Raw genomic sequence first — 57,671 nt, forward strand, 5'->3', positions numbered from 1 at the left:
GTGCCCTGCATCCCGCCCCCCTACGGACGCACCTTCGAGGGTGGGATCAACGGCCTTGCGATCTCCCACAGCCCTTCCGGAACAATCCAACTCCGTGTACCCCGCCCCATGCACAGCCCAACACGCCATCACCACATAGGACACGGCCTAAGCAGCAAGTCGAGATACCCCTTGCTCCCGATATCTCCCGCTGATATCCCAGCTCTGACCAGCAGGTCCGGGCCTTCCCGTGCCAAGACCCCACGGGGCGGTTGCGAAAGTGGATCTTGTTCGCTGATGATCAGGCCTCGTGGGACGTGGGGATCTGACGAACGGCCAGTGCGCCCGGCTTGAGCCGCTGCTGCCGCAGGGCATCAAGTCGGGCCGTCCGCAGGTGTGGACGCCGCGGCAGCTGATAGACGGCATACGGTGGCCCCTGCTCCACCGCGAGGTGCACCTTACGGCAGCATCGGCGAGCCGGCGGACCAAGAGCCACCGTGCAGGATGGTCTACCTCAGCTCCACGTCGGGGACCGGCCCGTACCAGTTCAAGGCCTCCGTCACGTGGAAGGTCTCCCGGCACGGCTCGGGTGACGCCAAGGGCGATCTCCCGGACGAAGCCTTCGAGACCACCCAGGACTGAACGTCCAGGAGATCCAGTCCATCAACTGCTGACCGCCACTGCCAGCCAGACGGCACACCACGCGCAGAGCCATCTCGACCCACGGGGGGGGCAGGCAACATGTCGGATCTGAAGAAGGATGCGGAGGCCCTACACAAGGCGGCATCCGCGCTGGCAAAGGTGGATCACCACACCCACAAGCCGCTGCACGACTTCAAGGCAGCCTCGCACGACCTCTCCGCATTCGGCGTGCTGGGTTCGCTGATGAGCGCCAAGGACGACATCCAGGACGGCATGGACACCATCACCAGGCTCACCAAGAACCTGCACAAGGAATGGGAGGCCGAGGCGAAGCTCATAGACGACATCTCCGACGCCTTCGACCTGCTGGACGTCCTGCTGACCGCCGCGGCCCGCACAAAGAAGGGCTGAGCCGTACGTGAGCGACCTCAACCCCCTGCACTGGATCAACAAGGCCAATCACGCCTTCGGCGATACCCTCGCCAGCGGCCTGGAATTCCTCGGTATCACCGACCCTGCCGTCGACCCCGACGGCATCCGCGAGATCGCCAAACAGTGGCGGGCCCTGGCCAAGGGCCTCGACGCCGCCGCGCACGCCGCCGAGGTGGCGCTCAAGGACCCGGAGTGGGAGGGCGAGGCTGCCAAGGCCCTCCACAAGCGGGCCAAGGCCACCCGAAAGCAAGCCACCAACATGGCCGACTCGCTGCGCAAGGGCGCCAAGGCACTGGACGACTTCGCCGACGAGGCCCACGAACTGCTGACCGAGATCGGCGTGATCCTCGCGGAAATAGCAGAGTTCGAGATCGCAGGTCTGGCCCTGTCAGTCTTGACCGGCGGCCTGTCCGCCATCGCCTCCAGCCTTGCGGCCGGCGCACGGGCGGCGAAGGTAGTAGCGCTGATCGCCCGGATCGAGAAAGCCGGGACCCGCATGGCCTCGGTCATCCGCACCGTCATGGAGGCAATCCGTGGCCTGGAGCGCACGCTTAAGGCGCTCGGGGAAATCAAGACGATCGCGAAGGCCGGCAAACTCGCGGGCGAGGGCATGAAGCTCTCGGCCTTCGACGCGTTGCTGCAGGATCCGGGGACGTTCAAGGATCCGGGCAAACTGGCGGAGATCCTGACCATGGGGGCGGCCTTCGGGGTGGGTATCGGCGGTCTGGGCAAGGTTCTCGGCAAGGGCCTGGGCAAGCTCAAGCCTGGCGACCTCGCCAAGCTTGGCAAGGCGTTGAGGCTCGACGGCTCGGGCCTGTCCCGGCTCAAACTCCGCCCCTCGGAGCGGGAGAAACTGCCCGCCTCCATCCGGTCCAGGTTCAAGAAGTGCGACCTGGATCCGATCGACGTGGCAACCGGCGACATGCTGCTGCCTCAGACCGACGTCGAACTGCCCGGCACTCTTCCCCTGGTACTGGAACGGACCCACCTGTCGTCGTACCGCTGGGGTACCTGGTTCGGCCCCAGCTGGGCCTCCACCCTCGACCAACGCCTCCAGATCGACGAGCACGGCGTCATCTACGCCGCACCCGACGGCGCCCGGCTGACGTACTCACTCCCCATCGCCGACAGAAACGATCCTGTCTACCCGGAGCTTGGCCCCCGAATACCCCTGACCTGGGACGCCAACGTCGACGGTGCCCTGCGTCTCACCGACCCCGGCACCGGGCACGCATACGTCTTCCACTCCCCGCATCCAGCCGCTGACGGGCAAGCGGTCGATCTGCCCCTTCAGGCGATCGTTGACCGCAACGGTCAGCGCATCACCATTCACTACACCGCCGATGGCATTCCGGAAGAAATCGCCCACTGCGGCGGCTACCGCATCGCCGTCGACCACCACCCCGACCTGCCGCGTGTCTCCGGCCTGCGTTTGCTCGACCCGGCGCAACTCGAAAGTCGAGGAACGGTCCTCGTCTCCTACGGCTACAACGCTCGGGGAGACCTGACCGAGGTCACCAACTCCTCAGGGCTACCCACTCGGTTCACCTACGACGCCGAGGGTCGCATCACCACGTGGACCGACCGCAACAACACCACGTACGCGTACACCTACGACCAGCGGGGCCGAGTTGTCCGCACCGAGGGAAGCGACGGCTTCCTCTCCGGAACTCTTGCCTACTACGACGCCACACGTACCACCACGGTCACCAACTCTTTCGGACACATCACTCGTTACGAGCACAACGAAGCGCTTCGCCTGAGCCGAAAGACCGACCCGCTCGGGCACACCACGCTTCAGGAATGGGACACCGAGCACCGGCTTACCGCAATCACCGACGCCCTCGGCCACACGACCCTCTACACCTACGACGTGCAGGGCCGGATCACCTCCGTACGACACCCGGACGGAAGCGAAAAATGCACGGAGTACAACGAGTTCGGGCTGCCGACCACGGTCAGCGAGCCTGATGGCGCCCAGTGGCATCACACATACGACGCCCACGGCAACCGCACGCAGCTGACCGACCCGACTGCGGCTACCACCCGATACTCCTTCACAGCGGCGGGCCATCTCGGTAGCGTCACCGACGCCTTGGGCAACACGCTACAGATACGCGCCAATGCGGCTGGGCTCCCAGTCGAGATCACCGACCCGCTCGGCGCCCGCATCACCTACGAACGCGACCAGTTCGGCCGCCCCTTCGCCCTGACCGACCCGCTGGGCGCGGTAACCCGCCTGACCTGGACGGTGGAGGGCAAACTCACCTCCCGCACCGCCCCAGACGGCGCCCGTGAGTCATGGCAGTACGACGGCGAGGGCAACTGCACCAAGCACACCGATGTGCTGGGCGGCACCTCACACTTCGAATACACCCACTTCGACCTGCTCGCAGCCCGCACCGGCCCCGACGGCGTGCGCTACACGTTCACGTACGACACGGAACTCCGCCTCACTCAGGTCACCAACCCACACGGCGCCACCTGGAGCTACGCCTTCGACCCCGCAGGCCGCCTGGTCGGTGAGACAGACTTCGACGACCGCACCCTCGCCTACACCCACGACGTGGCAGGCCGAGTCACCACCAGGACCACCCCGGCCGGACAGACCATCCGCTACGAACGCGACCCAATGGGTCGGCTCCTCACCAAGGATGCGGACGGCATCACTGTCTACATCTACGACTCCGCAGGCCGACTGGTGGAGGCCAATGGCTCCGACGCAGCGCTGAACCTTCGCTACGACGCCGTCGGCCGCCTGCTGGCCGAATCCGTCAACGGCCGTACCACCACCTACGCGTACGACCTTCTGGGGCGCCCTACCTCCCGCACCACCCCCACCGGCGCGACCAGCACCTACACCTACGACGCCGCCGGAAACCGCACCCATCTGACCACCGGCGGCCGCACCCTCGCTTCCGAACACGACGCGGCCGGACACGAACTGTCCCGCCGCATCGGCGACCACCTCACCCTGGCCAGCACCTTCGACCCCCTTGGCCGCCTGACCAACCACACCCTCACCCATGGCTCCGGCGCCACGATCCAGCAGCGCACCTACACCTACCGGGCCGACGGGTCTCCGACCGCGGTCAATGACCAGCTCAACGGTTCCCGCCGCTTCGAGATCGACGCAGCGGGTCGTGTCACCGCGGTCCACGCGACCGACTGGTCCGAAACCTATGCCTACGACGAGGCCGGCAACCAGACCCACGCCACCTGGCCCTCCACTCACTTCGATCAGGAAGCCACGGGACCGCGCACCTATACCGGCACACGCATCACCCGCGCCGGTCAAATCCGCTACGAACACGATGCCGCCGGACGTATCACCCTGCGCCGCAAGCGCCGCCTATCGCGCAAGGCGGACACATGGCGCTACACCTGGAACGCAGAAGACCACTTGGTGTCGGTGGTCACCCCGGACGGCACCATTTGGCGCTACACATACGACCCCTTCGGCCGACGCACAGCCAAACTCCAGATGGCGGCTGATGGGGAAACGGTCGTCGAGCGCACCGACTTCACTTGGGACGGCACCACCCTCTGCGAGCAGACCACCACTTCAACGGAGCTACCGAACCAGGTCACCCTCACCTGGGACCACCAGGGCATGCGCCCGGTTGCCCAGACGGAACGCCTGACCGCGGCAGACGCACCCCAGGACGAGATCGACTCGCGCTTCTTCGCGATCGTCACCGACCTCGCCGGCACCGCCGCCGAACTCGTTGATGAAACAGGGGACATTGCCTGGCGCACTCGCACAACCCTCTGGGGGGCGACCAGTTGGGAGTCGAACTGCGCCGCATACACTCCGCTCCGATTTCCCGGCCAATACTTCGACCCGGAGACGCATCTCCACTACAACTACTTCCGCCATTACGACCCCGAAACCGCCCGCTATACCACCCCAGACCCCCTGGGGCTGACACCGGCACCGAACGCGTGCACCTACGTCATAAATCCATTCACATGGATCGATCCCCTGGGTCTCACGCCCTGCAGTCCGGGAACGCAGCAGGATGCACTGCAGGCCCTGGACCGCGCCGAAGAGTTGCAATCCCTTCGGAATGACTACTGGATGGCCGATGTGAAGGGAACCACCTCTGTGATCGGTGTATTCAATTCCGATACCAAGCAATACTCCAAACGAATCGGCATTAATGGCGACGGCCCCATGCCCAGCGCCTGGAAAATGCTGGAGGGTGAGTCATTCGTGCGCGCCCCTGGGCATGCCGAGGAGGGTATACTCAAGTCTCTAGGGCCCAACGAGCACGCCGTTTACGGTGCAGCTTCACGCAACTTCTGCAACGATATATGCCTACCACAGATTAGCGCACGAGGCGTAGAAGTAGGGGGCCAGGGGATTCGCGGCTACATGCCGCAGAACTCACCTTACACGCTGTTCTGGAGCAAGGGAGAATGAGTTGACTCGCAACGTGGAGACCTACTCCGCACTTCACGAGATCCCAGGTATGTTCCTCGCGGGATTCTGCCTTTCCTGCGCGGAGCGTGGGAGCGGAGTTTTCAGCGCCCTCTCCGATGAAACGGATGCCGAATGGTTCTCCTACGCACTGGAAAGCGCCTGGAAGGCGCCGCTCGGTGAAGTGGAAGAGGGCGAGCTTCTGGGAATCCTGGAAGAGCTCGAGGAGAGGGAGGAATCGTTCGATGCTGACGATCCGGGAACCAAGGGATTCTCCATCGTCCAGTCTGCGATGCTCGCAGCCAATGCGATCGCCGTTTTCATGAATCCGATTCCTTCACGGGCTGAGATGTCTGGCCAAACTCTTGAAACGATCCTCGGCAGCTTCGACTTCAAGCTCGGCGGAAGTGAAATCTCCATGATCGAGGCAGGAGAGGAAGAAGAAGTCGGACGACTCCAACAACTGGAGCAGGACGCCCAGAAATCCTTCATGTCTTCCGTCCGAAGCTTGAGCAGCGATCAAATGGAAGCGGGACTCACGAGAACATTCCTGGAAGACCTTCGTGACTCTTGCGCCCCCGTTCGGGACGAGATCAAAATGGCCACCGCGTCTGTCGCTGAACTCGCTGGCTGGAACGAGGAGTGACACTTCGTGCCGACCGGCTTCATGATCAGTGACCTGGCCCGGCTCGGCGCCGAGAGTGACCTCGCCGACGGGCTGGGCGTGACGCCGGAGGCCCTGGGCCTGACCGACCGCGACGACGCGGCGTCCTGGCTGGACCGCCAGCCCCTGATCGTCGCCCTGACCCGGCGCGCCAGGGACGAGCCGGCCCGGCCCGAATTCTGCTACTGCGGTTACCCGGTGGCCCCGGACTGGCACCACGAGCACTGCTATCCGGGCATCATCGTGGACTGACCGGAAGGGCTCCCCGGTCAGTCCGAGGGGATCGACGGTTCCCGGACATTCCGCCCGCTGACATACCAGGCGGCGATTTGCGCACGTGAGGTGAACCCGAGCTTGGTGAGGATGCGTTGCACGTGCCCCTCGGCCGTGCGGGAGGCGATGACCAGGTGGGTCGCGATCTCCCTGTTGGTCAGGCCCTCGGACACCAGCTTGGCGATCTGCCGTTCTCTCGGCGTCAGGTTCGCCTCTTCACCGTCGGCTTGCCGTTGCTCGCCGGCCGAGGGCGCCGTCTCCAGCGCGTAGTCGACCGCTGCCTGTTCGGACAGGTCGCAGCCGCGCTGGAACGCGGCGTCGTAGCGGTCGTCGCCCAGGGCCGCGCGGACCATGCCGATGTGCTGATGGTGGACCACTCCCACCGGGTGAAAGTAGTCCGGTGACGTGCCGACCGTCCGCCACATGGTGGCGGCGGCACCGCTCAGGGTCGCTGCGCGGACATGGCGCGCCTGACGTCCGCTCACCCAGGCGAGGATTTCGAAGGCGAAGGCCATCAAGACCTTGGCGCTCACCCGACGGCGCAGCTGCAGGGCCTCGCGCGCTGCCGATTCCGCGTGCGCCAGGTCGTGGTCGAGTTCGACGAAGGAGAGGGCCAGGAGTGCCCAGGCGCGCCAGACCACCTCGCCGCGCTGCACACTGATGGCGACTGCTTCTTCGAGGAGGGCCAGCCCCCGCTCGCGCTGCCCCGTGTCCCCGAGGATGAATCCATGGAGGGACATCGCGAGGAGCCTGCCGCTGAGTTCGTCCCCCGAGCTGAACCCGGACAGGGCGTCGGCGGTGAGCAGCGCAGCCTTCTCGATGTCTCCCGAGGATGCGGCTCGCACCCCCTCCACGAGCGTCACATACGCGCTTTCCTTCGTGAGGCCGAGCCTCCTGGCCGACTCGGCAGCCTCATTGAGCTGTGCCTGTGCGGCGTCGACGTCCCCCTGCAGCAGCGCAACCCAACCGTTTCGGCGCAGCGCCGAGGTGCGCTCCGGCGAAGGCTCGGAGCTTGCCGCCAGCGCTTGATCGAGCCAGTGGCGCGTCACGCTGTTGAAGCCCTGGGCGCCCAAGTAGGTCCCCAGTTTGTCGGCCAGGCGGAGCGCGACGGCGGCGTCACCGGGCTGGGTGAGGCAGAAGTTGAGGGCCTCCCGCAGGTTGGCGTGCTCGCGTCGCAGCCGCAGAATCCAGGAGTCCTGATCCGGTCCCATCCAATCGGCCTGGAATTGCTCCACCATGCGGGCATACCAGTCACGATGGCGACGGTGGACGGCACCGTATTCGCCGGCCGCCACCAGCCGAGCCTCGCCGTACTCCCGTAGGGTCTCCAGCATCCGATAGCGCACGCGGCCATCCCGCTCGTCCCGGGTCAGGATGGATTTGTCGACGAGGGAAAGGACGATATTCCGTATCTCCTCCGGAGCCATCCCGTCGATGGCTCCGACGTATTCGATGCCGTCCAGGTCGAAGCTGCCGGAGAATGCCGATGCCCGGGCCCACAGCTGTTGCTCGGGATGCGAGCACAGGTCGTAGCTCCAGTCGATCAGCGCTTGCAGCGTGCGTTGTCGTGTGGGCGCGTTCCGGGGGCTGACGGTGAGCAGGCGATAGCGCTCGGACAGGCGCTCCTCGATCTGGCCGAGAGACAGTGCGCGCAGCCACACCGTGGCCAGCTCGATCGCCAGCGGGATCCCGTCGAGTGCGCGACACAGGCGGGCGATTGCCGCGCAGTCCTGGCTCTGGAGACCGAACCCGGGCAGAACGGCGCCGGCCCGATCGACGAACAGCTTCACCGAGTCGTACTGCGTCAGCGCATCCGGCGACGGCACCGCTTCCGGGCTGGGTACCGGCAGCGGAGGAACCACCATGGTCGTCTCGCCGTACACGCCGAGCGACTGCCGACTCGTCGCCAGGATCCGCACCTGGGGACATGCGCGAATGACGGCGTCGATGAAGAGCGCACAGTCGTCGATCAGATGCTCACAGTTGTCCAGCGTGAGCAGCACCTCGCGGGAGCCGAGGTACTCGACCATCATGTCGATCGTTGTGCGCGAGGGTTGGTCGTGCAGGCCGAGTTGTGCCGCCACCGTGTGCGCGAACAGCGAGGAATCGCGCAATTCGGCCAGCTCGATGAAGCGCACGCCGTCCCGGAAACTCCGCCGCACGGCGGCGGCCACATGCAGGGCAAGGCGAGTCTTGCCCACCCCTCCGGGGCCGGTGAGCGTCAAAAGCCGTGAGGATTCCAGCAGTCGTTTCGCATCCGTCACCTGCTGCCGTCGGCCGACGAAACTGGTGACGTCAACCGGAAGGGCCTCGATACCCTCCAGGACGCTGGGCCGAGCCACGGAAGTCATACTTCCGGAGATTAATCGACCCCTGAACGGGATAAAAATCTACTGGAAAGTAGTTTGGGATGGTGAGTTCGAGCCCGGCTGCGGGGATGCGGGCGCCGGAGAGTGCGGCAGAGACGCTTGCGAAGGCACCCTGAGGGTGCATCCCCCGGAGCCGCGGTCAGCCCCCGCGCCGGATGGCTCCGTCCGTCCCGGCCGCCAGGTCCCGTGCCGGATGGCTCCGTCCGTCCCGGCCGCCGGGTCCCGGGCCGGTCGGCCCACTGCGTCACGGACCTGGCCGTTCTTCCGGACGGGCCTGTCACCGCCGGTGGGGGCACATCGTCATCGGCGTGGCCCCCACCGGCGGTGAGCCTCAGGCGCGGTGCCGGCCGAGGAATTCGGTGATGAGCTTCTGCCATTCCTCGGGGCGTTCCACCATGGGCAGGTGGCCGGTGTGGATCTCCACGAGCCGGGCGCCGGGGATGGTCTCGGCGAGCTGGTGGTGCTGGCGGGTGGAGGTGAACCAGTCCTGGGTGGTGGAGATGACCAGAGTGGGCACCTCGATGTGCGGCAGGTCGTCGCGGACGTCGGCCTGGGGGGCCAGCGCCGCGTGCTCGGGGGTGCCCTCCGCGATGCTGGCGGCGGTGAAGCCGATCGCCTGCTGGAGCTGCTCGTCCGGCATCACCTGCAGCGCGTCGGCCCCCAGGGCCATCATCGTCAGGTACTCGGCCAGCAGTTCCCGGTCGCCCGACTCGGCCAGCTTGCGCCAGACGGTCGCGGCGAGAGCGAGGCGGTTGTCCACCTGGGGGAAGGTGGCGGTCAGCACGAGGGCGGTGACGCGCTCGGGGTGGCGGGCGGCGGCGCGGATGGCGACGGGGCCGCCGAGGGAGTAGCCGGACAGGGCGAAGGTCTCCAGGCCCTCGGCGACGGCGGCGGCGACGAGCTGGTCGGCCAGGTCGTCCAGCTGCAGCGGTGCGGTGGAGCGGGGGGTGTCGCCGCTGCCGGGGTAGTCGATACCGACGACGGTGTGGTGGGCGGCCAGGCCGTCGAGTATGGGGCCGTAGGTGCCGACCACGCTGCTGCCGGCTCCGTGGGCGAGGGCGAGGCCGGGGCCGGAACCCAGGACGGTGCGGGAGAAGGCCGCTGCGGGCAGAGTCCGTGCTGACATGGTGCGTTCCGTTCTTCGGAGTGGGTCACATGGTTCTTCTGCGCTGCGACCAGGAGCGGATCCGCTCCAGGGCAGGCAGCAGTGCCCGGCCGTCTGGGGTGAGCGTGTAGGTGGCGGGCCCGGGCGGGAGCCGGTCGTGGGTGATGAGGCCGGCGTCGAGGAGTTCGCGCAGCCGGTCGGCGAGCATCTTCACGCTGATGCGGTCGATGGCGGTGGACAGTTCGCCGAAGCGGGCGGGGCGGGCGGCCAGGGTGTGGAGGATGATGCCGTTCCACTTCTGGCCCAGGACCTCGAACGCGGCGGTGAGGTCCGCGTCGGCTGTCAGCGGCGCAAGGGTGGTGCGGGCTGCCATCGGTTCTCGGTCCTTGTCCTCACGGATGGTGCGGTATGCGGTGGGTGGGCCGCAGCCGCCGGGGGGGGCGCCGGCTGCGGCCCCGGGGCCGCCTCGCCACGCGAGGCGGCCGCATCGGGAATCAGGGCAGCAGGACGGCCTTGCCCCGGTTGCGGCGGGCTTCCAGGTCGGTGTGGGCCCGCGCCGCGTCCGCCAGCGGGTAGGTGCGCCAGACCGGCACCGTGAGCGTGCCGTCGGCAGCCATCCGCACCAGCTCCGGCAGGGGGTCCCCGGCCTGGTCGGCAGCGCCCGCGCTGAAGCGGACGCCGTGCTGCGCGGCGGACAGGTCGGCGATGGTGAGGACGCGCGCGCTGTCCCCGGTCAGGGCGACGGAGTCGGCGAGCACCCCGGCGCCGGAGGCGTCGAGGACGGCGTCGACTCCCTGGGGAGCGGCGGCCCGCACGCGCTCCGTCCAGCCGTCGCCGTAGCGGACCGCGGTGGCTCCGAGCGCGGTGAGGCGTTCGACGTCGTGCTCGCCGACCGTGCCGATGACGGTGATGCCGCGGGCCACGGCCAGCTGCACGGCGATGGCGCCCACGCTGCCGGCGGCGCCGTGGATCAGGAGGGTCCCACCCGCCTGCACACCCATCTCCCCGAGGACACGGAACGCGGTCCGGCCCACGGTGACCAGTGCGGCGGCGACCTCCCAGGACAGGGCCGCGGGCTTGGCCACCGCCCGGTCGAGCAGGGCGTATTCGCTGTAACTGCCGCCGGCCGTGGCACCGAGGACCTCGTCCCCGACGGCCGCCTCGGCGCCCTCGCCGACCGCGTCGACGACACCGGCCGCGTCCAGGCCGGGGGTCACGGGGAAGTGCGCGGGGACCTTGCCGGCCATCAGGCCGGAGCGGATCTTCATGTCGAGAGGGTTCACGGAGGCTGCCCTCACCCGGATCCGGACCTGGCCCGGGCCCGGTTCCGGTGTGGCGACCGCTGACAGCTGCAGCACGTCGGGGGCACCGTATGCGGAAAAGGTGATCGCTGTGGACATCAGAACTCCCGAAGGGGTGGGACCCCCGGTCAGGCGGTGAGGGTGGGGTAGTCGGTGTAACCGCGGTGGTCGCCGCCGTAGAAGGTGGCCTTGTCCGGGGTGTTGAACGGGCCACCGGCGGCCAGGCGGGCCGGGAGGTCGGGGTTGGCCAGGAACAGCGCCCCGTAGGCGACCATGTCCGCGCTGCCGTCCTCGACCAGCTTCAGCGCGTCCGGACCGGTGGCGTCCGGGTAGGTGAACGGGTTGAGGACGAACGTGCCGGGCCAGGCCTTGCGCAGCCGCGCGGTCAGGGAGCGGTCCGGGCCCTCCATCAGGTGCAGATAGGCCAGGTCCAGGGTGGCGAGCCGGTCCAGCAGCGCCGCGTAGACCTCGGTCGGGTCGTCCTCGGTGATGTCGTTGTAGGCGTTGCCGGGCGAGATCCGCAGGCCCACCCGGTGGGCGCCGATCGCCTCGACCACGGCCGTGACGACCTCCACCGCGAACCGGATCCGGCCCTCGGTGCCGGCGCCCCAGGCGTCGGTGCGCAGGTTGGTGTTGGGCGCCAGGAACTGGTGGATCAGGTAGCCGTTGGCGCCGTGGAGTTCCACGCCGTCGAAGCCGGCCTCGATCGCGTTGCGGGCCGCGTCGGCGAAGTCGGCGATGGTCTGCCGGATCTCCGCCTCGGTCAGCTCCTCCGGCGTCACGAACTCCTTCGGGCCCTGATGGGTGTACACCTGGCCTTTGGCGGCCACCGGCGACGGCGCGACCGGCGCCAGGCCCTCGGGCAGCAGGCCGGGGTGGCCGATCCGGCCGGTGTGCATCAGCTGGGCGAAGATCGCACCGCCTTCGCGGTGCACGGCGTCGGTCACCGTCCGCCACGCCCGGACCTGTCCGGGCGTGTGCAGGCCGGGGGTGTCGGGGTAGCCCTGACCGACCGGCGAGGGCTGGATGCCCTCCGTGACGAGCAGCCCTGCGCTGGCGCGCTGCGCGTAGTACGTCGCCATCAGCTCCGTCGGCTCGGCGCCGGGACCGAACGCACGGCTGCGGGTCATCGGAGCCATGACGACGCGGCTGGTCAGGCGCTTGCCGCCCAGGACGATGGGATCGAAAGCAGTGGTCATGATCTCTTCCTCTGGATAAGTGACGCTCTGCGGCTCAGGCGCTCCGCCGCCCGCAGCGGCAGATGCCTGTTCGAACAAGTAAATCACCTGTCCGAACAGGTAAATCCCCTGCAGCCATTCCCGAGGTCGACTGTGAAGCACGCCACATCCGCCACGCAGTCATGTTCCAGCGGAGGCCCGATGGACCCCCTGAGGAGGCATGCCGGGCGCGTAGACTCGGGTTGTTCAGGCAGGAAAGCGAGGAAGAGATGACGCAGTCCACACCGGAGGCCGGGTGGGGTTCCACGGGACCGGGGCAGGAGGCCACCGTCCCCGTACCGGGCGCGGCCGGCAGCGGTCCGATCAGCCACGCGATCTTCCGCCTGGCCCGACTGCACCGCATGTTCGCGGGACAGCTCCTGCGCCGCATCGGCCTCCATCCGGGCCAGGAGCTGGTCATGATGCACCTGTGGGAACTCGGCGCACAGCGGCAGACGGACCTGGTGCGCCTGATGGACTCCGACGCCGCCACCATGACGCGTACCGTCCGGCGCCTGGAGCAGGCCGGCTTCGTCCGCCGCCGCCCCTCACCCGCCGACAAGCGCGCGTCACTCATCGAACCCACCGCCGCCAGCCATGCCCTGCGCCGTGAGGTCGAGCAGAGCTGGGGCCGGCTCGAGGACCTGGTGGCCGCGGATCTCTCCGCCGACGAGCGCACCGCGGCTCTGCACACCCTGGAACGCCTGGAGCACAACCTCGTACAGGCCGCCGCCGATCCCCCGTGCGCTGACATGGAGCGTGACCGTCTCGACAGCGGCCCGGGGCCGGCCGATGGACGGACCTGACGTCACGCTCAACGCACGCCCCGGCACCGCGGGGCACGGACGCCTGCACCGCTCCGGCGTGACTCCACCAATTCCCCGCACCTCCCTGGGCACTGACGCGGTCTGCCACCTCACCTGAGCCGTCCACGCGACGGCCCTGTGTCCGGGTGTCCGGGTGTCCGGCTCCCGGCGGTCGCCTGCTCAGGGACCGGAGGCGGCAGTTCCCTCACTCTCGCGGCACCGTGCGGGTCCCGGGCAGGGGAGAACTACGTGGATCACTACCTGTTCCGTACCTGCTCCCCGTCCCGAGTCGCACGCCGCAGGTGGATGGGACGCTGCCGAAGAAGCCCGGCTTCTTCCAGGAACCGGAAAGAAGGCGCTTGACCTGCGCTTCCGCGCGTCAAGCGCCTTCCCTTCGGGCGGGGCGGGCCTCAGGCGGCCGGCGGCTGTGCCGGCAGGACGTGGTCCCCGCCGTGTCGGTGCTCAGGCACAGGGAGCAGACGACGGAGTCGTGGGTGACGCACGCGGTCACGTCGGGCCGCTCGTAGGGCAGGTGGCAGACGTGGCAGTCGAGGGTGACCGCCTGGGGTTGCCGTCCGCGTCGAGCAGTGGCTCGGCGATGCCGTCGTCGGTGCGGCGCAGGTAGTACCGGCCCTTGGTGACGATCGCCATCAGCGGCGTGAGGACGAAGGCGATGACGACCGCACCCACCGGGGAGCGGTGTCCGCGCACGTATGCGGCTGCGATTCCATGACCGCACAGGCTGGAAACCGCTTGTTTCCTCGAAAGATCACGCGGCGTGAACGCCACGTTTCCGAGCCCTCACCCCGTGGGCGCCGACCCGAACGAGCTGAAGCCGCCGGCCATGCGAGGCCCTGCCGGCGCCCTGCACAATGCCGTACGTCGAGGATATGGACGCCCTTCTGTGGTTGCCCACTGAACAATCAGAGTCGACTATTGGCCCAAGGCATCGTGCGCATAGGGCCTCGGATGCATACGGAACCGTCAACAAAATTTCTGTGTCAGGCACTTCGAGACGATAGGGTCGACGGAAATCGCCAGGGATGACACGGCGCAGTACGCGATGGCGTCAATTCCCGCGTTGTCGGGCCCGGTCCGGCTCGCATTCCGCATCGCGCCCACGTGCCGGTTCCCTGCTCATCCGCTCTTCCCTGATGAGGTGGAAATGCCTGCGCAAGAGACCTTCGGCCAGGACGGATACGACCCGCACTCGGTGATCGACAGATGGATCCGGGTGTGGGAGGAACGGCGGGTGTTCGAGGCGCGGAGCCTCACCGTCGGCGAGGAGGACGGGCGGCGGCGCTCCTTATTGGTCAGCATGTACCCGTATCCCTCCGGTGACCTGCACATGGGGCACGCCGAGGTGTACTCGATCAGCGATGCCGCCGCCCGGTTCGCCCGACTGCGCGGCGACAACGTTCTGAACCCGATCGGCTGGGATTCCTTCGGGCTGCCGGCGGAGAACGCCGCACTGAAGCGCAATCTGGACCCACGGGACTGGACCTACGGCAATATCGATGTCCAGGCGGAATCGTTCCGTCGGCTGGGGGTCTCCTTCGACTGGCGTACTCGGCTGCACACATCGGACCCCGAGTACTACCGCTGGAACCAGTGGCTGTTCCTGCGCCTGTGGGAGAAGGGACTCGCCTACCGCAAGTCCGCGGGCGTCAACTGGTGCCCGGTCGACAAGACCGTGCTCGCCAACGAGCAGGTGCTCCAGGGGACGTGCGAGCGGTGCGGAACCGATGTCGTCCCGCGTGAGCTGACCCAGTGGTTCTTCCGCACCACGCAGTACGCGCAGCGGCTGCTGGATGACATGGCCGAACTCGACGGCACGTGGCCGGAGGAGATCCTGGCCATGCAGCGCAACTGGATCGGCCGCTCCGAAGGGGCGTACGTGGACTTCGCGGTCGAGGGCCGCGAGGAACCGGTGCGGGTGTTCACCACCCGCCCGGACACCCTGTACGGCGCCACGTTCTTCGTGGTCGCGGCGGACTCCCCGCTCGCGGCGGAGGTGTGCGCGCCCGAGCAGCGGGCCGAGTTCGACGCGTACCTGCGGGAGGTCCGCACGCGGAGCGAGGTCGAGCGGCTGGCCGCGGACCGCCCCAAGACCGGCGTCGCGCTGAACCGCTGGGCGGTGAATCCCGTCAACGGCGCGAGGATCCCGGTCTACGCCGCCGACTACGTGCTGGCCGGCTACGGCACCGGCGCGGTCATGGCGGTGCCGGCGCACGACCAGCGGGACCTGGATTTCGCCACGGTGATGGGCCTCCCGGTGACCGTGGTCGTGGAAACCGGCGAGCCGCACCCCGTCGAGACCGGCATTGCCACCACTGGGGACGGCACGCTGGTCAATTCCGGTGCCTTCGACGGCCTCGGCAAGCAGGACGCCATCGCCGCAGTCACTGCAGAGCTGGCCGAGCGCGGTGCGGGCGAAAGGGCGGTGAACTACCGGCTGCGCGACTGGCTGCTGTCCCGGCAGCGCTACTGGGGCACGCCGATCCCGGTCATCCACTGCTCCGCCTGCGGTGAAGTACCGGTGCCGGACGACCAGTTGCCGGTGCGGCTGCCGGAGACCGGGTACGAGCTCCGCCCGGAGAGCGGAGCGTCGCCACTGGGCAGCGCCACCGAGTGGAAGCGCGTGCCGTGTCCGGCCTGCGGCGGGGACGCGGAGCGGGACACCGACACCATGGACACGTTCGTCGACTCCTCCTGGTATTTCCTCCGCTACCCGAACCCGGAGTACGCCGACGGGCCGTTCGACCCGGAGGGGGTGCGGCGGTGGCTGCCGGTCGACGAGTACGTCGGCGGCAAGGAGCACGCCACCGGGCACCTGATGTACGCCCGGTTCATCACCAAGGTCCTCCACGACCTGGGGCTGGTGCCCTTCGTCGAACCGTTCACCCGGCTGACCAACCAGGGTCAAGTGATCATGGATGGCAAGGCGATGAGCAAGAGCCTGGGCAACCTGGTCGACCTCCAGGACCAGATCGCCCGCCACGGGCCGGACGCCGTGCGGGTCACCATGCTGTTCGCCGGCCCGCCCGAGGACGACATCGACTGGGCCGACGTCTCCCCGACCGGTTCGGTGAAGTGGCTGGCCCGGGTGTGGCGGCTCTGCGGCGACCTCGCGCCCGCGGCCCGGCAGACGGCCGGGCCGGGCGATGCGGAGGTCCGCACCCGGGTGCACCGGCTGGTGGACGAGACCACGCGGCTCATGGAGCGCAACCGCTTCAACGTGGCCGTTGCCCGCCTGATGGAGCTGACGAGCGCGTTGCGCAAGGCCATCGACGTCGGGCCCGGGGCGGCCGACCCCGCCGTGCGCGAGGGCGCCGAGGCCCTCGCCCGCATGCTGTCCTGCTTCGCTCCGTTCACCGCGGAGGAGGCCTGGGAGCGCCTGGGCCGCGAGGCCTCGGTGATCGAGTACGGCTGGCCGGAGGCCGACCCCGGCCTCGTCGCGCAGCAGACGGTGACCTGCGTGGTGCAGGTCGCGGGCAAGGTCCGCGACCGCCTGGAGGTCACTCCCACCATCGGCGAGGACGCGCTGCGCTCGCTGGCCCTGGCCTCGCAGAAGGTGGCGGAGGCCCTGGGCGGCACGGAGGTGGGCCGGGTGGTCGTCCGCCCGCCCGGCCTGGTCAACGTCGTACCGCGCACGGGCTGACGGGCGTCGCACACCGCAGGGGCCGACCGGGGCGGGCCCTGCGGGGGCGCCGGCCCGTCCCAGGGGAGGCCGGCTCGGATCCGGCTCGGTCACGACGTCGCCCACGCCCCGCGGCAGCTCGCGCCACAGCGCCCGGAGTTGGGCGACTGCGCTCCTGGCCGGTTTCCTTCCTGCCGTGTGTGACGGGAAAGGCGTGTCCCCTGCGGGTGCTGTTGTTCTAGTTTGAGCCCGCAGCACCGACTGTCATGGGAAGCCGAGCGGCCCCACCACATGTACGACAGGAGGAATGCGACCAACAGCACCCCGGGGGACCCATGAACACCCGCACGACCACCGCGACCGCAGGTCTCGGCGCCGCCGCCCTCCTGCTCACCGCCTGCACCGGCCCGTCCCGGACCGCCGCACCCGACGCCAAGGCCACTCCCGGGGACGCCCGCGCTTCCGGAGGAGCGGGCGCGCACTCCGCTCCCGGTTCGTCCGACCGGTACGAGGTCGGCGAGAACGCGCGCAACGGCAGCCTGACCGTCAAGGTCCGCAATGTGCATGAGGTCGACGCGATCGCTGTCGCCGGAGGCACGAAGAGACCGGGTGCCGGAGCCCGGTACGTGGCCCTGGAGATCGTCGCCCACAACGGCACGAAGGCCGGTCTGAGGCTGACGTGCCCGCCGCGCATCGCCGACAGCCTGGTCGACGACCAGGGCCGACGTTACGACGTCATCGGCGACTTGGACGAGATTCCGGGGAACCCGCAGTGCGACGAGCGTCTGCGGCCCGGCGCCGAGAAGGCGATGGTGCTCGCCTACCGCGTTCCGAAGAGCGCCACCATCGCTGCCTGGGAGTTCTCCGACTCCGGCCGGGAGCCGTCCACCGTCGCCCTCAGGGGCAGCGCCGTGCGGTAGCCCCGACTCCGTCGGACAGCCGCGCCCGGGCCCGGTGCACGCTGCGTCAGCCGGAGTCGACGCCGGGGACGTGTCTCCGGTACCGGCGCTCCCATGCGACTTCCCCCCCCCAGGGCCGATCGGCGCCCGCGGCATGGCCCGGGGCGGTGTCCGAGTCCGCTGATAGCGTGCCGCTTCCGCGCTGAAAGATCACGAGGGGACAGCAGTTATGCAGGAAGTGACGTGCCATGAGGTCAGTGGGGAGCGCATGGCCCAGGCGCTCGACGACATCAGCGGACGGGCGTGGGGGCGGTGGCACAGGATGCGCTACGACTCCCTGTCGCTCCGGAAGCTCGAGGAGATGCGCGACGAGCTCCTCGACCACGTCGCCGCCGGCTCCGCCGCGCACTCCGCACTCGACGCGACGTCACACTCCGCGTTGCGGACGGCGGCGGAGTGTTCCTTGGGGGTGCTGAGCGTCGGCTGCTTCCCCGACGGCGATCAGGAGATCGCCCTCCCGCTCGTCGGCGAGTCGCTCAGCAGCGAGGACATCGCCTTCGGTCACGTCGTCGAGCAGGCTCCCACGGCCAGGACCTGGCTCGACGCGTTCGAGCTGTGCCTGGTCAGCGGCCTGGTGTGGGACTGGCAGCGGGTGATCGGTCTGCTGCTGCGGGACGACTACGCGCCGGCGATCCGCGACGGGGTGCCGTACTCGAAGCTGACCTCGGCGTCCGCGCCGGCGGACCTCGCGGCAATGGACGCCCTGTGCGGGTACGTGACCGAGGCGGCCGGGCACCTGCCCCGCGACTGGCCCACCGTGACCCTGCGCATGCCGGACGCCGACGAGCGCGCCGCGGCGGTCCGTGGGTTGGACGCAGCGGGCCCGCTGACAGCGGACCAGCGACTGCTGCGTGAACTCCTCGACGACGATCAGCACGCCTTCGAGCAAGCGCTCGTGACCCGGCTCGTCCAGCACGGGGAGGGCGTGGGAGCCGATCCCGGCCCCAGGACCCTGCTGCCGGTCGGCGCCCTGGCCCTGGCCGCCCTCGCGGTCCAGGTCCACGGGTGGGACCTGGGGGTCCGCTCCGGCTACCTGCCGCACGACCTGCTCGGTTCGCCGGATGCGCTGCAGCGGGCGGCGGACGGCGGCACGAATCGGCTGGGCCTCTGGGCAGCCAAGTAGTCGGCCTCCAGGGCCGGAGCGGAACCGGCCGGCCGCATTGCTGTTCCGCCACCCGGGCCCGTGCCGCCGGATCACCTGCCGACGGCACGGCACCGGCGTCCTCACGAGGTCATGCCGGGCGGGGGATGTAGGCGAGGCCGTGGGCGCCGGGCTCACCGCGCCGGGCGATGTCCAGGCGCGCCAGCCCCTGCAGGGACTCCAGGTCGATGATGTCGACGGTGGACGAGACGACGCAGGACACGTAGGCGAGCCGGCCGTCGGGCGATGACGTGATGGTCAGCGGGAGGTGCCCCACCTCGATCGAACCCAGCCGTTCGCGGGTGTCGGCGGAGAACACCGTGAGGTGTCCCGGCGCGTGGCGTCCGAGCGGGGACGCCGGGTCGGACACCATGCGCGTCTCGCCCGCGAGCACCTTCCCCGTGGAGGTCAGGTGCACCGGCATGACGAGGCCCTCCGTGGGCAGGGTGCCGGCGACGGAGGCCGTCCGGGCGTCGATGACCCGGATTCCCGTGGCGGGCCCCTCGCCGGTGGTGGCGGAGAAGGATCCGGCATAGGGCGCGGCGACGAAGGCGTGGGTGCCGTCGGCGGAGACGGCGAGTCCTTCGCTGCCCGGCACCGCGACCTTCGCGGTGAGGGTTCCCCGCTCGAGGTCGACGACTGATACGAACGGCGCCTCCTTGTTGGTGGCGTAACCCGTCCTGCCCGCCGGATCGATGGCGAACCAGTGCGGGCCGGGCGCGTCGGTGTCGATCCTGCCCAGGGGCCGGCGCGTCTCCGTGTCGAGCACCACGACGCCGCCGGACCGGTCCGTCGAGCCCTCCACGCTGACGTAGAGACGACGGCGTGCCGTGTCCAGCGCCAGCCCGTGCGGCCCGTGTTCCGGGGCGAGGTCGACGACCTCGACGATGCGGCGCGTGTCGGGATCGATGGCCGTCAGTTCGGTCCGCCGGCCGCTGTTCGCGTGGTAGTAGCCCGAGTGGTACGCCGTCGTGCACCACAGGAGCCGCTGTGTCGGGTCGAAGCACAACTCGTGGGGCTCGGCGGGCACGTCCACCGAGCCGAGGTGCCGGTCGGAGGCGGCGTCGAAGAACGAGACCGTCGGCCCGCTCTGGCTGACCACGGCCAGGACGTCGCCCTCTCGGCCGGCACGGGGGGATTGCTGCACGGTGAACTCCTCGAACACTCAGTGGTTTTGTCGCGCGGTCGCGGACGTGCCCACTCTCGGTCCGAGCGGATTGCACAGCAATGCAAGGATGGGCAATCCATCATTGACTCAGGCGGAAAACTGCAGTTCAGGAGTGTCCATGGATCTCAACCTGCTGCGAACCCTGGACGCCCTGCTCCAGGAGAACAGCGTGACCCGCGCCGCGGAGCGGCTCGGCACGTCACCCGCCGCGGTCAGCCGTACACTGGCCCGGCTCCGTCGCGCCGTCGGTGACCCGCTGCTGGTGCGAGCAGGGCAGGGCATGGTCCCGACCCCCCGGGCTGTGGAACTCCGGGCGGAGGTGGGCGCGTTGCTGCGCGGCTGCGACAACGTACTGCGGCCCGGGGCCGGTTTCGAGGCCGTGCATCTCCGGCGCACGTTCACGGTGCAGGCGGGCGACCTGCTCCTGGCGGGGCTGGCCGGGACCTTGACCGAGCGGATCCACGAGGAGGCGCCGCACGTGGACGTGGTCTTCCTGCCGGAGGCCCTGGAGGGCGGTCCCGCGCTGCGGCAGGGGGAAATCGACGTCGAGCTGGGCGTTCTCGGCCATCTGGACCCGGAGATCCGGACCCGGGCGCTGGTCGAGATGTCACTGGTCGGCGTGGCCCGCAGCGGTCACCCTCTCTTCCGCGGGCGGATCGACGCCCGCCGTTTCGCCGCGGCCGACCACATCGGCATCTCCCGGCTCGGCAAACGCCTCGGGCCCATCGACAGCGCACTCGCGGATCTCGGGCTGCGGCGCCGACTACCGGTGGTCGTACCCGGCCATACGAGCGCGATGATGCTCGCCCGGGACACCGACCTCGTGGCGCTCACCCTGGCCGACTGGCTCCCGGACACCATCTCCGCCCTGGGACTGCGCACCTTCCCCATCCCCCTCGACCTGGCGCCCCTCGAACTCGGCATGGCCTGGCACCCCCGCAACGCGGCCGATCCGGGGCACCGCTGGTTCCGTGACCACGTGGCGGCCGCGGTCCTGGCGCCCTGAGGGGCGGCACGTCGCGGACGGCGCTCCGGGAGGAGAACGGCCTGTCCGGCACCCCGCGGAATCCGAGCGCCGGAGTGAAGCCGGAATACACCTCTCCGAGGCGGGAGAACCCGGCCTGCGCACCATATGGGCTCAGGCGGAGGGGTGAGGCCGCACCGACCCGTCCGCCCAGCGCTCCTCCCCTTCCCGGACCGATGACGCGCTCTCCCACAGCCGCACGAAGCGCTCGGCCTCCTCGCGCGTTCCGGCACGAGGCAGCGGCGCGAAGGTGTCCGGCAGGACATCCAGCAGGCTCATCGCCCTTTCCCCTGAGCGCAGTTGGATCAGCAGCTCACAGCGCAGGTGCTGCGGGAGCTCGGGCCGGTGCCGCAGGCTGTGCCGGATCGCCGGGCACAGATAGTGCACGCCCGCAGGCGCGGCATGGGCAGCCACCCACTCCGGCTTCAGGCCCTGACTCAGCCCGAGGGCCTGCGCCTCCTTCTCCAAGGCCAGCAGGGAGGCGGTGTCGACGACTTTCAGTTCACGGGCTGGGGCGGGATCTCTCATGACGCCATGATCGACCCAACGAGCTTTCTTCGTACGGCTATTACAGCCCTTCCGCATGACGCAGCAGGACGAGGGCCGCGCATCGATCCGTGGATGGCGAGAGCCTTGACGCACGGGTGGGCCCGGGGCAGGCGTCCGGGGCCCACGGCCAGGGCACAGCCATGCCGGAGGAGGTACCAGGGCCCGAGCCGGGGGCATGGTCAGGTCGAAGGGGCCGAGGGCAGGATGAGTCCCGAGCCGCCCGCACCCAACGCCCACCGCTCGATGACCACCGAGCTCTGCCGACTCCCGCCGCCCGCCGCCCGCCGCCCGCCGTACGAGAGGCCCTCCATGTTCGATGATGTCGACATCCGAGCCCTGTCCCAGCGTCCCGGAGTCAAGTGGCGCCGGGCCGCGGCGGATGTGCTGCCGGCCTGGATCGCGGAGATGGACTTTCCGCCGGCGCCGCCGATACGGGAGGCGCTGCTGCGGTGCGTGGACGAGGACCTCGGCTACCCGGCCTGGGACAGCGGGCCGGACGGCATGCCGCTGCGCACCGCCTTCGCCGAGCGCATGCTCGGCCGCCACGGCTTCGCGGTCGATCCCGCCCACGTCAAGGAGTTCGCCGACATCAACCAGGCGGTACAGGCGGTGCTGTCGGTGGCCACCGAGCCCGGTGACAGCGTGGCGGTGCACACCCCGACCTATCCGCCGTTCCTGCAGACCCTCGCCGAGATGGGCCGTCGCGTCCTGCCCGTTCCGTACACCGCGGACGCCGACAGCTGGACCTTCGACCCGGAACGGCTCGACACCGAGCTGGCGCGGAGCACGTGCCCGGTCCTCATCCTGGTCAACCCGCACAACCCGACCGGGCGGGCGCTGCGCCGAGAGGAGTTGACGGTGCTGGCGGAGCTGGCCGAACGGCACGATCTGCTGGTCGTCGCCGACGAGATCCACGCGGATCTGGTGCACGCGCCGCACCGGCACATCCCCTTCGGCTCGATCGGTCCGGAAGCCGCCGCCCGCACCGTGACGCTGACCTCGGCCACCAAGGCGTTCAACGTGCCGGGCGTGCGGTGCGCGGTGGCGCACCTCGGCCCGCGCCGGGTACGGGAGGCGCTGTCCCGCCCGTCGCGTCTGTACGGCGAACCGAACACCTTCGGTGTGGCGGCCACGCTGGCCGCCTGGCAGCAGGGCGACGCCTGGCTCGACGGACTCCGGCGCGCCCTGGCCGAGAACATCGCGGTGCTCCGCAAGGAGCTGCCGCCCGGTGTGGAGTTCCGTGCCCCGGACGCCACGTTCCTCGCCTGGCTGGACTGCCGCCCCCTCGGCCTGGACCGCGACCCGGGCCCCTTCTTCCTCGAGGAAGCCCGGGTGCTGCTCAACGACGGTTCCGCCTTCGGGCCGGCCGGCGAGGGCTTCGTCCGTCTCAACTTCGGGACGTCGGCGGCCAATCTGCGGGAGATCCTGCGCCGGATGACCGGCGCGGTGGCTGACGTGGGGCGCTGACGGGGGGCGCTGACGCGGCGGCTGCCGCACCGGGCCGTGGCCCCACCGTCGGCGGGGCCACGCTCGCTTCGCCGGTGGTCAGCTGGTGGCGGGGTGACCGTCCCACCACGTGCGTTCGCTCCGGCGGGGGTCTTCGACCACCTGATGGGTGGTGGCGTTGTTGTTGCGGGCGTAGGTCATGACGGGGCGGTCGGTGGTGTCGTAGGCGGCCCAGGAAGCCTGTCCGGTCTTGGCGAAGTCGGCCCAGGTCCGGTGAAGGGCGGTGGCCAAGGCCTGCGGCGGATTGGGGCCGGTGAGCTTCTTGCTGTCGGCCAGGGCGACGGTGTCCCAGGCGAAGGGCAGGTCGACACTGTGGCAGGCGCCGATCTTGACCTGCAGGTTGTTGGGGGTGACCGGGGATCGCCAGCCGAATTCGTACAGGTGGGTGCGGGCGGCGTCGGGGATGGCGGCGCGGGCCTCGGCGACGCGGTAGGTGGGGATACGGAACATGCGGTCGCTCAGGAGCGCGCACGCCACGCCAGTGGCGGCGTCCCGCGGGTAGGCGTTGGTGTCGCCCTTCTTGTATTCGGCCCATGAGCCGTCGGGAACGCTGTAGGCCTTCAGGTGTTTGTCGTACAGGGCGGGAAGGTTCCAGCCCACCAGGATGGTGGTGACGACGAAGAGGCGGAATTCCTCGGTGGTGGTCCCCATCAGCAGCGGGATGCCGCTCCCCGCGCCGTCGGCGATCGCGTCGATGGGACGCCGGGGCAGCACGTCGCCGTCGACGACGGGCATGAAGGACAGTCCGCAGGACGCCATGGTGCTCGCGCCGTACTTGTCGGCGTCCGGGGTCTGGCTGATGTCGGCGCTGACCGTGCCCTGTGCCTTGAGCAACTCCTCGGTGTCGACTCCGGCCAGGGCCTCGGCGGTGCTTTCTACACCGAGTTCGTCGGCGACTGCCTTGAGGACCTTGCCCGCGTCGGCGGGGGTCTGGCCGAGGTGGGCGGTGCCGCTCTGCACGATGGCCTTGTGGAACAGGCCGTCGTCGCGGGAGAGCAGCGCGAGGATGCTCATCGCACCGGCGGACTCCCCGGCCACGGTGACGTTGTCCGGGTCGCCGCCGAAGTGGGCGATGTTCTCGCGCACCCAGTTCAGAGCGGCGATCTGATCGAGCAGGCCCCGGTTGGCCGGTGCGGGCGCGTCGGGAAGACAGCCGAAGCCGTAGACCCCGAGCCGGTAATTGAAGCTCACGCACACCAGGCCGTCACGGGCGAAGGTGGCACCGTCATAGCTGGGCACGGCCGAGGAGCCGGTGGTGAACCCGCCGCCGTGGATCCACACCAGAACCGGCAGGCCGGACGCTGCGGGGTCGGGCGTCCAGACATTCAGGTTCAGCCACTCCTCGCCCTCCACGTCCGGGTCGGAGACGATCTCTCCCAGCCGGCCGCCCAACGGCGGTTTGGGCGCCGTGGCGCCGAACGTGTGGGCGGCGCGTACGCCCGCCCACGGCTCCGGCGGCACGGGCGCGGCGAAGAGCAAGTCGCCTGCGGGTGCGGCGGCGTAGGGGATGCCGAGGAAGCGGGCGGTGCCATCCGCCACCAGTCCCGAGACCCTGCCGTGGGCGGTCTCGACCTCGACCGTGTTCTGTTCGGACACTCGACTCCTCCGGGCCGGGTTCTGTCGCGCCCAAGGGACCGGCCCTCCCTTGCGGCGGCCCCGTACCGGCAGTCGGACCGAGGCAGCGGGCGCCTACCCGGCACACACGCACAGTCACACTCAATGACAGAAAGTAGTGCCCACTGTCGTTCTTTGACTGCTTCAGCGTGGCGTCGCGCGGACTCGATCGACGGCCGGAGACGTGGCGGCGCTGCTGCCGGAACGTCGGGCGGGCACGCCCGCTGAGCCCCGGACCGCTCCGGCCGCAGACCGAACGGGCCGAACGGGCCGAACGCAACGTGTCCGCAACGCGCCCTGTGGTTCTCTGGGTTGTCCGAGTCCGTGGGCTAGGCTCCCGGCGGACGGCGCCCGGGCCGCACGGAGACCGCGCGGCGGGTCCGCCCGCAGCGGTCGCGGGCCCGAGTCGACAGGCATCCCAGCAGGTCGGAGGAGTGACGATGCGTGAATCGGCGGGGAGCCCTGAACCATCCTCCCCAGCACCTCACCAGCCCCTCGCCTCCCCTGCGGCAGCACCCGCCGTACGGGAGTCCGCCCCACCGGTAGCCGCGCCTCCCGGAATCTCACCATCGGCCCACCACAGAGCCCCGGCCGTGGAGCTCACTCCGGCTGCCGCCGTCCTGTTGCGACAGTTGCGGGCGACGCACGGGCCGCTGATGTTCCACCAGTCCGGCGGCTGCTGTGACGGCAGCGCCCCCATGTGCTACCCGGCCGGCGAGTTCCGCACCGGCGCCTCCGATGTGCTGCTCGCCGACCTGGCGGTCGACGGGGTGGCCGAGCCGGTGTCGTTCTGGATGTCGTCCAGCCAGTACGAGCGCTGGAGCCACACCCGGCTCATCGTCGATGTGGTGCCGGGGCGCGGCAGCGGCTTCTCCCTCGAAGCGCCGGAAGGTGTGCGGTTCCTGATCCGGTCCCGGCTGGTCCAGGAGCCGACCACCTAGTACTCCAGCAGTACGTCGCTGTCCGGCCAGCGGTTTGGCCGGGCGGCTGGAGCACTAACCTTGTTTGCGTTCCAGGTGCATGTGCGCGCGCATGAGTTCGCCCGGGTTCGTCAGCGCCGCCAGGGTGGAGAGTTCGCCGCACAGCACCGTGGCTGCCGCGATGACGGCGAGCCGGCGTGCGTTCTCTCCCGGCTCGCGCTCGGCCCGGCAGCCGAGCCGCGTCAGATTGGCCTCGACGAAGTCCAGATCCTTGCCGTTGCCGACCGTGCCCACGATCAGGTTCGGCAACGTGCACGAGAAGTAGAGGTCACCGTCCCGGTCTTCGACTACGGTCACGCCCTGTGAGCCTTCGACGATATTCGCCGCGTCCTGGCCGGTGGCGAGGTAGAAGGCGAGCAGCATGTTCGCGTAGTGCGAGTTGGCCGAGCGTATTCCTCCGGCGAGCAGCGTTCCGATCAGATTCTTGCGCACATTCAGCTCGGCTATCCTGGCGGCCGTGGTGTGCAGCATGTCGGTCACCACGGAGCGCGGTACGAGCAGTTCGGTTACCACGTTCTTTCCACGGCCCAGGATTCCGTTGACGGCGGTCGCCTTCTTGTCGGTGCAGTAGTTTCCGGAGATCGATCCGTAGGACACTCCTGGAATGTTGTGGAGGATGTACTCCAAGAGCGCGTCGGCCGCGAGCGTCGCCATGTTGTGCCCGGACGCGTCGCCGGTGGTGAACTCGAACCGGATGAACAACAGATTGGCGGTGATCTCGTGCCGGATGCCGACCAGTTCGGCGAATCCGCTGCAGGCGCGCACGACCTTGCCCAAGTCGTCGAACTGCGCGTCGAGCCGGCGCGCGGCTGCGTACGCGGTCTGCGCGTCTACGGCTTCGACGAGCACCGAGCGGGTCATCCGTTCGTCGACGAGGGTGGCGACGATACCGCGCTCGGTCTGCCGGGATATCTTTGCGCCGCGCCCCACGGAAGGCCACAGCGGTGACTCATAGGTGGCGAGCGGGACTTCGGTCTCCATGGTCGCGATGTTTCCCGTAATCTTCAGCGGTCCGACCCACCTCATGGGGACCCCGGCGATTCCGTGAATGTCATTCATCGTGCACTTCCCATCGTCTGGCGGATGGCGGATGGCGCGAAGGCGCCGGAACGCAGGCCCGGTCGCGTGCGTCCCGACTCCGCGGTCGGTCGGCAGCAGCGTAGAGCGCCGTGGATCATGAGGGCGCGCCGGTCCCCGCACGAGGATCCCCCTCGGATGCCGGATGCCCCTGCCCCATGAAGTCACCTTCGGTGATCGCATGAGAGACCTCCGCGGCGCAGCAGCGCCGAGACCTCCCACCTCACCGTCGTCCGGCCCACGCCGGCCCGTCCTCCGATGAGCGGTTCTTCTGTGTGATCCATGAGGGCAGCGTGCCGGCGGGCGACCGCCTCACTCGATCCGATAGCGACCCGTTCCCGTACCGGAAGCCCCGCCGGCGTGATCACGGTCCACGACTGGAGTACCGGCCGAACATCTCCGCGGCCCCGGTCACCGCTTCCCGGCCGTCCCTCTTCGGGCGCATGTCCGACAGGCGCCATATTCCCTGCTTCGTGGGACAGTTGGAGCGACCTCAGGGGGCACTGTGACGCAACACGGCAGCCGGTTACGCACAGCACTGACGGTACTGATCGCCTGGGGCGCACTGGTCGCCCCGGGCCTTTCGGGTTCGCCCGCCGCCGCGGGGACCTCCGCCGCGCCCCGGTACGGCCCGGTGATGCGGGTGGCGTCCGGTGTGACCTACCGGGAGTTCTCCGTCGCGGGCTCCCAGGGCACGGCGCGCGGCCATCTGCTCACCGTCGATCTGCGGGACCGCCGGGTGTCCCTGGATCTGCTGCACCCCGGCGCCGTGGGGGCCCGCGCTGCGCTGTCGCACCTGGCGGACGGGCGCGGCGCGGTGGGTGCGGTCAACGGCGACTTCTTCAACATCTCCGAGACCCAGCACCCGGGTGTGGAACCGACGTTCGCGGCGGTCGGCCCCGCGGTGGCCGCGGGGCGGGTCTGGAAGGCCGCTGTGCCGGACGGCCAGCGCTTCGGCCCCGCTCTGCCGCCCGGCACGACCACCGAGGACGTCCTCGGCATGGGCGCCGACCGGCGGGTGCGGCTCGGCCGGCTGTCCCTGCGGGGCGCGGTGGCCACCCGGGTGGGCCGGCTGCGGCTGCGGGGCCTCAACCAGTACGCCCTGCCCGTCGGCGGCGTGGGGGCCTTCACCCCGGCCTGGGGCAGCGTCTCCCGGGTCCGCGCGGTCTGCGGCACCGACACCGACCGGGCGGCGCCGTGCAGCACCGACACCCATGAGGTGACGGTGCTGCGCGGGCGGGTCGCGCGTACCGCGGGCACGCCGGGCAGCGGACCGGTCGCACGGGACACGGTCGTGCTGGTCGGCCGGGAGGCCGGGGCGCAGGCTCTGCGCGCGCTGCGGATCGGGGACCGGGTCGGGGTGCGGTACGGGCTGGCGGCCGGGGCGCCGGTCCCGTACCGGTTCGCGGTCGGCGGCTTCCCCGTCCTGCGGAACGGGGTCCCCCTGGACGGTCTGGACGACCGGACCGCCGCCATCCGGTCCGCCGCCGGGGCCGACGCCGCAGGGCGACTGGTCCAGTTGCTGGCCCTGGACGGCGCGGTGGAGCACCGGCCGGGGCTGACCATCGCCGAACTGGCGCGGCTGATGCGGGTACTGGGGTCCGACGACGCCATCAACCTGGACGGCGGCGGTTCGTCCACCCTGGCGCTGCGGGAGCCGGGCGCGGCGGGGGTGACCGTGCGGAACCATCCGTCCGGTGGGGTGGAACGGCTGATCCCCGAGGGCATCGGGGTGTTCGCCCGCGGGTGAGCGGGCCGGGGACACGGGACCGGGTCAGGGCGGACCGGCGGCACTCTCCCTGCCGGCGGCCGATGGGCGACGGGTACCGATCGCTCGCTACCCGTCGCCCGTCGTCCGTCGTCCGTCGTCGGGGAGAGCGGACGGGGCGGCCGAAGCGCAGGGGCAGGGCAGGAGGGCGGAGGGGACGGGTCAGGGGCGGACGCTGCTGACGACGTCCGCCGTCGCCGCGAGGCCGTCCGACAGCGTCGGCGCGACGCTGGAACCGGCGAGGTAGAAGCCCAGCAGCACACAGACCAGGGCGTGCGAGAAGCGCAGTGATCCGCTGCGCAGAAACACCACGATCAGGATCAGGAGCAAGAGGACCACTGAGATCGAAATGGCCATGGCGAACCTCCTCGGCCGCGGGGACGGAGCCGCGATCGGCCCAAAGTGTGGCCTATCGTCCGCCGCGTCCCGGCCATTCGGGCGCCCCCGAACGGGTGATGACTGCCCGTCACTCCCAGGCGCGGTCGAAGGTGCTGAGGAACCGCTCGAGTCCTGCCAGGTCATCGGTGTTGATGTGGTCGACTCCGGCGGCGACGAGTTCGTGCCACAGGGCGTCACGTTCGGGCCCCGGCGCGTCGGGAGTTCCCCAGAAGCGGACGCGCCGGCCGTGGGTGTGGGCCTCGTCCACGATGTCGCGGAGCTGCCCCCGCTCGTCGGCGGGCATCGCGCCCTCGCCCGTCCAGTCGAAGGTGGAGGCCCAGTCGGCGCTGATGAGGGAGAGGAATGCGGCGGGGGCACGCGTACCGAGGTCGTCGAGCCGCCCGTCGTAGAAGGCGTAGCGGTGGCGCTGGGCTTCCATGGGCGCGCGCACCGCGCGGTCGCCGGAGACGACCGGGGTGACCGCGCGGATGCGGGCCTTGCCGCCCGAGGCGGAGCTCAGGATCGAGCGGTAGCGGCGCAGCCGGCGGTGGAGTTCCTGGTAGGCGGCGGCACCGGAGTTCTTGATGTCGACGAGGAGCTGCAGGGACGCGGTGTGCCCGGCGTAGACGGAACCGTGCTGGGCGGTGACCCGCCGCAGGAGCGGTTCGAGGTAGAGCGACTCCAGCGTGCGGTCGGGGTGGAGGTCGTCCCGCTCGTGTCCCACGAGCAGCTCGCCGCCGACGAGCCAGACGTCGGCCTCGACGCTGGTGAAGCGGTGCCGGAGGGCGTCGGCGAGCGGGTGCTCGTGCTCGTAGTCGTTGTGGGCGTGGGCGCGGCGCAGGGGGACGCGGGAGGATCCGGAGCCCTCGGCGGTCACCGGCAGGGCCTCGGCCGGAGCGCCGGCCTGCCGGGGGACGGAGGCCGTGGCCCGGGCCGGTACGGCGCCCGCGAGGCCACCGGCAGCCGCTGCGCCCAGTGTCGCGACGACGGCACGACGCGTGGGTCGGGACACGGAACACCTCCGGAGGAACGACGGCGCGGCACGGACGGGGCGTCGGGGAGCCGCGGTGGGGCGTCCCCGAGTATCGGACCGAAGGTCCTCCAACGGGTGGGATCCGGCGCAGAGTTCGGCTGATGTTCGCCGGACGGGGCTCTGCCGTCGATGCACACCGTCGGGGGGACCAGGCGTCCCACCGTGGCATCCGGCGGTCAGGTTTCCGAATCCGGACAGCCGCCCCCACCAGCAGAAAATCCATGCTTGCGATGCATTGTCGCCTATGCCGGAATTGATGATTGAGCCCTAGATGGGCGGTGAATGTCAGGTGATGCGGACCACATTCAGGTGCAGGGCGGGTCTCGGCTGGGGCGCGCGCATCCGAGTGGCTGGGCGAGCGAGCGCCCGCGCGCCGGAGTGGCGGCTCCGCCCGAGGGTTGGGGGCTGTGGCCGGACCAGTCACACCACCCTCAGGACTCCCCGCCCTGAGGGAAGCGGATCACGTGCGCCATGTCACAGCCCGAGGGCGTGACATCGGTCTCATCGGGCCCCGGGCAGCGTGGGGCCTACGTCTCGACGGGCCGGGGTGCCCCTCGATGGGCGTCCGCGACGGGGCAGGGAGCCCGCCCAGCCGCGTCTGCGCGCCCCCGCCTCAGTCCGTACCGCCCGGCGGGGCCAGATCGACCAGCCGGGCGAGGGCGTCCCGGTGGTGCCCCGGCGTGCCGAAGGCGATCTCATCCGCCTTGGCGCGCTTCAGATAGAGGTGGGCCGGGTGCTCCCAGGTCATGCCGATGCCGCCGTGCAGCTGTACGCACTCCTCGGCGGCCCGGACGGCGACCCGGGAGCAGGAGGCCTGCGCGACGGCCACCGCGACCTGCCGGTCGGGGCTCCGGTTCGCCAGGGCGTCGGCGGCGTTCCGTGCGGCGGCGCGGGCCGAGACGATCTCCAGCCAGAGCCGCGCCAGCCGGTGCTTGAGGGCCTGGAAGGAGCCGACCGGCCGGTTGAACTGGTGCCGTTCGCCGGTGTAGCGGACGGTCTCCGTCAAGCACCACTCGGCCAGCCCCAGTTGCTCGGAGGCGAGCAGTCCGGCCCCCGCCGTCAGTGCCCGCGCCACGGCCTCCTCGGCGCGGCCGGGTCCGGCCAGGCGACGGGCCGGTGCGTCGGCGAGGGTGACCCCGGCGAGCGGGCGCGTCAGGTCGAGCGGGACCCTCGGGGTGACGGTGACGCCCGGAGCGGCGGCCTCCACGGCGTACAGTCCGGCTCCCTCCGGCCCGTGGGCCGGGACGAGCAGCAGGTCGGCGCCCGCGGCACCGGCGACACTGCCGATCCGTCCGTCGAGCCGTCCGTCCGCGGTGGCCCGCACGGCAGTGGGCAGGGCAGCAGTGGGCAGGGCGGCGGTGGGCAGGACAGTGGTGGGCAGCGCGTTGGTGGGCAGGGCGGCGCCGGAGGGGAACGGCCCGGTGGACAGCGGGAGGGCGAGCACGGCGAGGGTGCGGCCGGCGGCGACCGCGCCGAGCAGGCCCGCCACGTCCCGGTCGTCGGTGTCGCAGCCGAGCAGCGCCTCCACGGGGAGCACCGCGCCCGTCAGGTAGGGCACCGGGGCCGTGGACCGGCCGAGCTCCTCCGCCACGACGGCCGCCTCCCGCGCGGAGGCGCCCTGGCCGCCCAGCTTCTCGGGCACGAGCAGCCCGGCGATGCCCATTCCGGTGGCGAGCGCCTGCCACACCTCCCGGTCGTACGGCCGGCCGGAGTCGACGAAGCGGAGGACCGCGGACGGGTCGCAGCGGTCGGTGAGCAGGGAACGGACCGCCGCCCGCAGGTCGTTCTCGGTCTCGGAGTACAGCAGGTCCGGTCCGGACGACAGCAGGTCCGGTCCGGACGTGGGCTCGGTGCCGCTCATCGGGCGAGCTCCTTCCAGGGGATGTCCTTGTCGGTACGGGGCTCGGCCGGCAGGCCCAGGACGCGCTCGGCGACGATGTTGAGCAGCACCTCGGTGGTGCCGCCCTCGATGGAGTTGCCCTTGGCCCGGAGGTAGCGGTAGCCGGCGTCCCGGCCGGTGAAGTCGACCAGTTCGGGGCGGCGCATCGTCCAGTCCTCGTAGAGCAGGCCGTCCTCGCCGAGGAGTTCGACCTCCAGTGCGCTGATCTCCTGGTTGAGCCGGGCGAAGGCCAGCTTCATCGCCGACCCCTCGGGCCCGGGGGCCCCGGCGGCGAGCTGCTGACGCAGCCGCTCCCCCGCGAGCCGTGCCGTCTCCGCGTCCACCCACAGCTCCAGCAGCCGCTGATGCAGGGCGTGGGTGCGCAGTTCGGGCCGTTCCCGCCAGAGGTCGGCGACCAGCCCGATCATGCCTCCCTCGCGGGGCACCCGGCCGCCGCCGATGGCCACCCGCTCGTTCATCAGCGTCGTCTGAGCGACCCGCCAGCCATCGCCCACTTCGCCGAGCCGGTGGCGGTCGGGGATGCGGACGCCGCTCAGGAAGACCTCGTTGAACTCGGCCTCGCCGGTGATCTGACGCAACGGCCTGACCTCGACGCCCGGGGCGGTCATGTCGCAGACGAAGTAGGTGATGCCGCGGTGCTTGGGCACGTCCGGGTCGGTACGGGCGATGAGGATGGCCCAGCGTGCGGTGTGGGCGCTGGACGTCCACACCTTCTGGCCGTCGACGATCCAGTCGTCCCCGTCCCGTACGGCGCGGGTGGCGAGCGCCGCGAGGTCGGAGCCCGCTCCGGGCTCGCTGAACAGCTGGCACCACACCTCCTCGCCCAGCCACAGCGGCCGCAGGAAGCGGCGCCGCTGCTCCTCGGTGCCGTAGGTGAGGATCGTGGGGGCGGCCATGCCGAGGCCGATGCCGATCCGGCGGGGGTCGTTGTCGGGCGCGCCGGCGGCCTCCAGTTCGGCGTCGACGACGGCCTGGAGGGAACGGGGCAGGTCCAGGCCGCCGAGGCCGACGGGGTAGTGCACCCAGGCGAGCCCGGCGTCGAAGCGGGCGCGGAGGAAAGCGGCCCGGTCGGTGGTGGCGGAGTCGTGCTCGTCGAGCAGGGCGGCCACCCGGCGGCGCAGGTCACCGGTGTCGGCGTCGGGGGCTCCCGCGGCCTCGGTGCGTGCCATGGCGCGGCTCCTTCCGGTCAGTGGCGTGGGTCAGTTGGGGGTGACGACGATGCGGCCGGTGGTGGTGCCGTCGGCGACGCGCTGCACGGCGTCCGCCGCGTCGGCGAGCGCCACCCGTTCGCTGACCAGGGGCTTGATCGCGCCCCGTGCCGCGAGTGCGGTGAGCTCACGGTGACAGGCGTCGATCGCGGCCGGGTCGTGGGCGTTGTAGAGGCCCCAGTGCAGGCCGACGATCGCGTAGTTCTTCACCAGGGCGTGGTTGAGGCCGGGGCTGGGGATGGCCCCGCTCGCGAACCCGACGACCAGCAGCCGGCCCTCGAACGCGATGCACTTGACGGACTTGGCGTAGGCGTCGCCGCCGACCGGGTCGTAGACGACATCGGCGCCCCGGCCGCCGGTCGCCTCCTTGACCGCGGCCACGATGTCCTCGGTGCGCCGGTCGATGACCAGGTCGCAGCCGAGCTCGCGGGCGGTACGGGCCTTGTCGGGGCCGCCGACGACGCCGATGACGGTGGCGCCCGCGGCCTTGCCGAGCTGGACGGCCGCGCTGCCGACCCCGCCCGCGGCGGCGTGCACCAACAGGGTCTCCCCCGGCTGCAGGTGCGCCCGCCGGTGCAGGCCGAACCAGCCGGTCTGGTAGCCGATGTGCAGCGCGGCGGCCTCGGCGTCGTCGAGGGAGTCGGGCGCGGGCCGAACGGTGGCGGCGTCGGCCACCGCGAGTTCGGCGAAGCCGCCCCGGGGCAGCGGCGGCTGGGCGAGCACCCGGTCCCCGGCCCGCCCCTCGGCGCCCTCCCCCACGGCGACGATCTCTCCGCAGATCTCGACGCCCGGCGTGAAGGGGAGCGGTGGCCGCGCCTGGTACTGGCCGCGGCAGAGCAGCGCGTCCGGGAAGTTGATGTTGGCGGCCCGGACCCGCAGCAGAAGCTGTCCCGGCCCGGCGACCGGGTCCGGCACCTCGTCGAGGCGCATCACCTCGCGGGGCTCGCCGTTCTCGTGCACTCGCCATGCCTTCATCGGGTGGCCTCCAACGAACGTCGACAGGGGGCGGCGTGCCCCGCACCGGTCGCATACTAAGCGGTCGCTCGGTTCGAGGAACAGGCCATCGCGGACGTTTTTCGGGGCGTGGCGTGGCGGTGGTGGCCGGCGTGCGACGGTCCCTGCCGGGCGGCGACGGCGGAGGCTCGCCTGCCGGCGGCAGGGCCCGGGGGCGGGGCAGGGGGCCAGGGGCGGCGCCGGGGCAGGGGCGACGTCGGGGCAGGGCCGGAAGCCGGGTTCGGGGGCCGGGCCTCGGCCGGGGCCGGTCGGCGCCGGCGCCTGGGCCTGGGCCGGGTCCGGGGCCTGGGCCGGGTCCGGGGCCTGGGCCGGGTCCGGGGCCTGAGCCAGGTCCGGGGCCTGAGCCAGGTCCGGGGCCTGAGCCGGGCCCGGGGCCTGAGCCGGGCCCGCGCCGCGCCCACCGGAGAGTGCCTGCTCCGAGGGGACGGGGCCGGCCGCCGGTGCCGGGTTCCGGTCAGCCCTTGCGGCGCGGCTGCGCCCGTACGTGCATGCGCTCGCCCTGCGGGCCGAAGAGGCTCAGGAATTCGACCGGCTCCTCGCCCGCCGGCCCGAACCAGTGCGGCAGCCGGGTGTCGAACTCCGCCGCCTCCCCCGGCCCCAGCACCAGGTCGTGGTCGGCCAGCACCAGCCGCAGTCGTCCGGAGAGCACGTACAGCCACTCGTAGCCCTCGTGGGTGCGCGGGTCGGGTTCCTCGTTCCGGGCCGGAACGACCACTTTGTACGCCTGGAGGCCACCGGGCCGCCGGGTCAGCGGCAGCATCGTTCTGCCACCCCGCTCGACGGGCTCGGAGCGGACCCGGGGGTCACCGACCGGGGGTGCGCCGACCAGCCGGTCGAGCGGGACCTGATGGGCCCGGGCGATGGGCAGCAGCAGTTCCAGGCTCGGCCGGCGGCCGCCCGATTCGAGCCGGGAGAGCGTGCTCACCGAAATGCCGGTGACGGCGGAGAGGGCGGTGAGCGTGGCTCCGCGCTCCTTCCGGATGCGGCGAAGCCGTGGCCCCACGTTCGCCAGTACCTCGTCCAGGTTCTCCGGGTCCGTCATGAGGACATCGCAGAACCGGCAAGCCCCTTTGTCAATACCGCCTGGGTTGGGAGCAGTCGGGGCGCGGCGGGGCGGCGGATGCGTCGGCGCCCCGCCGCCCGGTACGGCCGACGCGTGGGAGGCGCCGGGCGTGCGGCTCAGCGACCGGCGCGCCAGGTGAGGACGTCGGTCAGCTCGGCGCGGACTGCCGGGTCGCGGACCGCGCGCGTGGGGTCGTGGGCGACGGCCGTGAGCCGGTGCAGGCGCCGGTCCCAGGGAGGGATGACACGCCGCACGGCCACGGTCCGCTCCCCGCGCAGCCGCCTGACCTCCTTGCCGTCCAGGTACCAGCGCACGGCCGGCTGCCGGTGCGTCCCGGCGAGCCGGGGCACTCGGAGGCGGACCGTGTCCCGGCGCGTGAGCCGACGGTCCGTGGCGGGGCTGCCGGCGAGGACGGTGGCGTGCCGGTAGAAACCCGCGATCATCGCTTCGCGGCCGACGCTGTTGAACTCCCGCCCCAGGGTGCGCATGATCGAGTTCTCGCTGGGCCGGTAGAGACCGCGCGGGTGGTAACCACCCCCTTCGAAGGTCCCGGTGAGCCCGCCGTCGGGGGTCGGATCTCCGAGCCAGCGGAACCACTTCACGCGCAGGTCCGCGAGTTCGTCCGCGGTGTGCGTGGAGGTGTTCACCTCGCTCGGCTCGGGCCCGGTGTACTCCCCGTACTCGTCGTAGACGTACTCGTCGGCGAGCTTGCCCAGGGAGTGTCCGGTCTCGTGCACGGCCACCTGGCCCGACCGCTCATTGCCCCCGGCGACGGTCGCGATGCCCTCGTAACCCAAGGGGGAGACGATGTCGTTGTACCCGGCACCGCCGTACTTGGCGCTGTTGGCCACCACGACGACGAGGTCGGCCTCGGGCGCGTGGGCGGCGTAGCGCTCGACGGCGTCGGTGTCGACACAGAGCAGCCGCTCCAGGCCGTCGCACCAGAAGTAGCTGTGCAGCGCGGTGTCCCTGACCGTCTCCTGGTCCGGGTCGCCGGAGACGCCCGAGTCACGGGAGACCGCGTCGACCGCCCACACGTTGAAGAGGTTGTGGTAGGTGCTGTACGGCTGAACGCCCGTGATCTCGTCCCACTTCTCCCGGGCGTCGGTGCGGAACCGGGCGAGTTCGTCGGCGGTGTAGCCGTCACCGATGACGACGACGTCGAGCTTCTCCTCGGTCGGGCCGTTCTCGACAACGGGAGTCACCTCGCCGTCGCCCGCCACCGGGCCCGCTCCGCGGCCGATCCGCCCGGGAGCGCGGGCCGGCACCTCGACGGTGCGGGGATGGGCGGCCGGAGAGGGGAAGTACTCGACCCGGTGCGTGGCGCGGTCCCGGCCGGACGGCACAGCGGCCGCCCCGGAATCCGAAGCGGCCGCCAACGGGGCCGCGGCGAGCACCAGTCCGGTGACGAGCCCGACGGCCGCACGAAATCTGCCTATGTACACTGCGTTCCTCCCGGGTGGGGCGGGGACGGAGCATGCTGATAAGCGCCGATGTAAGCGCTGTTAATCAGCGAGTCAACCTAGAGGGCACAGCAGTGAGCGGCAATGGGCTGTCACATAACAGTTGATGAGAGCTCGTCAGCTTGCTCGGGTGGCCGCCGCATCGCAGACGACATGCATCGGATACTCCGTAGCCGACCGGGCAATGGACATGCACTTACACTGACGCTCGCTCAACCGGTCAGGGTTCGCGCGGTGTTCATGATCCGACGCGCGCCCCGGCCGCCGTGCCGGCATCCCGGTCGATGCCCCACCCGAACGGCTGTCGAGGAGCGTCCGGCCCCGCCAGGCGCGAGCGGCGTCCGGTCTGACTCCCGTCCCATCCCGTGACGCCCCGCCCCCGTCCCGGGGCTTCACGCCTCATCGCGAGGCTTCACGCCTCGTCGCGGGACAGGGCAAGCAGCCGGTCCAGGACGCGGGTGCCGCTGCTGCGGACGCCGTCGTGCTCGAATTCGTCGGTGACCCAGCTGCGCAGGCCACCGATGGCGCGGGCGGTGCGCAGGGCGTGGGCGGCGTCCACGTACATGTCGTCGTGGTACACCGCCGCGGCGACCGGGACCTCGTTGGCGGCGAGCCGCTCCGGGTCGTACAGCGGTGCCCAGCCGGTGCGTTCGGCCAGCAGGCGGCCGGTGTCCCGGAGCGGGCGCAGGGCCGGGTCGGTGTCGAGCATCCAGGGGTAGATCATCTCCCCGGTGAAGAGCACCGGCTCCCCGGCGTCCAGGGCCCGTCCGGCGTCGAACTCCGGGAACTCGGACCGGACCCGCTGCGCCGCCCAGTCCGTGGCGGCCCCGTCCTGTGCGTAGATCGACTCGTGGAGCAGGGCGTAGAGCGGGCTCGCCGCGCCGGAGAGCACCCCGCGGACGGCTTCGAGGAACGCATCGGACAGCTGCGGGCCGGACGCGGTGCGGACGAAGGCGCCCTCGAGCAGGTAGTGCAGCCGGTGGGATCCGCCGGTGCCGCCGAGCAGCGTGCCCAGCGACTGGAAGGCCTCGACGGTGAGGCGGTGGCCGCCGGGCAGTTCGGCGGGGTGTTCGCGCAGCCGGCCGGCGATCCGCCGGGCGGCCTCGACGTCCTGCGGGTAGCGGGCGTAGTGGGCGCGGTTGCGGCGGGCGACCCGGGGATAGGCGGCGCGGTAGACCTCGTCCGGTCCCGCGTCGAGCGAGGGCAGACCGCCGGTGATCAGGGCGCCGCGCAGGCCCTCGGGGGCGGCGCCGAGGTAGTGGACGGCGCAGAAGCCGCCGTAGCTCTGGCCGAGCACGGTCCAGGGCGCGCCGCCGGTCAGCCGGGGGCGGATCCACTCGCAGTCCGCCACGATCGCGTCGGCGCGGAAGCGGGCCAGGTAGTCGGCCTGCTCCCGCGGGCCGCCGCGCAGCGGCAGGGTCTGCCGGCAGGCGGGGGTGGAGCGGCCGGTTCCGCGCTGGTCGAGCAGCAGGACGCGGTAATCCTGCACGGCCCGCTGCACCCAGTCGGTGGCCCCGACGGGCCGCCGGGCGCCGCATCCGGGGCCGCCCTCCAGGTAGACCAGCCAGGGCAGTTCCTCGTCCTGCCGGCCCGGGGCCGCCACCTCGCGGGCGTAGAGCTCGAGCTGCTCGCCGTCCGGTGCGGCGTGATCGAGGGGCACCTGGAAGTGATGGTCCGTGAGCACGAGTCCCGGCTGCCGGTAGCTGGTCAATTGTCCTCCTGGTCCGTCGCACCCATGGCCATTAAGCCCATAGTTAACTAGCCTTAATGGCGGATCAAACCAGTGGGGCCGCTCCCGGCCAGGGGGCCCGAGGGGCGACCGCTGAGGGGGACGGGACGGATGGCGAGCAGCACCAGTGCCGGCGGCGGCCGGGCCGGGGACTCCGGGATCGGCCGACGGGTGCAGCGACTGCGCACCGAGCTCGGACTGACACAGCGGCAACTGGCCGAACCGGAGTACACCGCCGCCTACATCTCCACCCTGGAGTCGGGCCGGGTCCGGCCCTCCGAGACCGCGCTGCGCCACCTCGCGGAGCGGCTGGGCACCAGCGTGGACGAACTGGCCACCGGGCGGCCCGCGCACCTCGCCACCGAACTGCGTCTGGGGCTCACCGACGCCCGGCAGCTGCTCGGCGCGGGGGATGCCACGGATGCCGCGGAGCTGGTGCGCAGACTACTGGTCACCGCCGAGAGGCACGGCTTCACGGCGGAGCGGGCGGAGGCGCTGATCGCCCTCGGCGACTGCGCGCTGGACCTGGGCGAGCTCACCGAGGCCCGGGAGAGCTTCGAGGCGGCCGAGCTGCTGCTGGCCGAAGAGCCCCTGCCGCGCCGGGCCGCCGCCGTACGGGGCCGCGCCGTCGCCCATCTGCTCACCGGGGAGCTCCGCTACTCCTGCTACCTGCTGGAGTCGGCGATCGACGAGCTGAACCGCAGCGGCCTGCACGACCCGGACGCGCTGGCGCTGCTGCACAGCGCGGCCATCGCCCCGTACATGGACATGGGCGCCTACGCCCGGGCCGCGCAGAGCGCCGAATTCGCGCTGGCGCTCGCCCCCAGCATCAGCGATCCGGCGCTGGTGGCCCGGATGCACCGCGGTGTGGCCCGCGCCATGATCGCCGAGGGCCGGGTGGCGGAGGCCGATGCCTCGCTCACCAAGGCGCAGGAGCTCTACCGGCAGTTGCATATCCGCACCGAGCTGGCGCACTGCCACTGGATGCGCGGCTATGTGCACGCGCAGGACGGGGATCTGGAGACGGCCGAATCCGAGCTCCGCACCGCCCGGGAGATGCTGGCGTCCAAGCGGGCCCAGCTGTTCACGGCGCAGGTGGAGGTGGAGCTGGCGGACGTCCTGCGGCGGCGCGGCCGGTGCGAGGAGGCGGCGGCGCTGCTGGGGCGGATGCTCGACGGGATCGGCGCCGCGCTCGGCCCGGAGCGCGGGGCGGTGCACGCGGCGGGCGCCCACCGGCTGCTGGGGATGATCGCCGACGACGGCGGTGCGGCCGACGAAGCGGAACGGCACTACTGCGAGGCCCTGTCCCTGCTGGAGCACTCGGGCGCGGCGGGGGACCTCGCCGACATCTGCCGGCTCCTCGGTGATCTGCTACGCCGCGAGGGGCGCACCGAGGCGGCGCTCGACGCGTACCGGACGGGGCTCGGCCACCGGCCCGCACCGGGCACCACCACGCTCGGAACGGGTCCGGCCGAACCGTCGCTGTGAGGGGTCGCCCTCCCCGGCCTCGCCACCCAGGAGCCCGGCACGGTGGTGGGGCCGTTGTCGCGTCGGCCGCCACTGCTACTGCTACTGCTACTGCTACTGCTGGCGCCACCACCCGCTGCCACCGCCCCTGCCACCACCACTGCCGCTCGGAACTGTCACTGTCTCCGCCCTGTCGGGGTGCGCCGCCGCTCCGGCGCACGCCTGCCCAAGCACCCATGTCTGCTCGGTAATTCGAAGATCAACCCACTCGTTCGAGCGATTCCGGAGTTCCGGTGGACGCTGATAGCTTCACTGGCGGCGACAAACGGTTCCCGCCGCGGAGTTATCCGCGGCGGATATCGATTTCTCGCCGAGAAAGTCTTCTGCACAAAGATGGGTGGGCGTCCATTATGACCACGTCGGTGGATTCGAATTCTTCCGCTGAGGACGGTCAGTCGCAGCTGAGCCTGGGGACGGCAGCTGCCCGCAATTTGGCGACAACGACCAAGTCCGTTCCACAGATGCAGGGAATCACCTCACGCTGGCTGCTCCGGCTGCTGCCGTGGGTCCAGGTGCCGGGGGGCGCCTATCGGGTCAACCGCCGGCTGAGCCACACCCTCGGGGACGGCCGGATCGAGTTCGTCACGACCGGGGCCGAGGTGCGGGTCATCCCGGCGGAGCTGGGCGAGTTGCCACTGCTGCGCGATTTCGGCGACAGCGAGGTGCTGGACGCGCTGGCGGACCGTTTCGTACAGCGCGAGTACGCGGCCGGTGAGGTGATCGCCGAGGCCGGCCGCCCCGCCGACCACCTCTTCCTCATCGCGCACGGCAAGGCGACGAAGCTCGCCCCGGGGCCGTACGACGAGCAGTCCGTGGTGGAGGTGCTGGCCGACGGCGCGCACTTCGGCGACCAGGCGATCGCGGCTCCCGAGGCGGACTGGTCGTACAGCCTGAAGGCCGTCACCGCCTGCACCGTTCTGGCCCTGCCGCGGCGGGACTTCGACGAGGTGGCACAGGGGGCGGAGGCGCTGCGCGGCCATCTGCGCCGCCGGGCCGAACTCCCGCGCCAGCGGCGGCGGAACGCCGAGGGGGAGGCGGCCATCGAGGTGGCGTCGGGCCACACCGGGGAGCCGGCGGTGGCGGGCACGTTCGTGGACTACGAGCTCGCGCCGCGCGAGTACGAGCTGAGCGTCGCGCAGACCGTCCTCCGCGTCCACAGCCGCGTCGCCGACCTCTACAACGAACCCATGAACCAGGTCGAGCAACAGCTCCGCCTCACCGTCGAAGCCCTCCGCGAACGCCAGGAACACGAACTCATCAACAACCGCGAGTTCGGCCTCCTCCACAACGCCGACCTCAAGCAGCGCATCCACACCCGCAGCGGCCCACCCACCCCCGACGACCTCGACGAACTGCTGGCCACGGTGTGGAAGGACCCAGGGCTGATCCTGGCGCATCCGAAGGCCATCGCCGCCTTCGGCCGGGAGTGCAACCGGCGCGGGGTGCACCCGGACGCGGTCGATGTCCAGGGGCACTCGGTCCCCGCCTGGCGCGGCGTGCCGATCTTCCCGTGCAACAAGATCCCCGTCACCGGCGCACGCACCAGCTCCATGATGGTGCTGCGCACCGGCGAGGCCGCCCAGGGCGTCATCGGGCTGCACCGCACCGGGATCGAGGACGAGTACGAGCCGGGCCTCTCGGTGCGCTTCATGGGGATCGACGAAAAGGCCATCATCTCCTATCTGGTGAGCGCCTATTATTCCGCCGCGGTTCTCGTCCCGGATGCCATGGGAATTCTGGAGAACGTGGAAGTCGGGCACTAGGCCCGCACCCTCTTCCCGCACAGGGACTCCGCGCACAGGATTCCTTGCGCAGGATTCCTCGCACTAGATTCCCCGCACAACGACAGCACAGCGGACCCGATTCCCATGCTGTCCGCCGCACCGGCACGGTCCGGTGCGCAGCCGAGCTTTTCCCATGAACAGCGAGCTTTTCCCGTGAACAGCCGGTGCCGAATCGGCTGTTCCACGACACGTACCGCACAGAAATGGGTGACATTCCCCGATGACCACGTCTGTGGAAATGAGTTCCGCCTCCGAGGACGGGCAGCAGCCTCAGCTCAGTCTGGCGACCGCCGCGGCGCGGAACCTGGCCACCACGACCAAGTCGGTCCCCCAGATGCAGGGGATCTCCTCACGGTGGCTGCTGCGCGCGCTGCCCTGGACCGAGGTCACCGCCGGCACGTACCGGGTCAACCGCCGTCTCACCCACACACTGGGGGACGGGCGCGTCGAGTTCGTCACCACCGGCGCCGAGGTCCGGGTGATCCCCGCCGAGCTGCGGGAGCTCCCCCAGTTGCGCTCCTTCGACAACGCTTCGGTGCTGGAGGCGCTGGCCGACCGGTTCGTGCAGCGGGAGATCGCCGCGGGGCAGACGATCGTGGAAGCCGGACAGCCGGTGGACCGCGTCCTTCTCATCGCGCACGGCAAGGCCGACAAGCTGGGCACCGGGAAGTACGGCGACCGCACGGTGCTGGGCGTCGTCGCCGACGGCGACCACGTCGGCGAGGATCTGCTGACCGGGCAGGGCGGCGACTGGCCCTTCACCCTGCGGGCCGCGACCACCTGCACCGTGCTGGCCCTCCCCCGGCACGCGCTGGACGAGGTCACCGCGCGGTCCGAGGCGCTCCAGGCGCATCTGGAGGAGTTCCGCGCGGCGCCCCGGCTCCCGCAGAACAAGCACGGTGAGGCGGCCATCGAGCTGGCCTCGGGGCACAGCGGCGAGTTCGCGCTGCCGGGCACGTTCGTGGACTACGAGCTCGCGCCGCGCGAGTACGAACTGAGCGTCGCGCAGACCGTCCTCCGCGTCCACAGCCGCGTCGCCGACCTCTACAACGAACCCATGAACCAGGTCGAGCAACAGCTCCGCCTCACCGTCGAAGCCCTCCGCGAACGCCAGGAACACGAACTCATCAACAACCGCGAGTTCGGCCTCCTCCACAACGCCGACCTCAAGCAGCGCATCCACACCCGCAGCGGCCCACCCACCCCCGACGACCTCGACGAACTGATCTCGCGGCGCCGGAAGACGCAGCTGCTGCTGGCGCACCCGACGACGATCGCGGCGTTCGGCCGGGAGTGCAACTGCCGGGGTCTCTACCCGCAGGGGGTGGAGTACATGGGGCAGCAGGTGCGGGCCTGGCGGGGCATTCCGCTGCTGCCGTGCAACAAGATCCCGGTCACCGAGGCGCGGACGAGTTCGATCCTCGCGCTGCGGACCGGTGAGGCCGACCAGGGCGTGGTCGGCCTGCGCCAGACGGGGATCCCGGACGAGGTGCAGCCGGGGCTCAATGTGCGGTTCATGGGCATCAACGAGAAGGCCGTCATCTCCTACCTGGTGAGCGCCTACTTCTCGGCCGCCGTCCTGGTGCCGGACGCTCTGGGCATCCTGGAGGACGTGGAGGTCGGCCACCAGGACGGGTGACGCGCCCGGGACGGTGCATGCGGCGCGGCGGGGTCTCCCTCCCCCGCCGCGCCGCATGCCGCCTCGCGGCTGCTGCCGCACCTCGGGCGTCAGATGAGCCGCTTCTCCCGGAGGTACGAGCGGGCCACATCGGCGGGCAGCCGGCGCCAGCTGTCCACCTGCTCGTTGAGCCGCGTCAGGTCCTCGGTGGTCAGCACCCGGTTGAGCGCGTTCAGCGCGTCCACGGCCCGGGCGTCGCGGGCCCGGCCGGCGTGGAGCACGGGCACGATGTGGTCGGCGTTCTGCAGCTGCCGGTCGTCCGCGAGGAGAACCAGGCCGAAGCTGTCGAGGGTGCCGTCGGTACTGGTGGTCAGCACCAGCTGGTCCCGGCCCGACGCGACCGCCTGTTTCGCCTGGGTGGTGCCCACGCCCTTGGGGTCGACTCCGGTGACCCGGATGCCGTACCGGCGGCGCAGGCCGGGCAGGCAGTACGGCCGGCGGACACATTCGTCACCGGCCGCCAGGCGCACCCGCAGGCCGGAGGCGCCCAGTTGGGAGAGGGTCGTCAGCCGGTGGCGGGCGGCGAAGGAGCGGCTGACGGCGAAGGCGTTGCGGTCGACGGCCCGGCCCGGTTCCAGGACCGTGAGACCGCGGGCGGCGGCGAGGGGCCGCAGGGCCCGCAGGGTGGCGCCGAGGTCGGGCGAGGCGACGGGCTTCGCGTCGGGGCCGTGCTGCTTGGCCCGCAGCCAGTCGGCGAGGGTGGCGGCGTACTCGGGGACGACGTCGATCCGGCCGCTCTCCAGGGCGGGTTCGTAGAGTTCCCGGTTGCCGACGGTCAGGATGTCGGTCCGGTACCCGGCCCTGCCGAGCAGCAGGGCGTACATCTGCGCCAGCAGCTCGCTCTCGGTGAAGCCCGCCGACGCCACGGTGAGGTGCCGGCCGCCGCGCGGGGCTCCGGTGACCTCGCCCCGGCGTTCCAGGGCGGGCCCGGTCGCGCAGCCGGTCAGCAGCAGGGCGGCCATCAGGACCGTGCCGACGCGGGCCGCAGGCCTCCTGCGGACGGCCGAACCTCCTCGGACCGCCGAATCTCGTCGGACCGCCGAGCCTTCTCGGACCGCCGAATCTCGTCGGACCGCCGGTCTGCTACGGACCGCCGGTCTGCTGCGGACCGCCGGTCTGCTGCGAACCGTCGGCCTCATCCCGTCCGCCCGCGCAGCCAGGCGGGCGCCAGCCGTGTCGCGCCGACGAACGCCCCTTCCACACCCAGGGCGAGCAGGGCCACGAGCACCGCGCCCGCGATGACCTGCGGGGTGCTGGCGAGGCTGAAGCCGGCGGTGATGATCCGCCCCAGTCCGCCGCCTCCGGCGAGGGCGGCGATGGTGGCGGTGGCGACGAGCTGGACGGCCGCGACGCGCACACCGGTGAGCACCAGCGGCATGGCCAGGGGCAGTTCGACGTTCCACAGCAGCTGGCGGCCGGTCATTCCCATGGCCCGGGCCGCCTCGACGATGTCCGGGTCGGCTCCCCGCACACCGACGTAGGCGTTGGTGAGCAGCGGCGGAACGGCGAACAGCACCAGGGCGATCATCGTGGGCCCTTCCCCGTACCGGCCGACCGGGCTCAGCAGGAGCAGCACCAGCACGGCGAACGTGGGAACGGCCCGGCCCACGTTGGAGACGTTGACCGCGAGCACGCCGCCGCGGCCGAGGTGTCCCAGGACGACGGCGACCGGCAGCGCGATGAGGCAGCTGACGAGCAGACAGACCGCGGTGAGCCAGGCGTGTTCGGCGAGCCGGCTGCCGATGCCGTCCGCTCCGGCCCAGTGCGCGGGGTCGGTGAGCCAACGTGCCGCCTGCGCCGTGGTGTTCACCGGGCCGCCCGGTGCCGCTGCCAGGGGGTGAGCAGCCGCTGCACGCCGAGCAGCAGCAGGTCGGCGCCGACGGCGAGGGCGACGCAGAGCGCGGAGGCGGTGAGCACCTGGGCCTTGAAGTAGCTGTTCATGCCGGTGTTGATGAGGTTGCCGAGTCCGCCGTGGCCGACGACGGCCCCGAGGGTCGCGAGCGACACGGCGGACACGGTCGCGATCCGCACCCCGGCCATGACGGCCGGTACGGCGAGCGGCAGTTCGACGGCGAGCAGCAGGCGCAGCGGTCCGTAGCCGAGCCCGCGGGCCGCTTCCCGGACGTCCGCGGGGACGCCGTCGAGGCCCGTGAGGATGTTGCGGACGAGCAGGGTGAGCGAGTACAGCACCAGCCCGGCGACGACCACGGCCTCCGAGAGCCCGTACAGCGGCAGGAGCAGCGAGAACATGGCCAGCGAGGGAATGGTGTAGAGCACGGTGGTGACGCCGAGGACGGGCGGGGCGGCCCAGCGGCGGCGCCGGGCGAGGAGCGCCAGCGGGACGGCGAGGAGAAGGGCGAGTCCGACCGCTGCCGAGGTGATGCGGAGGTGTTCCAGGAGCGCGTCGAGGAGGACCTCGCGGCGGGTGCCGAGATACGCGCCGCAGATCCAGTCGTTGTGAGCGAGACAGTCGTCCGGGGTCGCGGTCACCTCCCCATTGCAGCCCGGGGGCCGCGCCGCCGCGCGTCCGGTTCGTCCGTTCGGGGCGCCAAGACGCACCAGTGCCCCATTGAACCGGACCTAGCCGCGGCGTTCCGCTTCCGGCACCCTCACCCCTTTACACACGCTGTCGACCTGTGTTCACTGGCCTGTTATTGACACAGCGTGTAGTTGTGCAGTTGTCTTTTGCAGCCTTGTTCGGAGTCCTGGGAGCCCCTTGTGATCGCCCATCGTGCCCAAGCTGTCGCTTTGAGCGGCTGCCTCGCCCTTGCGGCCCTGCCCCTGAGCGCCTGTGGCGCCCTGACGAAGGATGCCGTCGAGAGCAAGAACGCCTCGGTCGCCACCTCAGCCGAGGACGCGGGTGGGATGGAAGCCCTGGTCGCCGCGGCGAAGAAGGAGGGGCGACTGAACGCGGTCGCCATCCCGCGCGACTGGGCGAACTACGGCGACCTGATCGACGGCTTCGAGAAGAAGTACGGCATCACGGTGCACGTGGCCAACCCTGATGGGTCCAGCGAGGACGAAATCAAGGCGGTCAAGGCCAAGAAGGGCAAGAACCACACACCGGACATCCTCGATGTCGGCGGTTCCTTCGCCCGGGACGCGGCCCGGGAGGGCCTGCTCGCGACCTACAAGGTCGAGCCGTTCAACAAGATCCCGAAGACCCACAAGGACCCGCGGGCCCGCTGGTACAACGACTACGGCGGCTACATCTCGATCGGCTGCGACGCCAACCGGGTCGAGACCTGCCCGGAGTCGTTCGCCCAGCTGCTGCGGCCCGAGTACGCCGGGAAGGTCGCCATCAACGGCAATCCCAACAAGTCGGGCTCGGCCTTCGGGGTGGTGTACGCGGCGGCGCTGGCCAACAACGGCTCCTTCAACGACATCGAGCCCGGCCTGGACTACTTCCGGAAGCTCAAGAGCCGGGGCAACTTCAACCCCGTCGAGTCGACCCCAGCCACCGTCTCGAACGGCAAGACGCCCATCAGCGTCGACTGGGACTACCTGAACGCCGGTTACGCCGACCAGTTCCGTGACAAGGGCATGGACTGGCAGGTCTCCGTCCCGACCGACGGCGTCTTCGCCCAGTACTACACCCAGGCGATCAACAAGGAGGCCCCGCACCCGGCGGCCGCCCGCCTGTGGCAGGAGTACCTGTTCAGCGCCGAGGGCCAGAACCACCGGCTCGACGGCTATGCGCGCCCGGTCCTCATGGACGCCATGAAGGCGGACGGGACGCTGCACGAGATCGCCGCCGCCTGGCTGCCGGAGGTCGAAGGCGTGCCGCGGTTCCCGAGCGAGACGCAGACCGTCGAGGCCAAGAAGGTCGTGGCCCGCGGCTGGTCGCGCGCCATGTCCCGCTGAGGCATCGCGGCGGGAGCTGCTCGCGGCGGACGGCCGTCCGGACGGTCGCGGCGCGGACGGCCGTCCGGACGGTCGCGGCGCGGACGGCCGTCCGGACGGCGGCGGCGCGGATGGTCTTGGCGGCGGAGCGGTCTCGGCGGTGGTCCGGTGCGTCCGGGCCCCGGCCGGGGGCACGACGGCGCGCCCGCCTGCCGGGGTGTCGTGCGGATGCCGGTGGCCGCCGCCCTCCGGTCAGCCCGCGCCGTACACCGGCTCCGGGGGCCGGGCGTCGGCGAGCAGTCCCAGCGCCACGTCACCGGCCTCGGCGGGCGTCCAGCGCGCGCCCTTGTCGACGGTGGGGCCGGGCCGCCAGCCCTCCATCACGGTGATCCGGCCGGCTTCGGCCCCGAAGACCCGGCCCGTCACCCCGGCGGAGCCGGCCGAGCCCAGCCAGACGACGAGCGGGGAGACGTTCTCCGGGGCCATCGCGTCGAACGCGCCGTCACCCGGCGCCGCCATGGCCTCCTCGAAGGTCCGTTCGGTCATCCGGGTGCGGGCGGCGGGAGCGACGGCGTTGACCTGGATCCCGTAGCGGCCCATCTCGGCGGCGGCGACGAGGGTGAGGGCGACGATCCCGGCCTTGGCGGCGGAGTAGTTGCCCTGCCCGACGCTGCCGAGCAGTCCGGCGCCGGAGCTGGTGTTGATCACGCGGGCCTCGGGGGTGCGCCCCGCCTTCGCCTCCGCCCGCCAGTGCGCCGCCGCGTGCCGCAGGGGCAGGAAATGGCCCCTGAGATGGACGCGGACGACGGCGTCCCAGTCGTCCTCGTCCAGATTGACGAGCATCCGGTCCCGCAGGAATCCCGCGTTGTTGACCAGGGTGTCGAGGCGGCCGAAGGTGTCGAGCGCGGTGGTGACGAGCGAGGCGGCGCCTGTGGCGGTCGCGATGTCCCCCGTGTGGGCGACCGCCTCGCCGCCGGCGGCCCTGATCTCGTCCACGACGTGCTGGGCCGGACCGGACGAGCCTCCCGCGCCGTCCGGGCCGACGCCGAGGTCGTTCACGACCACGCGGGCGCCCTCGGCCGCGAAGGCCAGGGCGTGCGCCCGCCCGAGCCCACGCCCCGCCCCGGTCAGCACGACGACGCGCCCGCTGCAGATTCCGGTCATTCCGCACTCCTCCGTCGGCACTTCGGCTTCGATGGTCAGTGCTGTGCCGGCCGGCCCGTTGCCGGCCGGCGGTTTCCCTGCGAGTCCTGCGCCCGGGCCGCCGGTCTGCGCCCTCTGCCCGCCGCCCTCTGCCCACCGTCCTCTGCCCGCCGCCCGTAGGCCGTTCGCCCGGGCACCTGTCACGGCCGGCGGATCGTGCGGGACGCCACCGCGCGGTCCGGCTCACCGCGGGCGGGTCCGGTCGGCGGGGCGGGTCCGGTCGGCGCCGTCCGGGGGTGGACCGGACGCGGCTGCCGCGTCCAGGAACGCGGGGCGCTCCCCGCCCCCGTGGACGAGAAGGCTGGCCCCGGTGATGTACGCGGCGCGGTCGGAGGCGAGGAAGACGGCGGCGTCGCCGGCCTCGTCGGGTTCGGCCAGCCGGCCCAGCGGGACCGTCCGGCCGACGGCCGCCACCCCGGCGGCGTCCCCATAGTGCAGCCGGGAGAGCTCGGTGCGCACCATGCCGAGGACGAGGGTGTTGACGCGGATGTCCGGCGCCCACTCCACCGCCATCGAGCGGGCGAGGCTCTCCAGCCCTGCCTTGGCCGCGCCGTAGGCCGCCGTCCCCGGCGAGGGGCGGCCGCCGCTCACACTGCCGATCATGATCACCGACCCCGGTGTCCGGTGCTCCGTCATCACCGCGTGGGCGGCGAGGGAGGCGGTGAGGGCGCCGGTGAGGTTCAGTTCGACGACTCGGGCATGGCGTTCGGGCCCGGCGTCCGCGAGCAGCCGGTGGGGCGTGCCCCCGGCGTTGTTGACGAGGCAGTCCAGTCGGCCGTACCGGTCGGCGATCCCGGTGAAGAACGCCCCGACCGCCGGGGCGTCCCGCAGGTCCAGGGGGTGGAAGTCCGCCGTCCGCCCCGCCGCCGTGACCGGTTCGTCGGGCGGTCGCCGCGCTGCGGCCACCACCCGGGCACCGGCCCGCAGGAAGGCCCGCGCGATGCCCGCTCCGACCCCGCGGGTGCCGCCGGTGACCACGACCACGCGCCCCGCCAGGTCCAGTTCGATGCCCACCTCGCACCTCCCGCGGCGCGCCGACCGCTGCTACCGTCCCACCTAACAAACGTTTGGTGGAAAGGTAGCGGATTCGCTCATGGGTGTCTCCACCTCCGTCCCCGACGCGGGACTGGCCGTTGTCACCGTCGACTACCCGCCCGTCAACGCCCTGCCGGTACGGGGCTGGTACGAGCTGGCCGACGCGGTACGCGCCGCCGGCCGCGACCCGGCCGTGCGCTGTGTCGTCCTGACCGCCGCCGGGCGCGGCTTCAACGCGGGCGTCGACCTCAAGGAGATGCAGCGGGAGGAGGGCCACGGCGCGCTGCTGGGCGCCAACCGGGGCTGCTACGAGGCCTTCGCCGCGGTCTACGAGTGCGAGGTTCCGGTGGTGGCCGCCGTGGCGGGCTTCTGCCTGGGTGGCGGCATCGGTCTGGTCGGCAACGCGGACGCCGTCGTGGCGAGTGACGACGCGACGTTCGGGCTGCCCGAGCTGGACCGGGGCGCGCTCGGCGCGGCGACGCACCTCGCCCGGCTGGTGCCGCAGCACCTGATGCGCGCGCTGTACTTCACCTCGCGCACCGCCACCGCCGAGGAGCTGCACCGGCACGGCTCGGTCTGGGAGGTCGTCCCCCGCGAGCGGCTGCTGGACGCGGCGGTGGCGCTGGCCCGGGAGATCGCGGCGAAGGACGGCTACCTGCTGCGCCTGGCGAAGGCCGCGATCAACGGCATCGACCCCGTCGACGTGCGGCGCAGCTACCGCTTCGAGCAGGGGTTCACGTTCGAGGCGAACCTCAGCGGGGTGGCCGACCGGCACCGTGAGGCGTTCGTCACCCGCAAACCGGACCGTTCGCCTCCTTCCACGCCTACGGCGGCATCGGGAACTTCGGAAGGTGCGGCGCATTCCCCCCATTCCGCCAAGGAGGCGCGGTGAGCACCGACAAGACGATGACCGCCGAGGAGGCGGTCGGCCGGCTGGAGAGCGGGATGACGGTCGGCATCGGCGGCTGGGGGTCCCGGCGCAAGCCGATGGCCCTGGTGCGGGCGCTGCTGCGGTCCGGTGTCACCGACCTGACCGTGATCGCGTACGGCGGCCCGGACGTGGGGCTGCTGGCCGCGGCGGGCCGGATCCGGAAGCTGGTCACCGCGTTCGTGACGCTCGATTCGATCCCGCTGGAACCGCACTACCGGGCGGCGCGGGAGCGGGGCGCGTTCGAGCTGGTGGAGCTGGACGAGGCGATGTTCCAGTGGGGTCTGACCGCGGGCGCCCACCGGCTGCCGTTCATGCCGGTCCGGGCCGGGCTCGGTTCGGACGTCCTCCGGGTCAACCCGGCTCTGCGGACGGTCAGATCGCCGTACGAGGACGGGGAGGAGCTCGTCGCCGTTCCCGCCCTCCGCCCGGACGTCTCCCTGGTCCACCTCAACCGGGCCGACGCGCACGGCAACGGCCAGTATCTGGGCCCCGATCCGTACTTCGACGATCTCTTCTGTGCGGCGGCCCCGACCGCCTTCGTCTCGTGCGAGCGGATCGTGGACAGTGCGAAGCTGCTCGACGCGGGCGGTCCACAGACGCTGCTCATTCCCCGGAGCCATGTCACGGGGGTCATCGAAGCCCCGAACGGCGCGCACTTCACTTCATGCGCCCCCGACTACGACCGCGACGAGCCGTTCCAGCGGGCATACGCGGCCGCCGCCGCGGACCCGGCGGCCTGGCGGTCCTTCACCGACCGCTTCCTCTCCGGCGGTGAGCACGCCTACCGGGCCGCGGTGGCGGCATGGCAGGAGGAGCAGCGATGACGTCCGGACCGACGGTTCCCGGAACCGCGGCGGCGACCCGCGCCGAGTACTGCGTGGTGGCGTGCGCCGAGGCCTGGCGCGGTGCCGGGGAGATCCTGGCGAGCCCGATGGGCACGGTGCCGACGATCGCGGCCCGGCTGGCCCGGCTGACGTTCGCGCCCGATCTGCTGCTCACCGACGGGGAGGCGCTGCTCATCGGGGACGTCCCGGAACTGGGCGGCACGGCGCGGGTGGTGGAGGGCTGGCTGCCGTTCCACCGGCATCTGGCCATGGCCGCCGGGGGCAGGCGCCACGTGATGATGGGCGCCTCACAGCTCGACCGGCACGGCAACCAGAACATCGCGTGCATCGGTGACTGGGACCGCCCCGACCGGCAGCTGCTGGGCGTCCGCGGAGCCCCCGTCAACACCCTCAACCACGCGACGAGTTATTGGGTGCCCCGGCACTCCCGGCGGGTGTTCGTCGAGCGGGTCGACATGGTCTGCGGCGTGGGCTACGACCGGGCGGCGGCCGCGGGCCCGTCGGCCACCCGGTTCCATCACATCCCACGGGTCGTCAGTGACCTGGGGGTCTTCGACTTCGAGACCCCGGACCGGTCGATGCGGCTGGTCTCCGTGCACCCGGGGGTGACGGTCGACGATGTCGTGGCGGCCACGGCGTTCCCGCTGGCGGTCCCCCTGGCGGTCGCGTCCGATCCGGCGGATCCGTCCGGGTCGGCGGATCCGTCCCGGTCGGCGCACTCGTCCCGGGCGGCCGATCCGTCCGGGCGGGGGAATCCGTTCGGGCGGGGGGATCCGTTCGGGCGGGGGGATCGGTCGGAGTCGGGCGCGCCGTCCGGGCAGGGGGATGCCCAAGAGCCAGCGGATGCCCAGGAGTCGACCGCTCCGCCCGTGGTGCCGTTCACGCGTGAGCCGACCGAGGAGGAGCTCCGGCTGATCCGTGAGGTGATCGATCCGCGCGGGCTGCGCGACCGGGAGGTCCGCTCATGACGGCACCCGGACAGTCGGGGGACCTGGGCCAACCGCCTTTTGCTGGGCAGAAGTCGGGGACGGCATCGGTCACCCCACGCATCGACACCCCGCTCACCCGGCTGACCGGAGTCCGGCATCCGGTCGTCCAGACCGGGATGGGCTGGGTCGCCGGCCCCCGGCTCGTCTCGGCCACCGCGGCGGCCGGAGCACTGGGCATCCTCGGGTCGGCGACCATGACACCCGATCAGCTGCGCTCCGCGATATGCGAGGTGAAGGACCGCACGGACGCGCCGTTCGGGGTCAACCTCCGTGCCGACGCCGGAGACGCGGACGAACGGGTGCGGATCATCATCGACGAGGGCGTGCGGGTCGCCTCGTTCGCCCTCGCACCGTCCCGGGACCTGATCGCACGGCTGAAGGACGCGGGCGTGGTCGTCATTCCGTCCGTCGGCGCCCGCCGGCACGCGGAGAAGGTCGCCGCCTGGGGCGCCGACGTGGTGGTGGTCCAGGGCGGCGAGGGCGGCGGCCACACCGGCGAGGTGGCGACCACCGTCCTGCTGCCCCAGGTCGTCGACGCCGTCGACATCCCGGTGATCGCGGCGGGCGGCTTCTTCGACGGACGCGGCCTGGTCGCGGCCCTGGCCTACGGGGCGGCGGGCATCGCCATGGGCACCCGCTTCCTGCTCACCTCGGACAGCACCGTGCCCGACGCGGTGAAGGCCCGCTACCTGGCGGCGACGGTCCGGGACGTCACCGTCACCACGGCGGTCGACGGCCTGCCGCACCGGATGCTGCGCAGCGAACTCGTCGGCTCCCTGGAACGCTCCGGCCGCCTCGCAGCACTGCTCCGAGCCGTCCGGCACGCCGCGTCGCTCCGCGGGGTGTCCGGCCTGAGCTGGCCGCAGATGGTCCGGGACGGGCTGTCCCTGAAGCACGGCAAGGACTTGACGTGGAGTCAGGTGCTGCTCGCCGCCAACACCCCGATGCTGCTCAAGTCATCGATGGTGGACGGCCGCACGGACACCGGCGTGATGGCCTCCGGCCAGGTCGCGGGGCTCATCGAGGACCTGCCCTCGTGCGCGGAACTGGTGGACCGTGTCGTGCGGGAGGCGTGTGCGGTGCTGGATGGGCTGCCCGGCAGGGCCGAGCCTCGGCAGTGAGGACACTGATCACGGCGCCGTCCCGGCCCTCCCCTGCGGCCCAACATCCCAGTGTTGCCGACTGGAGTCTGCCGTCGGCACGTTCCTCGTGCCCACCACAAGGTTGACCTCAAGTTTCGTTGAGGTCATAGCGTGCGGAGTCCTATCGACGGTTGGCGACAGGAGATACCACGATGATTCTTGTGACCGGTGCGACCGGGAACATCGGAAGAGCCCTGCTACGGCAGTTGCAGGAGGCCGGGACTGCCCCTGTGCGGGCATTGACGCGCGATGCCACCCGTGCCGCACTGCCTCACGGAGTCGAGGCCGTTGAGGGCGATCTTGCCCGGACGGATTCGCTGAAGCCCGCGGTGGACGGGGTTCGCGCCCTGTTCCTCCTGCCGGGCCTGGGAGCTGACGCGGACCTCCTCACGCACGCCCGGCGGGCAGGGGTGGAACACGTCGTTCTCGTGTCGTCCATCACCGTGCACACCCATCCGCATCTGCCTGCCGCACACATGAATCTGGAGGCGGAGTCGCTGGTCAAAGCCAGCGGGCTCGCCTGGACGATTCTGCGACCGACACAGTTCGCCTCGAACGCTCTGTGGTGGGCGGAATCGATTCGGGAGAGCCGATCGGTCCGGGTGCCGTACGCGGACGTCGGGCTTCCCGCCATCCACCCGGCCGACATTGCGGCGGTGGCCCGGGAAGCGTTGACCGAACCGGGCCACCACGGACGGACGTATGCGCTGACCGGGCCCGAACGGATCTCCCCACGGGAGCAGATCGCAGCCGTTGGCACGGTACTGGGCGAAGAGGTGTCCCTCGACGAGATCAGTCGCCACGAGGCCCACCAGCAGATGACGCCGTTCCTGGGCGACGAGACCGCGGATGCCGTGCTCGATCTGATGGGCGGGGAAACGACGAGCTGCTCAAGGTGCGCGACACGGTGTCGCAGCTCACCGGATCTCCCGCTCGGTCGTTCCAGCAGTGGGCGACGGAGAACGCCGCCGCATTCCGCTGACGAGAACAACCCTGCCCTGCTCCCTCATGCCTCGCCATCCCCATGAGGAGAGGACACAACGGCCCAGACCACCTTGCCCACCCCGTCTCGCCCACTGACCCCCCATGAGTCGGTCAGCGTCGCGACCAGCGCCAGTCCTCGACCGTCCACCGCGTCAGCGGTGAGCACTCGCGGAGTCGGAAGTTCTTCGGATGCGTCGTGAACCTCAATCCGCACGGCATCCGCTTGGCGTTGGAATCGAGTCTCGACCTGCCGTCCCCCTGGCGTTCGGGCATGGCACACGGCGTGACTCAGTCCGCCGCATCCCCCACCGTCCGAGCCACCCAGCCGAGGTACCCCGAGGCGCCCGCGGCCACGGGTACCGCGACGACTTCCGGGTTCTTCCATGGGTGGTTGGCCAGAAGGTGCGCTTCGAGGTCGGGGTAGCGGTCAGACGTGGTTCTGAACAGGAGCTGCCATTCCTCGCCCTCACCGAACTCTCCCAGGTGCCAGAAGAGCGACGTCACCGGGCCGACCACCTGGGCACCCGCTGCCAGTCGGGCCTCTGTCGCGCCCTTGCCCAGCGCCACGGCCGCCTCGCGGCTCTCCGTTGCTGTGTAGACCATCACGCAGTCAGCCATGCTTCGAGCGTATCGATGCCGGAGCGTATCGATACCGGGGTGGCGTCTGCCGTGGATGAGCAGGCACCACCCCGCACCGTTCGCGACGCCCCGTAGGCCGGTGATCCGCGGCGGCCCGTCAGAGACGTTCGACGGCCGTCGGGCCAAGGACGCTCGATGACCGTCGCGTCAGAGACGTTCGATGATCGTCACGTTCGCCTGGCCGCCGCCCTCGCACATCGTCTGGAGGCCGAACCGTCCGCCGGTGCGCTCCAGTTCGTTCAGGAGGGTGGTCATCAGCTTGGTGCCGGTGGCGCCCAGGGGGTGGCCCAGGGCGATGGCGCCGCCGTTGACGTTGGTCCGCTCCGGGTCGGCGCCCGTCTCCTTCAGCCAGGCCAGGACCACGGGCGCGAAGGCCTCGTTGATCTCCACCAGGTCGATGTCGTCCAGGGTGAGCCCGGTCTTCTTGAGGGCGAACGCCGTCGCGGGGATCGGGGCGGTGAGCATCCGGAGCGGGTCCTCGCCGCGTACGGACAGGTGGTGGACGCGGGCGCGCGGGGTGAGGCCGTGGTCCCGTACCGCCTGGTCGCTCGCGATGAGGATCGCCGAGGCGCCGTCGGAGACCTGGGAGGAGACCGCGGCGGTCAGCCGGCCGCCCTCGACCAGGGGTTTCAGGGCCGCCATCTTCTCCAGTGAAGTGTCGCGCCGGGGGCCCTCGTCCGCCGTCACACCGCGGCAGGGCACCAGTTCGCGGTCGAAGCGCCCCTCGTCGATGGCGCGGACGGCCCGCCGGTGGGAGCGGAGGGCGAACTCCTCCATGTCCTGTCGGGAGATGTTCCACTTGGCGGCGATCGTCTCGGCGCCGAGGAACTGGCTGACCGGGCGGTCGCCGTATCGGGCCCGCCAGCCCTCGGAGCCGGCGAACGGGCCCTCGGTGAGCCCGAGCGGCTCGGTGGCCTGGCGGCTGGCGTAGGCGATGGGCACCTGGGACATGTTCTGCACGCCGCCCGCGACCACCAGGTCCTGGGTGCCCGACAGCACGCCCTGCGCCGCGAAGTGCAGCGCCTGCTGGGACGAGCCGCACTGCCGGTCCACCGTCACGCCCGGCACCTCCTCGGGCAGGCCCGCGGCCAGCCAGGCGGTGCGCGCGATGTCGCCGGCCTGCGGTCCGACCGTGTCGAGGCAGCCGAAGACCACGTCCTCGACGGCGGCCGGGTCGATCCCGGTGCGCTCCATCAGCGCCGTCAGCACATGGGCACCCAGGTCGGCCGGATGCACGGCGGAGAGTCCGCCCCCGCGCCGGCCGACCGGGGTCCGTACGGCGTCGACGATGTAGGCCTCGGCCATGGCTGCTGCTCCTTCGTCGTCAGGGCTGCTGTCCGGGCCCGGGGCCCGGGTCAGGTCTGCTGGTCGCTCCCCAGGGCGATGCCGTCCAGCACCATCGAGAGGTACTGCCGGGCGATCTCCTCGGGGCTGTGCAGGCCGCCCGGCCGGTACCAGGACGCGGCGACCCAGACGGTGTCGCGCACGAAGCGGTAGGTGAGCCGGACGTCGAGATCGGCGCGGAAGGCCCGGGCCGCGACGCCGCGTTCCAGCGTCCCGAGCCAGGCCTTCTCGAACTTCCGCTGCGAGTCGGCGAGATAGCCGAACCGCGGCTGGTCGGCGAGGTGCCGGGCCTCCTTCTGGTAGATCGCGACGGCGGCGCGGTGCCGGTCGATCTCCCGGAAGGACTCGGTGACGAGGGCCTCGATGGTCTCCCGGGGGCCGAGCCCGGCTTCGAGTACAGCGTCGTACCCGGCCCACAGCTCGTTCAGGAAGGTGGAGAGGATCTCGTCGAGCATCGACTCCTTGGAGTCGAAGTGGTAGTAGAGGCTGCCCGCGAGCATCCCCGCCTCGTCGGCGATCCGGCGGACGGTGGTGGCGTTGTAGCCCTGGGCGGCGAACACCTCGGCCGCGGTGTCCAGGAGCTGCCGGCGCCGCTCCGGTGAGGCGTTCACCGCGGTCGCCCGTCCGGCGCCGCGCGCCCCGGCGCTCCCGCTGCCGCGCGCGCTCGTCCCCGCGCCGCTGGTCCGTGCACCGCTGGTCTGTGCACCGCCGGTCCGCCCGCCGCTGCGTGCGGTGGTCTGCCCGCCGCCGCGGGCGCTGGTCTCCTCGCCGCCGCGGGTACTGCTCTTCCCGCCACCGCGGGCGCTGGTCTTCTCGCCGCTGTGCGGCCCACTGCTCTTCGGCACACCTTCATTGTCGTCTCACGCCCGCTGGCTGCTGACCGGCACGGTCTCGCCGGTCATGTACGAGGAGTAGTCGCTCGCCAGGAAGACGATCACGTTGGCGACCTCCCAGGGCTCGGCCCAGCGGCCGAACGCCTCGCGCTCGGTGAGCTCGGCGAGCAGCTCGGGCGTGGTGACCTTCACCAGGTGCGGGTGCATGGCGAGGCTCGGGGAGACGGCGTTGACCCGCACGCCGTGGTCGGCCGCCTCCACGGCCGCGCAGCGGGTCAGGGCCATGACACCGGCCTTGGCGGCGGCGTAGTGGGCCTGGCCGCGTTGGGCGCGCCAGCCGACGACGGAGGCGTTGTTGACGACGACACCGCCGCGCCCGGCCGCCCGCATCCGGCGCAGGGCGGCGCGGGTGCAGCGGAAGGTGCCGTTCAGGGTGACGTCGAGGACCCGGTCCCACTGCTCGTCGGTC

At 71.3% G+C, this 57,671-nt stretch carries 47 protein-coding genes and 3 pseudogenes (1 of these 50 only partly in view); 22 read left to right on the forward strand and 28 right to left on the reverse strand.

The annotated features are described in order from the left end of the window. Positions 1-441: 441 nt before the first annotated feature. From ABT112_RS15565 to ABT112_RS15585, 5 genes and pseudogenes are all read left to right on the forward strand, one after another. Positions 442-653 (forward strand): annotated as a pseudogene (locus ABT112_RS15565) (hypothetical protein); the annotation flags it as partial. A 67-nt stretch (positions 654-720) separates the two neighbouring features. After that, positions 721-1,032, forward strand: a complete 312-nt coding sequence (locus ABT112_RS15570; RefSeq protein ID WP_351509688.1) for a hypothetical protein — start codon at positions 721-723, stop codon at positions 1,030-1,032. Between the two features lie 7 nt (positions 1,033-1,039). Beyond that, entirely contained in the window at positions 1,040-5,479 is a 4,440-nt protein-coding gene (locus tag ABT112_RS15575) for a DUF6531 domain-containing protein (RefSeq protein WP_351509691.1), read from the forward strand. A 13-nt stretch (positions 5,480-5,492) separates the two neighbouring features. Continuing rightward, positions 5,493-6,122 carry a hypothetical protein gene (locus tag ABT112_RS15580; RefSeq protein ID WP_351509693.1) on the forward strand — a complete coding sequence of 210 codons (630 nt, stop codon included), beginning with the start codon at positions 5,493-5,495 and terminating at the stop codon, positions 6,120-6,122. A gap of 6 nt (positions 6,123-6,128) precedes the next feature. Beyond that, on the forward strand, positions 6,129-6,392 hold the full coding sequence (locus tag ABT112_RS15585; RefSeq protein ID WP_351509695.1) for a hypothetical protein: 264 nt from the start codon (positions 6,129-6,131) through the stop codon (positions 6,390-6,392). A gap of 17 nt (positions 6,393-6,409) precedes the next feature. Here ABT112_RS15585 and ABT112_RS15590 read toward each other — a convergent pair whose 3' ends face one another. The 5 genes from ABT112_RS15590 to ABT112_RS15610 all read right to left on the reverse strand — a co-directional run bounded on the left by ABT112_RS15590 (position 6,410) and on the right by ABT112_RS15610 (position 12,387). After that, complete coding sequence (locus tag ABT112_RS15590) at positions 6,410-8,764, reverse strand: ATP-binding protein (RefSeq protein ID WP_351509698.1); 2,355 nt, start codon at positions 8,762-8,764, stop codon at positions 6,410-6,412. Between the two features lie 349 nt (positions 8,765-9,113). Further along, positions 9,114-9,908 carry an alpha/beta fold hydrolase gene (locus ABT112_RS15595; protein WP_351509700.1) on the reverse strand — a complete coding sequence of 265 codons (795 nt, stop codon included), beginning with the start codon at positions 9,906-9,908 and terminating at the stop codon, positions 9,114-9,116. A gap of 25 nt (positions 9,909-9,933) precedes the next feature. Beyond that, positions 9,934-10,260, reverse strand: coding sequence for a winged helix-turn-helix transcriptional regulator (locus ABT112_RS15600; protein WP_351509702.1), 327 nt, complete (start codon positions 10,258-10,260; stop codon positions 9,934-9,936). 121 nt (positions 10,261-10,381) lie between these two features. Then, positions 10,382-11,287, reverse strand: coding sequence for a quinone oxidoreductase family protein (locus ABT112_RS15605; protein ID WP_351509704.1), 906 nt, complete (start codon positions 11,285-11,287; stop codon positions 10,382-10,384). A gap of 29 nt (positions 11,288-11,316) precedes the next feature. Beyond that, a complete protein-coding gene (locus ABT112_RS15610; protein ID WP_351509706.1) occupies positions 11,317-12,387 on the reverse strand; it encodes an alkene reductase in 1,071 nt (356 codons plus the stop codon). A gap of 248 nt (positions 12,388-12,635) precedes the next feature. Between ABT112_RS15610 and ABT112_RS15615 the strand changes: the two genes are divergently transcribed. Next, the gene (locus ABT112_RS15615) at positions 12,636-13,211 is read left to right on the forward strand and encodes a MarR family winged helix-turn-helix transcriptional regulator (RefSeq protein ID WP_351509708.1); all 576 of its coding nucleotides are present in this window, start codon (positions 12,636-12,638) and stop codon (positions 13,209-13,211) included. A 410-nt stretch (positions 13,212-13,621) separates the two neighbouring features. Here the strand turns inward: ABT112_RS15615 and ABT112_RS15620 are convergent. Beyond that, positions 13,622-13,907, reverse strand: a pseudogene (locus tag ABT112_RS15620) (allantoin permease); the annotation flags it as partial. A gap of 469 nt (positions 13,908-14,376) precedes the next feature. Here ABT112_RS15620 and leuS point away from each other — a divergent pair. From leuS to ABT112_RS15635, 3 genes are all read left to right on the forward strand, one after another. Next, on the forward strand, positions 14,377-16,872 hold the full coding sequence (gene leuS / locus ABT112_RS15625; protein ID WP_351509709.1) for a leucine--tRNA ligase: 2,496 nt from the start codon (positions 14,377-14,379) through the stop codon (positions 16,870-16,872). Between the two features lie 314 nt (positions 16,873-17,186). Continuing rightward, on the forward strand, positions 17,187-17,771 hold the full coding sequence (locus tag ABT112_RS15630; RefSeq protein WP_351509711.1) for a DUF4352 domain-containing protein: 585 nt from the start codon (positions 17,187-17,189) through the stop codon (positions 17,769-17,771). A gap of 208 nt (positions 17,772-17,979) precedes the next feature. After that, positions 17,980-18,933, forward strand: a complete 954-nt coding sequence (locus ABT112_RS15635) for an immunity 49 family protein (RefSeq protein ID WP_351509713.1) — start codon at positions 17,980-17,982, stop codon at positions 18,931-18,933. 109 nt (positions 18,934-19,042) lie between these two features. Here the strand turns inward: ABT112_RS15635 and ABT112_RS15640 are convergent, their stop codons facing one another. Next, positions 19,043-20,098, reverse strand: coding sequence for a YncE family protein (locus tag ABT112_RS15640; RefSeq protein WP_351509715.1), 1,056 nt, complete (start codon positions 20,096-20,098; stop codon positions 19,043-19,045). Positions 20,099-20,237: 139 nt separating this feature from the next. Between ABT112_RS15640 and ABT112_RS15645 the strand changes: the two genes are divergently transcribed. Beyond that, positions 20,238-21,125, forward strand: coding sequence for a LysR family transcriptional regulator (locus ABT112_RS15645; protein WP_351509718.1), 888 nt, complete (start codon positions 20,238-20,240; stop codon positions 21,123-21,125). A 132-nt stretch (positions 21,126-21,257) separates the two neighbouring features. Here ABT112_RS15645 and ABT112_RS15650 read toward each other — a convergent pair whose 3' ends face one another. Beyond that, entirely contained in the window at positions 21,258-21,671 is a 414-nt protein-coding gene (locus ABT112_RS15650; protein WP_351509720.1) for a hypothetical protein, read from the reverse strand. Between the two features lie 225 nt (positions 21,672-21,896). Here ABT112_RS15650 and ABT112_RS15655 point away from each other — a divergent pair, with 225 nt between their 5' ends. Continuing rightward, positions 21,897-23,159, forward strand: a complete 1,263-nt coding sequence (locus tag ABT112_RS15655) for a MalY/PatB family protein (protein ID WP_351509722.1) — start codon at positions 21,897-21,899, stop codon at positions 23,157-23,159. Positions 23,160-23,237: 78 nt separating this feature from the next. On the opposite strand, the gene ABT112_RS15660 is transcribed toward ABT112_RS15655, so the two are convergent. Beyond that, entirely contained in the window at positions 23,238-24,794 is a 1,557-nt protein-coding gene (locus ABT112_RS15660; protein ID WP_351509724.1) for a carboxylesterase/lipase family protein, read from the reverse strand. A gap of 611 nt (positions 24,795-25,405) precedes the next feature. Between ABT112_RS15660 and ABT112_RS15665 the strand changes: the two genes are divergently transcribed. Further along, on the forward strand, positions 25,406-25,753 hold the full coding sequence (locus tag ABT112_RS15665; protein ID WP_351509726.1) for a DUF779 domain-containing protein: 348 nt from the start codon (positions 25,406-25,408) through the stop codon (positions 25,751-25,753). Between the two features lie 54 nt (positions 25,754-25,807). Here ABT112_RS15665 and ABT112_RS15670 read toward each other — a convergent pair whose 3' ends face one another. Next, positions 25,808-26,851, reverse strand: coding sequence for a hydroxymethylglutaryl-coenzyme A reductase family protein (locus ABT112_RS15670; RefSeq protein ID WP_351509728.1), 1,044 nt, complete (start codon positions 26,849-26,851; stop codon positions 25,808-25,810). Between the two features lie 523 nt (positions 26,852-27,374). Here ABT112_RS15670 and ABT112_RS15675 point away from each other — a divergent pair. After that, on the forward strand, positions 27,375-28,619 hold the full coding sequence (locus ABT112_RS15675) for a phosphodiester glycosidase family protein (RefSeq protein WP_502975351.1): 1,245 nt from the start codon (positions 27,375-27,377) through the stop codon (positions 28,617-28,619). 180 nt (positions 28,620-28,799) lie between these two features. Here ABT112_RS15675 and ABT112_RS15680 read toward each other — a convergent pair whose 3' ends face one another. The 8 genes from ABT112_RS15680 to ABT112_RS15715 form a co-directional block, all read right to left on the reverse strand. Beyond that, positions 28,800-28,994 (reverse strand): hypothetical protein, encoded by a 195-nt coding sequence (locus ABT112_RS15680; RefSeq protein ID WP_351509730.1) that lies wholly within the window; start codon positions 28,992-28,994, stop codon positions 28,800-28,802. A gap of 109 nt (positions 28,995-29,103) precedes the next feature. After that, positions 29,104-30,027 carry a phosphatidylinositol-specific phospholipase C/glycerophosphodiester phosphodiesterase family protein gene (locus ABT112_RS15685; protein ID WP_351509732.1) on the reverse strand — a complete coding sequence of 308 codons (924 nt, stop codon included), beginning with the start codon at positions 30,025-30,027 and terminating at the stop codon, positions 29,104-29,106. Positions 30,028-30,661: 634 nt separating this feature from the next. After that, entirely contained in the window at positions 30,662-31,909 is a 1,248-nt protein-coding gene (locus ABT112_RS15690; RefSeq protein ID WP_351509734.1) for an acyl-CoA dehydrogenase family protein, read from the reverse strand. Beyond that, positions 31,906-33,117: an acyl-CoA dehydrogenase family protein gene (locus ABT112_RS15695; RefSeq protein ID WP_351509736.1), complete on the reverse strand. Its 1,212-nt coding sequence runs from the start codon at positions 33,115-33,117 to the stop codon at positions 31,906-31,908. Before ABT112_RS15695 ends, ABT112_RS15690 begins: the two co-directional genes overlap by 4 nt. Before the next feature lie 30 nt (positions 33,118-33,147). Then, positions 33,148-34,131, reverse strand: coding sequence for an NADPH:quinone oxidoreductase family protein (locus tag ABT112_RS15700; RefSeq protein ID WP_351509738.1), 984 nt, complete (start codon positions 34,129-34,131; stop codon positions 33,148-33,150). A gap of 493 nt (positions 34,132-34,624) precedes the next feature. Next, positions 34,625-35,212, reverse strand: a complete 588-nt coding sequence (locus ABT112_RS15705) for a helix-turn-helix domain-containing protein (protein ID WP_351509741.1) — start codon at positions 35,210-35,212, stop codon at positions 34,625-34,627. A gap of 137 nt (positions 35,213-35,349) precedes the next feature. Continuing rightward, positions 35,350-36,678 carry a M64 family metallopeptidase gene (locus ABT112_RS15710; protein WP_351509743.1) on the reverse strand — a complete coding sequence of 443 codons (1,329 nt, stop codon included), beginning with the start codon at positions 36,676-36,678 and terminating at the stop codon, positions 35,350-35,352. A gap of 430 nt (positions 36,679-37,108) precedes the next feature. Then, a complete protein-coding gene (locus ABT112_RS15715) occupies positions 37,109-38,407 on the reverse strand; it encodes an alpha/beta fold hydrolase (RefSeq protein ID WP_351509744.1) in 1,299 nt (432 codons plus the stop codon). A 129-nt stretch (positions 38,408-38,536) separates the two neighbouring features. On the opposite strand from ABT112_RS15715, the gene ABT112_RS15720 reads away from it, so the two are divergent. The 3 genes from ABT112_RS15720 to ABT112_RS15730 all read left to right on the forward strand — a co-directional run bounded on the left by ABT112_RS15720 (position 38,537) and on the right by ABT112_RS15730 (position 43,375). Then, on the forward strand, positions 38,537-39,913 hold the full coding sequence (locus tag ABT112_RS15720) for a helix-turn-helix domain-containing protein (RefSeq protein WP_351509746.1): 1,377 nt from the start codon (positions 38,537-38,539) through the stop codon (positions 39,911-39,913). A gap of 389 nt (positions 39,914-40,302) precedes the next feature. After that, on the forward strand, positions 40,303-41,715 hold the full coding sequence (locus ABT112_RS15725) for a family 2B encapsulin nanocompartment shell protein (RefSeq protein WP_351509749.1): 1,413 nt from the start codon (positions 40,303-40,305) through the stop codon (positions 41,713-41,715). A gap of 241 nt (positions 41,716-41,956) precedes the next feature. After that, positions 41,957-43,375 carry a family 2B encapsulin nanocompartment shell protein gene (locus ABT112_RS15730; protein ID WP_351509750.1) on the forward strand — a complete coding sequence of 473 codons (1,419 nt, stop codon included), beginning with the start codon at positions 41,957-41,959 and terminating at the stop codon, positions 43,373-43,375. Between the two features lie 89 nt (positions 43,376-43,464). On the opposite strand, the gene ABT112_RS15735 is transcribed toward ABT112_RS15730, so the two are convergent. The 3 genes from ABT112_RS15735 to ABT112_RS15745 form a co-directional block, all read right to left on the reverse strand. Continuing rightward, the gene (locus ABT112_RS15735; RefSeq protein WP_351509752.1) at positions 43,465-44,376 is read right to left on the reverse strand and encodes an ABC transporter substrate-binding protein; all 912 of its coding nucleotides are present in this window, start codon (positions 44,374-44,376) and stop codon (positions 43,465-43,467) included. A gap of 173 nt (positions 44,377-44,549) precedes the next feature. Then, positions 44,550-45,224 (reverse strand): ABC transporter permease, encoded by a 675-nt coding sequence (locus ABT112_RS15740; RefSeq protein WP_351509755.1) that lies wholly within the window; start codon positions 45,222-45,224, stop codon positions 44,550-44,552. Next, positions 45,221-45,904, reverse strand: coding sequence for an ABC transporter permease (locus ABT112_RS15745; RefSeq protein WP_351509757.1), 684 nt, complete (start codon positions 45,902-45,904; stop codon positions 45,221-45,223). The genes ABT112_RS15740 and ABT112_RS15745 overlap by 4 nt, the downstream gene beginning before the upstream one ends. A gap of 258 nt (positions 45,905-46,162) precedes the next feature. Here ABT112_RS15745 and ABT112_RS15750 point away from each other — a divergent pair, with 258 nt between their 5' ends. Further along, positions 46,163-47,278, forward strand: coding sequence for an ABC transporter substrate-binding protein (locus ABT112_RS15750; RefSeq protein ID WP_351509759.1), 1,116 nt, complete (start codon positions 46,163-46,165; stop codon positions 47,276-47,278). Between the two features lie 231 nt (positions 47,279-47,509). On the opposite strand, the gene ABT112_RS15755 is transcribed toward ABT112_RS15750, so the two are convergent. After that, on the reverse strand, positions 47,510-48,421 hold the full coding sequence (locus ABT112_RS15755; RefSeq protein WP_351509761.1) for an SDR family oxidoreductase: 912 nt from the start codon (positions 48,419-48,421) through the stop codon (positions 47,510-47,512). Positions 48,422-48,643: 222 nt separating this feature from the next. Beyond that, the gene (locus ABT112_RS15760) at positions 48,644-49,474 is read right to left on the reverse strand and encodes an SDR family oxidoreductase (RefSeq protein WP_351509764.1); all 831 of its coding nucleotides are present in this window, start codon (positions 49,472-49,474) and stop codon (positions 48,644-48,646) included. Between the two features lie 79 nt (positions 49,475-49,553). Between ABT112_RS15760 and ABT112_RS15765 the strand changes: the two genes are divergently transcribed. The 5 genes and pseudogenes from ABT112_RS15765 to ABT112_RS15785 all read left to right on the forward strand — a co-directional run bounded on the left by ABT112_RS15765 (position 49,554) and on the right by ABT112_RS15785 (position 54,384). Then, entirely contained in the window at positions 49,554-50,387 is an 834-nt protein-coding gene (locus tag ABT112_RS15765; RefSeq protein ID WP_351509766.1) for an enoyl-CoA hydratase family protein, read from the forward strand. A 14-nt stretch (positions 50,388-50,401) separates the two neighbouring features. After that, complete coding sequence (locus ABT112_RS15770; RefSeq protein ID WP_351509802.1) at positions 50,402-51,250, forward strand: CoA transferase subunit A; 849 nt, start codon at positions 50,402-50,404, stop codon at positions 51,248-51,250. Beyond that, a complete protein-coding gene (locus ABT112_RS15775) occupies positions 51,247-52,239 on the forward strand; it encodes a CoA-transferase subunit beta (RefSeq protein WP_351509768.1) in 993 nt (330 codons plus the stop codon). The genes ABT112_RS15770 and ABT112_RS15775 overlap by 4 nt, the downstream gene beginning before the upstream one ends. Before the next feature lie 80 nt (positions 52,240-52,319). Beyond that, complete coding sequence (locus ABT112_RS15780; protein WP_502975352.1) at positions 52,320-53,381, forward strand: NAD(P)H-dependent flavin oxidoreductase; 1,062 nt, start codon at positions 52,320-52,322, stop codon at positions 53,379-53,381. Positions 53,382-53,554: 173 nt separating this feature from the next. Further along, positions 53,555-54,384 (forward strand): annotated as a pseudogene (locus ABT112_RS15785) (SDR family oxidoreductase). A 24-nt stretch (positions 54,385-54,408) separates the two neighbouring features. Here the strand turns inward: ABT112_RS15785 and ABT112_RS15790 are convergent. The 5 genes from ABT112_RS15790 to ABT112_RS15810 all read right to left on the reverse strand — a co-directional run. After that, entirely contained in the window at positions 54,409-54,771 is a 363-nt protein-coding gene (locus ABT112_RS15790) for an ATP-binding protein (protein ID WP_351509772.1), read from the reverse strand. Further along, positions 54,675-55,004: a divalent-cation tolerance protein CutA gene (gene cutA / locus ABT112_RS15795; RefSeq protein ID WP_351509774.1), complete on the reverse strand. Its 330-nt coding sequence runs from the start codon at positions 55,002-55,004 to the stop codon at positions 54,675-54,677. The genes ABT112_RS15790 and cutA overlap by 97 nt, the downstream gene beginning before the upstream one ends. A gap of 168 nt (positions 55,005-55,172) precedes the next feature. Beyond that, the gene (locus ABT112_RS15800) at positions 55,173-56,330 is read right to left on the reverse strand and encodes an acetyl-CoA C-acetyltransferase (protein WP_351509776.1); all 1,158 of its coding nucleotides are present in this window, start codon (positions 56,328-56,330) and stop codon (positions 55,173-55,175) included. Positions 56,331-56,380: 50 nt separating this feature from the next. Then, a complete protein-coding gene (locus ABT112_RS15805; RefSeq protein ID WP_351509804.1) occupies positions 56,381-56,980 on the reverse strand; it encodes a TetR/AcrR family transcriptional regulator in 600 nt (199 codons plus the stop codon). 249 nt (positions 56,981-57,229) lie between these two features. Then, positions 57,230-57,671: the 3' portion of an SDR family oxidoreductase gene (locus ABT112_RS15810; protein ID WP_351509778.1), read on the reverse strand. 350 nt of this gene lie beyond the right edge of the window; only the last 442 of its 792 coding nucleotides appear in the window; its start codon lies beyond the right edge, outside the window; the stop codon is at positions 57,230-57,232.

The organism is Streptomyces sp. NPDC002055 (assembly GCF_040296705.1).
Lineage (GTDB): Bacteria > Actinomycetota > Actinomycetes > Streptomycetales > Streptomycetaceae > Streptomyces.

What these genes read in the sequence shown, in the direction of transcription:
- ABT112_RS15570 (WP_351509688.1), top strand. Translation starts at nt 721, where the DNA reads ATGTCGGATCTGAAGAAGGATGCGGAGGCCCTACACAAGGCGGCATCC.
- ABT112_RS15590 (WP_351509698.1), bottom strand. Translation starts at nt 8,764, where the DNA reads ATGACTTCCGTGGCTCGGCCCAGCGTCCTGGAGGGTATCGAGGCCCTT.
- ABT112_RS15595 (WP_351509700.1), bottom strand. Translation starts at nt 9,908, where the DNA reads ATGTCAGCACGGACTCTGCCCGCAGCGGCCTTCTCCCGCACCGTCCTG.
- ABT112_RS15600 (WP_351509702.1), bottom strand. Translation starts at nt 10,260, where the DNA reads ATGGCAGCCCGCACCACCCTTGCGCCGCTGACAGCCGACGCGGACCTC.
- ABT112_RS15605 (WP_351509704.1), bottom strand. Translation starts at nt 11,287, where the DNA reads ATGTCCACAGCGATCACCTTTTCCGCATACGGTGCCCCCGACGTGCTG.
- ABT112_RS15610 (WP_351509706.1), bottom strand. Translation starts at nt 12,387, where the DNA reads ATGACCACTGCTTTCGATCCCATCGTCCTGGGCGGCAAGCGCCTGACC.
- ABT112_RS15615 (WP_351509708.1), top strand. Translation starts at nt 12,636, where the DNA reads ATGACGCAGTCCACACCGGAGGCCGGGTGGGGTTCCACGGGACCGGGG.
- leuS (WP_351509709.1), top strand. Translation starts at nt 14,377, where the DNA reads ATGCCTGCGCAAGAGACCTTCGGCCAGGACGGATACGACCCGCACTCG.
- ABT112_RS15630 (WP_351509711.1), top strand. Translation starts at nt 17,187, where the DNA reads ATGAACACCCGCACGACCACCGCGACCGCAGGTCTCGGCGCCGCCGCC.
- ABT112_RS15635 (WP_351509713.1), top strand. Translation starts at nt 17,980, where the DNA reads ATGCAGGAAGTGACGTGCCATGAGGTCAGTGGGGAGCGCATGGCCCAG.
- ABT112_RS15645 (WP_351509718.1), top strand. Translation starts at nt 20,238, where the DNA reads ATGGATCTCAACCTGCTGCGAACCCTGGACGCCCTGCTCCAGGAGAAC.
- ABT112_RS15650 (WP_351509720.1), bottom strand. Translation starts at nt 21,671, where the DNA reads ATGAGAGATCCCGCCCCAGCCCGTGAACTGAAAGTCGTCGACACCGCC.
- ABT112_RS15655 (WP_351509722.1), top strand. Translation starts at nt 21,897, where the DNA reads ATGAGTCCCGAGCCGCCCGCACCCAACGCCCACCGCTCGATGACCACC.
- ABT112_RS15670 (WP_351509728.1), bottom strand. Translation starts at nt 26,851, where the DNA reads ATGAATGACATTCACGGAATCGCCGGGGTCCCCATGAGGTGGGTCGGA.
- ABT112_RS15680 (WP_351509730.1), bottom strand. Translation starts at nt 28,994, where the DNA reads ATGGCCATTTCGATCTCAGTGGTCCTCTTGCTCCTGATCCTGATCGTG.
- ABT112_RS15690 (WP_351509734.1), bottom strand. Translation starts at nt 31,909, where the DNA reads ATGAGCGGCACCGAGCCCACGTCCGGACCGGACCTGCTGTCGTCCGGA.
- ABT112_RS15695 (WP_351509736.1), bottom strand. Translation starts at nt 33,117, where the DNA reads ATGGCACGCACCGAGGCCGCGGGAGCCCCCGACGCCGACACCGGTGAC.
- ABT112_RS15700 (WP_351509738.1), bottom strand. Translation starts at nt 34,131, where the DNA reads ATGAAGGCATGGCGAGTGCACGAGAACGGCGAGCCCCGCGAGGTGATG.
- ABT112_RS15705 (WP_351509741.1), bottom strand. Translation starts at nt 35,212, where the DNA reads ATGACGGACCCGGAGAACCTGGACGAGGTACTGGCGAACGTGGGGCCA.
- ABT112_RS15720 (WP_351509746.1), top strand. Translation starts at nt 38,537, where the DNA reads ATGGCGAGCAGCACCAGTGCCGGCGGCGGCCGGGCCGGGGACTCCGGG.
- ABT112_RS15725 (WP_351509749.1), top strand. Translation starts at nt 40,303, where the DNA reads ATGACCACGTCGGTGGATTCGAATTCTTCCGCTGAGGACGGTCAGTCG.
- ABT112_RS15730 (WP_351509750.1), top strand. Translation starts at nt 41,957, where the DNA reads ATGACCACGTCTGTGGAAATGAGTTCCGCCTCCGAGGACGGGCAGCAG.
- ABT112_RS15735 (WP_351509752.1), bottom strand. Translation starts at nt 44,376, where the DNA reads ATGGCCGCCCTGCTGCTGACCGGCTGCGCGACCGGGCCCGCCCTGGAA.
- ABT112_RS15755 (WP_351509761.1), bottom strand. Translation starts at nt 48,421, where the DNA reads ATGACCGGAATCTGCAGCGGGCGCGTCGTCGTGCTGACCGGGGCGGGG.
- ABT112_RS15765 (WP_351509766.1), top strand. Translation starts at nt 49,554, where the DNA reads ATGGGTGTCTCCACCTCCGTCCCCGACGCGGGACTGGCCGTTGTCACC.
- ABT112_RS15770 (WP_351509802.1), top strand. Translation starts at nt 50,402, where the DNA reads ATGACCGCCGAGGAGGCGGTCGGCCGGCTGGAGAGCGGGATGACGGTC.
- ABT112_RS15775 (WP_351509768.1), top strand. Translation starts at nt 51,247, where the DNA reads ATGACGTCCGGACCGACGGTTCCCGGAACCGCGGCGGCGACCCGCGCC.
- ABT112_RS15790 (WP_351509772.1), bottom strand. Translation starts at nt 54,771, where the DNA reads ATGGAAGAACCCGGAAGTCGTCGCGGTACCCGTGGCCGCGGGCGCCTC.
- cutA (WP_351509774.1), bottom strand. Translation starts at nt 55,004, where the DNA reads ATGGCTGACTGCGTGATGGTCTACACAGCAACGGAGAGCCGCGAGGCG.
- ABT112_RS15800 (WP_351509776.1), bottom strand. Translation starts at nt 56,330, where the DNA reads ATGGCCGAGGCCTACATCGTCGACGCCGTACGGACCCCGGTCGGCCGG.